The sequence below is a fragment of the Mycobacteriales bacterium genome (genome assembly GCA_040902655.1).
GTDB lineage: Bacteria > Actinomycetota > Actinomycetes > Mycobacteriales > SCTD01 > SCTD01.
In genome coordinates this window covers 1-56,392 of the sequence record JBBDWV010000058.1, presented here as the reverse complement: position 1 = coordinate 56,392, position 56,392 = coordinate 1, and the positions used below count along the sequence as shown (strand labels likewise).

Annotated in this window: 57 protein-coding genes, 1 tRNA gene and 1 pseudogene (1 of these 59 cut by a window edge); 23 read left to right on the top strand and 36 right to left on the bottom strand. The window is 73.4% G+C overall.

The window, feature by feature from the left end; translation table 11 throughout:
* Positions 1-691: the 5' portion of a methionine synthase gene (metH, locus tag WD794_16945; GenBank protein MEX2292000.1), read on the bottom strand. Its footprint begins 2,864 nt before the window's first position; 691 of the gene's 3,555 nt are visible here — the first part of the coding sequence; it begins with the start codon at positions 689-691; its stop codon lies off the left edge, out of view.
* A 59-nt stretch (positions 692-750) separates the two neighbouring features.
* Here metH and WD794_16940 point away from each other — a divergent pair, with 59 nt between their 5' ends.
* On the top strand, positions 751-1,644 hold the full coding sequence (locus WD794_16940; protein ID MEX2291999.1) for an alpha/beta hydrolase: 894 nt from the start codon (positions 751-753) through the stop codon (positions 1,642-1,644).
* Positions 1,641-2,513: a PAC2 family protein gene (locus tag WD794_16935; GenBank protein ID MEX2291998.1), complete on the top strand. Its 873-nt coding sequence runs from the start codon at positions 1,641-1,643 to the stop codon at positions 2,511-2,513. Before WD794_16940 ends, WD794_16935 begins: the two co-directional genes overlap by 4 nt.
* Positions 2,514-2,520: 7 nt before the next feature.
* On the opposite strand, the gene mshC is transcribed toward WD794_16935, so the two are convergent.
* Positions 2,521-3,744 (bottom strand): cysteine--1-D-myo-inosityl 2-amino-2-deoxy-alpha-D-glucopyranoside ligase, encoded by a 1,224-nt coding sequence (gene mshC, locus WD794_16930; GenBank protein ID MEX2291997.1) that lies wholly within the window; start codon positions 3,742-3,744, stop codon positions 2,521-2,523.
* 79 nt (positions 3,745-3,823) lie between these two features.
* Between mshC and WD794_16925 the strand changes: the two genes are divergently transcribed.
* Positions 3,824-4,687, top strand: a complete 864-nt coding sequence (locus tag WD794_16925; protein ID MEX2291996.1) for a matrixin family metalloprotease — start codon at positions 3,824-3,826, stop codon at positions 4,685-4,687.
* Positions 4,688-4,705: 18 nt separating this feature from the next.
* Here the strand turns inward: WD794_16925 and WD794_16920 are convergent, their stop codons facing one another.
* Genes WD794_16920 through WD794_16895 form a run of 6 tightly spaced genes read right to left on the bottom strand, consistent with a single transcriptional unit; the run spans position 4,706 to position 9,453 of the window.
* Positions 4,706-5,440, bottom strand: a complete 735-nt coding sequence (locus tag WD794_16920; protein ID MEX2291995.1) for an SCO1664 family protein — start codon at positions 5,438-5,440, stop codon at positions 4,706-4,708.
* Between the two features lie 47 nt (positions 5,441-5,487).
* Positions 5,488-6,033 carry a DUF3090 domain-containing protein gene (locus WD794_16915; GenBank protein ID MEX2291994.1) on the bottom strand — a complete coding sequence of 182 codons (546 nt, stop codon included), beginning with the start codon at positions 6,031-6,033 and terminating at the stop codon, positions 5,488-5,490.
* 10 nt (positions 6,034-6,043) lie between these two features.
* Positions 6,044-6,742, bottom strand: coding sequence for a histidine phosphatase family protein (locus WD794_16910; GenBank protein ID MEX2291993.1), 699 nt, complete (start codon positions 6,740-6,742; stop codon positions 6,044-6,046).
* Between the two features lie 38 nt (positions 6,743-6,780).
* Entirely contained in the window at positions 6,781-7,602 is an 822-nt protein-coding gene (locus tag WD794_16905) for an undecaprenyl-diphosphate phosphatase (protein MEX2291992.1), read from the bottom strand.
* On the bottom strand, positions 7,599-8,372 hold the full coding sequence (locus WD794_16900) for an undecaprenyl-diphosphate phosphatase (GenBank protein MEX2291991.1): 774 nt from the start codon (positions 8,370-8,372) through the stop codon (positions 7,599-7,601). The genes WD794_16905 and WD794_16900 overlap by 4 nt, the downstream gene beginning before the upstream one ends.
* 31 nt (positions 8,373-8,403) lie before the next feature.
* Positions 8,404-9,453 carry an LLM class F420-dependent oxidoreductase gene (locus WD794_16895; protein ID MEX2291990.1) on the bottom strand — a complete coding sequence of 350 codons (1,050 nt, stop codon included), beginning with the start codon at positions 9,451-9,453 and terminating at the stop codon, positions 8,404-8,406.
* Between the two features lie 79 nt (positions 9,454-9,532).
* Here WD794_16895 and WD794_16890 point away from each other — a divergent pair, with 79 nt between their 5' ends.
* Positions 9,533-10,534: an aldo/keto reductase gene (locus tag WD794_16890; GenBank protein ID MEX2291989.1), complete on the top strand. Its 1,002-nt coding sequence runs from the start codon at positions 9,533-9,535 to the stop codon at positions 10,532-10,534.
* 25 nt (positions 10,535-10,559) lie between these two features.
* The gene (locus WD794_16885; protein MEX2291988.1) at positions 10,560-10,748 is read left to right on the top strand and encodes a DUF5703 family protein; all 189 of its coding nucleotides are present in this window, start codon (positions 10,560-10,562) and stop codon (positions 10,746-10,748) included.
* 39 nt (positions 10,749-10,787) lie between these two features.
* On the opposite strand, the gene WD794_16880 is transcribed toward WD794_16885, so the two are convergent.
* On the bottom strand, positions 10,788-12,095 hold the full coding sequence (locus WD794_16880) for a M20/M25/M40 family metallo-hydrolase (GenBank protein ID MEX2291987.1): 1,308 nt from the start codon (positions 12,093-12,095) through the stop codon (positions 10,788-10,790).
* Between the two features lie 103 nt (positions 12,096-12,198).
* On the opposite strand from WD794_16880, the gene WD794_16875 reads away from it, so the two are divergent.
* From WD794_16875 to WD794_16865, 3 genes are all read left to right on the top strand, one after another.
* Positions 12,199-12,281 (top strand) — tRNA-Leu (locus WD794_16875).
* 251 nt (positions 12,282-12,532) lie between these two features.
* Complete coding sequence (locus WD794_16870; GenBank protein MEX2291986.1) at positions 12,533-12,994, top strand: helix-turn-helix transcriptional regulator; 462 nt, start codon at positions 12,533-12,535, stop codon at positions 12,992-12,994.
* Between the two features lie 128 nt (positions 12,995-13,122).
* Positions 13,123-13,749, top strand: a complete 627-nt coding sequence (locus WD794_16865; GenBank protein ID MEX2291985.1) for a hypothetical protein — start codon at positions 13,123-13,125, stop codon at positions 13,747-13,749.
* A gap of 109 nt (positions 13,750-13,858) precedes the next feature.
* Here WD794_16865 and WD794_16860 read toward each other — a convergent pair whose 3' ends face one another.
* The 5 genes from WD794_16860 to WD794_16840 form a co-directional block, all read right to left on the bottom strand.
* Positions 13,859-16,552, bottom strand: coding sequence for a GNAT family N-acetyltransferase (locus WD794_16860; GenBank protein MEX2291984.1), 2,694 nt, complete (start codon positions 16,550-16,552; stop codon positions 13,859-13,861).
* Positions 16,553-16,586: 34 nt separating this feature from the next.
* Complete coding sequence (locus WD794_16855) at positions 16,587-17,534, bottom strand: VWA domain-containing protein (protein MEX2291983.1); 948 nt, start codon at positions 17,532-17,534, stop codon at positions 16,587-16,589.
* Positions 17,531-18,478 (bottom strand): DUF58 domain-containing protein, encoded by a 948-nt coding sequence (locus WD794_16850; GenBank protein ID MEX2291982.1) that lies wholly within the window; start codon positions 18,476-18,478, stop codon positions 17,531-17,533. Before WD794_16850 ends, WD794_16855 begins: the two co-directional genes overlap by 4 nt.
* Positions 18,475-19,497, bottom strand: coding sequence for a MoxR family ATPase (locus WD794_16845; protein MEX2291981.1), 1,023 nt, complete (start codon positions 19,495-19,497; stop codon positions 18,475-18,477). Before WD794_16845 ends, WD794_16850 begins: the two co-directional genes overlap by 4 nt.
* Positions 19,498-19,646: 149 nt before the next feature.
* Positions 19,647-19,952 carry a WhiB family transcriptional regulator gene (locus WD794_16840; protein ID MEX2291980.1) on the bottom strand — a complete coding sequence of 102 codons (306 nt, stop codon included), beginning with the start codon at positions 19,950-19,952 and terminating at the stop codon, positions 19,647-19,649.
* Positions 19,953-20,015: 63 nt separating this feature from the next.
* On the opposite strand from WD794_16840, the gene WD794_16835 reads away from it, so the two are divergent.
* On the top strand, positions 20,016-20,372 hold the full coding sequence (locus WD794_16835) for a BlaI/MecI/CopY family transcriptional regulator (protein ID MEX2291979.1): 357 nt from the start codon (positions 20,016-20,018) through the stop codon (positions 20,370-20,372).
* Positions 20,372-21,289, top strand: coding sequence for a M56 family metallopeptidase (locus WD794_16830; GenBank protein MEX2291978.1), 918 nt, complete (start codon positions 20,372-20,374; stop codon positions 21,287-21,289). The genes WD794_16835 and WD794_16830 overlap by 1 nt, the downstream gene beginning before the upstream one ends.
* Before the next feature lie 4 nt (positions 21,290-21,293).
* On the opposite strand, the gene WD794_16825 is transcribed toward WD794_16830, so the two are convergent.
* Genes WD794_16825 through WD794_16815 form a run of 3 tightly spaced genes read right to left on the bottom strand, consistent with a single transcriptional unit; the run spans position 21,294 to position 23,610 of the window.
* On the bottom strand, positions 21,294-21,740 hold the full coding sequence (locus WD794_16825) for a hypothetical protein (GenBank protein ID MEX2291977.1): 447 nt from the start codon (positions 21,738-21,740) through the stop codon (positions 21,294-21,296).
* Positions 21,741-21,752: 12 nt separating this feature from the next.
* The gene (locus tag WD794_16820) at positions 21,753-22,556 is read right to left on the bottom strand and encodes an RNA methyltransferase (GenBank protein ID MEX2291976.1); all 804 of its coding nucleotides are present in this window, start codon (positions 22,554-22,556) and stop codon (positions 21,753-21,755) included.
* Positions 22,549-23,610 (bottom strand): NADH:flavin oxidoreductase/NADH oxidase, encoded by a 1,062-nt coding sequence (locus tag WD794_16815; GenBank protein MEX2291975.1) that lies wholly within the window; start codon positions 23,608-23,610, stop codon positions 22,549-22,551. Before WD794_16815 ends, WD794_16820 begins: the two co-directional genes overlap by 8 nt.
* 98 nt (positions 23,611-23,708) lie before the next feature.
* Here WD794_16815 and WD794_16810 point away from each other — a divergent pair, with 98 nt between their 5' ends.
* Both WD794_16810 and WD794_16805 read left to right on the top strand, forming a co-directional pair.
* A complete protein-coding gene (locus WD794_16810; GenBank protein MEX2291974.1) occupies positions 23,709-23,921 on the top strand; it encodes a hypothetical protein in 213 nt (70 codons plus the stop codon).
* Between the two features lie 6 nt (positions 23,922-23,927).
* Positions 23,928-24,203 (top strand): hypothetical protein, encoded by a 276-nt coding sequence (locus WD794_16805; GenBank protein MEX2291973.1) that lies wholly within the window; start codon positions 23,928-23,930, stop codon positions 24,201-24,203.
* Here the strand turns inward: WD794_16805 and WD794_16800 are convergent.
* Together WD794_16800 and WD794_16795 are read right to left on the bottom strand one after the other, a co-directional pair.
* Entirely contained in the window at positions 24,200-25,930 is a 1,731-nt protein-coding gene (locus tag WD794_16800; protein MEX2291972.1) for a DEAD/DEAH box helicase family protein, read from the bottom strand. The two genes, WD794_16805 and WD794_16800, sit on opposite strands and share 4 nt — an antisense overlap.
* A gap of 68 nt (positions 25,931-25,998) precedes the next feature.
* Positions 25,999-26,820: a DUF3097 domain-containing protein gene (locus tag WD794_16795; GenBank protein MEX2291971.1), complete on the bottom strand. Its 822-nt coding sequence runs from the start codon at positions 26,818-26,820 to the stop codon at positions 25,999-26,001.
* Positions 26,821-26,907: 87 nt separating this feature from the next.
* On the opposite strand from WD794_16795, the gene WD794_16790 reads away from it, so the two are divergent.
* Both WD794_16790 and serB read left to right on the top strand, forming a co-directional pair.
* Positions 26,908-27,702 carry a hypothetical protein gene (locus tag WD794_16790; protein ID MEX2291970.1) on the top strand — a complete coding sequence of 265 codons (795 nt, stop codon included), beginning with the start codon at positions 26,908-26,910 and terminating at the stop codon, positions 27,700-27,702.
* The gene (gene serB / locus WD794_16785) at positions 27,699-28,874 is read left to right on the top strand and encodes a phosphoserine phosphatase SerB (protein ID MEX2291969.1); all 1,176 of its coding nucleotides are present in this window, start codon (positions 27,699-27,701) and stop codon (positions 28,872-28,874) included. Before WD794_16790 ends, serB begins: the two co-directional genes overlap by 4 nt.
* A gap of 19 nt (positions 28,875-28,893) precedes the next feature.
* Here serB and WD794_16780 read toward each other — a convergent pair whose 3' ends face one another.
* Genes WD794_16780 through WD794_16770 form a run of 3 tightly spaced genes read right to left on the bottom strand, consistent with a single transcriptional unit; the run spans position 28,894 to position 31,914 of the window.
* Positions 28,894-30,438 carry an alpha-amylase family glycosyl hydrolase gene (locus tag WD794_16780; protein MEX2291968.1) on the bottom strand — a complete coding sequence of 515 codons (1,545 nt, stop codon included), beginning with the start codon at positions 30,436-30,438 and terminating at the stop codon, positions 28,894-28,896.
* Positions 30,439-30,448: 10 nt separating this feature from the next.
* Positions 30,449-31,489 carry a ferrochelatase gene (gene hemH, locus WD794_16775; GenBank protein ID MEX2291967.1) on the bottom strand — a complete coding sequence of 347 codons (1,041 nt, stop codon included), beginning with the start codon at positions 31,487-31,489 and terminating at the stop codon, positions 30,449-30,451.
* Positions 31,490-31,512: 23 nt separating this feature from the next.
* Entirely contained in the window at positions 31,513-31,914 is a 402-nt protein-coding gene (locus tag WD794_16770; protein MEX2291966.1) for a hypothetical protein, read from the bottom strand.
* 139 nt (positions 31,915-32,053) lie between these two features.
* On the opposite strand from WD794_16770, the gene WD794_16765 reads away from it, so the two are divergent.
* Complete coding sequence (locus WD794_16765) at positions 32,054-32,767, top strand: hypothetical protein (GenBank protein MEX2291965.1); 714 nt, start codon at positions 32,054-32,056, stop codon at positions 32,765-32,767.
* A gap of 28 nt (positions 32,768-32,795) precedes the next feature.
* Here WD794_16765 and WD794_16760 read toward each other — a convergent pair whose 3' ends face one another.
* On the bottom strand, positions 32,796-33,473 hold the full coding sequence (locus tag WD794_16760) for an acyltransferase (GenBank protein ID MEX2291964.1): 678 nt from the start codon (positions 33,471-33,473) through the stop codon (positions 32,796-32,798).
* 57 nt (positions 33,474-33,530) lie between these two features.
* Between WD794_16760 and WD794_16755 the strand changes: the two genes are divergently transcribed.
* Positions 33,531-33,743 carry a hypothetical protein gene (locus tag WD794_16755; GenBank protein ID MEX2291963.1) on the top strand — a complete coding sequence of 71 codons (213 nt, stop codon included), beginning with the start codon at positions 33,531-33,533 and terminating at the stop codon, positions 33,741-33,743.
* 13 nt (positions 33,744-33,756) lie between these two features.
* Here WD794_16755 and WD794_16750 read toward each other — a convergent pair whose 3' ends face one another.
* On the bottom strand, positions 33,757-34,632 hold the full coding sequence (locus WD794_16750) for an alpha/beta hydrolase (protein MEX2291962.1): 876 nt from the start codon (positions 34,630-34,632) through the stop codon (positions 33,757-33,759).
* 199 nt (positions 34,633-34,831) lie between these two features.
* Here WD794_16750 and WD794_16745 point away from each other — a divergent pair, with 199 nt between their 5' ends.
* On the top strand, positions 34,832-35,614 hold the full coding sequence (locus WD794_16745; protein ID MEX2291961.1) for a M23 family metallopeptidase: 783 nt from the start codon (positions 34,832-34,834) through the stop codon (positions 35,612-35,614).
* 33 nt (positions 35,615-35,647) lie between these two features.
* Here the strand turns inward: WD794_16745 and WD794_16740 are convergent, their stop codons facing one another.
* The 6 genes from WD794_16740 to WD794_16715 form a co-directional block, all read right to left on the bottom strand.
* Positions 35,648-36,019, bottom strand: coding sequence for a hypothetical protein (locus tag WD794_16740; GenBank protein ID MEX2291960.1), 372 nt, complete (start codon positions 36,017-36,019; stop codon positions 35,648-35,650).
* Between the two features lie 95 nt (positions 36,020-36,114).
* Positions 36,115-37,125 carry a GTP 3',8-cyclase MoaA gene (gene moaA, locus WD794_16735; GenBank protein MEX2291959.1) on the bottom strand — a complete coding sequence of 337 codons (1,011 nt, stop codon included), beginning with the start codon at positions 37,123-37,125 and terminating at the stop codon, positions 36,115-36,117.
* A gap of 30 nt (positions 37,126-37,155) precedes the next feature.
* On the bottom strand, positions 37,156-37,500 hold the full coding sequence (gene nirD / locus WD794_16730) for a nitrite reductase small subunit NirD (protein ID MEX2291958.1): 345 nt from the start codon (positions 37,498-37,500) through the stop codon (positions 37,156-37,158).
* Entirely contained in the window at positions 37,497-40,049 is a 2,553-nt protein-coding gene (nirB, locus tag WD794_16725; protein ID MEX2291957.1) for a nitrite reductase large subunit NirB, read from the bottom strand. Before nirB ends, nirD begins: the two co-directional genes overlap by 4 nt.
* A complete protein-coding gene (locus WD794_16720; GenBank protein ID MEX2291956.1) occupies positions 40,046-41,491 on the bottom strand; it encodes an FAD-dependent oxidoreductase in 1,446 nt (481 codons plus the stop codon). Before WD794_16720 ends, nirB begins: the two co-directional genes overlap by 4 nt.
* Complete coding sequence (locus WD794_16715) at positions 41,488-43,575, bottom strand: molybdopterin oxidoreductase family protein (GenBank protein ID MEX2291955.1); 2,088 nt, start codon at positions 43,573-43,575, stop codon at positions 41,488-41,490. The genes WD794_16720 and WD794_16715 overlap by 4 nt, the downstream gene beginning before the upstream one ends.
* A gap of 180 nt (positions 43,576-43,755) precedes the next feature.
* On the opposite strand from WD794_16715, the gene WD794_16710 reads away from it, so the two are divergent.
* Positions 43,756-44,886 carry a uroporphyrinogen-III synthase gene (locus tag WD794_16710; protein ID MEX2291954.1) on the top strand — a complete coding sequence of 377 codons (1,131 nt, stop codon included), beginning with the start codon at positions 43,756-43,758 and terminating at the stop codon, positions 44,884-44,886.
* Between the two features lie 149 nt (positions 44,887-45,035).
* Complete coding sequence (locus WD794_16705; GenBank protein ID MEX2291953.1) at positions 45,036-46,442, top strand: MFS transporter; 1,407 nt, start codon at positions 45,036-45,038, stop codon at positions 46,440-46,442.
* A 200-nt stretch (positions 46,443-46,642) separates the two neighbouring features.
* Here the strand turns inward: WD794_16705 and WD794_16700 are convergent, their stop codons facing one another.
* From WD794_16700 to WD794_16680, 5 genes and pseudogenes are all read right to left on the bottom strand, one after another.
* Positions 46,643-47,275, bottom strand: coding sequence for an MBL fold metallo-hydrolase (locus WD794_16700; GenBank protein ID MEX2291952.1), 633 nt, complete (start codon positions 47,273-47,275; stop codon positions 46,643-46,645).
* An 83-nt stretch (positions 47,276-47,358) separates the two neighbouring features.
* Positions 47,359-48,441 (bottom strand): annotated as a pseudogene (locus tag WD794_16695) (S-(hydroxymethyl)mycothiol dehydrogenase).
* Positions 48,442-48,472: 31 nt separating this feature from the next.
* Positions 48,473-50,236: a selenocysteine-specific translation elongation factor gene (selB, locus tag WD794_16690; GenBank protein ID MEX2291951.1), complete on the bottom strand. Its 1,764-nt coding sequence runs from the start codon at positions 50,234-50,236 to the stop codon at positions 48,473-48,475.
* Complete coding sequence (gene selA, locus WD794_16685; protein ID MEX2291950.1) at positions 50,224-51,507, bottom strand: L-seryl-tRNA(Sec) selenium transferase; 1,284 nt, start codon at positions 51,505-51,507, stop codon at positions 50,224-50,226. Before selA ends, selB begins: the two co-directional genes overlap by 13 nt.
* A gap of 18 nt (positions 51,508-51,525) precedes the next feature.
* Positions 51,526-52,032 carry a hemerythrin domain-containing protein gene (locus tag WD794_16680; protein ID MEX2291949.1) on the bottom strand — a complete coding sequence of 169 codons (507 nt, stop codon included), beginning with the start codon at positions 52,030-52,032 and terminating at the stop codon, positions 51,526-51,528.
* 394 nt (positions 52,033-52,426) lie between these two features.
* Between WD794_16680 and WD794_16675 the strand changes: the two genes are divergently transcribed.
* The 4 genes from WD794_16675 (at position 52,427) to WD794_16660 (ending at position 55,769) form a co-directional block, all read left to right on the top strand.
* On the top strand, positions 52,427-52,627 hold the full coding sequence (locus WD794_16675) for a hypothetical protein (protein MEX2291948.1): 201 nt from the start codon (positions 52,427-52,429) through the stop codon (positions 52,625-52,627).
* Between the two features lie 47 nt (positions 52,628-52,674).
* Positions 52,675-52,878 (top strand): hypothetical protein, encoded by a 204-nt coding sequence (locus WD794_16670; protein ID MEX2291947.1) that lies wholly within the window; start codon positions 52,675-52,677, stop codon positions 52,876-52,878.
* A 124-nt stretch (positions 52,879-53,002) separates the two neighbouring features.
* Positions 53,003-54,883 (top strand): hypothetical protein, encoded by a 1,881-nt coding sequence (locus tag WD794_16665; protein ID MEX2291946.1) that lies wholly within the window; start codon positions 53,003-53,005, stop codon positions 54,881-54,883.
* 13 nt (positions 54,884-54,896) lie between these two features.
* Positions 54,897-55,769, top strand: coding sequence for a hypothetical protein (locus WD794_16660; protein ID MEX2291945.1), 873 nt, complete (start codon positions 54,897-54,899; stop codon positions 55,767-55,769).
* A gap of 19 nt (positions 55,770-55,788) precedes the next feature.
* Here the strand turns inward: WD794_16660 and WD794_16655 are convergent, their stop codons facing one another.
* Positions 55,789-55,971 (bottom strand): hypothetical protein, encoded by a 183-nt coding sequence (locus WD794_16655; GenBank protein MEX2291944.1) that lies wholly within the window; start codon positions 55,969-55,971, stop codon positions 55,789-55,791.
* Between the last annotated feature and the right edge of the window lie 421 nt (positions 55,972-56,392).

Genomic DNA, 56,392 nt, shown 5'->3' with positions numbered 1-56,392 from the left:
CGTCGATGCCCAGCGGCTCGAGGGCTGCCAGCGCCGCGCCGATCTCGGAGCCGAGCAGCATCGTGCCGGTCAGCTCGACGGTGACCTGGGTGATGAGCACGACGCGCCGGTCCATCGCGGTCATCGCCCGCCTCGCCCCGACGACGGCGGCCTTGACCTGCAGCAGGTCCTGCGCGGTCTCGACGAGGATGGCGTCGACGCCGCCCTCGATCATCGCCGCGCACTGCTCCTGGTAAGCGTCGCGGAGCTTCGCGTAGGGCGCGTGGCCGAGGGTCGGCAGCTTCGTGCCCGGCCCGACCGAACCGATCACGTAGCGCGGCTGGTCGGCGGTCGACCAGGCATCGGCTGACTCCCGGGCGATGCGGGCGCCGGCCAGCGCCGTCTCCCGGATCCGGTCGGGGATGCCGTACTCCGCCAGTGCCGCCCAGTTGCTGCCGAAGGTGTTGGTCTCGACCGCGTCGCAGCCGACCTCGAAGTAGGCGTCGTGCACGCTTCGCACGATGTCTGGGCGCGTGACGTTGAGGATCTCGTTGCAGCCCTCGTGGCCTTCGAAGTCCCGGGCGAGATCGAGGCCGGCGCCGATGTGTTCGGCTGCCTGCAGCATCGTGCCCATCGCGCCGTCGGCAACGACGACCCGCTCGCGCAACGCCGTCAGCAGGTCGGGAGTGGAGGTCGGCACAGTGCTGGGCATCGTCCGATGCTACCGACGGCGCGCCGTCGGCCCGGCGCCCGAGCGGTAGGTTTCCTCCGGTGACCTCCTCCTGGCCCGGCCCGTCGGCACCGGTCTCCGGTGGGCTGGACCTGGATCTGCCAGGGGCGGACGTGCGGCTGCGGGCGACCCGCTGGCCGGGCAGCGGGCCGCCGGTGCTGCTGCTCCACGGGCTGGGCTCCACCCGCCGCTTCTGGGATCTTGTCGTGCCCGGGCTGGCCGGCTCGCCGATCGTGGCGCTCGACCAGCGTGGGCACGGCGACAGCGAGTGTCCGGCGGGACCGTACGACGGCGGGACGGTCGTGGCGGACGCGCTGACGGCGCTCGACGCCGTGGGACTGTCCCGGGCGGTCGTCGTCGGGCACTCCTGGGGCGCGTGGACGGCGCTGCGCATGGCTGCCACGGCACCGTCGCGGGTGCTGGCCGTGGTGGCGGTGGACGGCGGGGTCGGCCGCACCGGCGACCTCGCGCCGACGAGAGAGCTGGCCCGCGAGCGGCTGACGCCGCCCCGGATCGCGCTGTCGCCGGACCAGCTCCGCAGCCGCCTGCGCTCCGGTCCGCTGGCACCGTGGTGGAGCCCTGCGGTCGAGGCCGCCCTGCTGCCGATCTTCGCGGTCGGCGAAGACGGGCTGGCCCGGCCGCGGCTGCCGTTCGAGGTGCACATGGCGATCGTCGAGGATCTGCTCGACACCGACCCCGAGATGCGGTTGCCCTCGGTGCGGTGCCCGGCCTGGCTGGTGCGCTGCTCACCCGACGAGGCCGCAGTTGCGGCGCTGGACCGGGCAGCGGCGTTGCTGAGCTCGCCGCGGGTGCTGCGCTGGGACGGCGCCGTGCACGACGTCCCGCTTCAATGGCCGGCACTGGTGACCGGTCTGGTGCGGGCCGCGGCCGAGGAGGTCTTGCCGCGGTTCGGCGGGGAAGGGGCAATGTCATGAGCGACCTGCCCAGCCGTCCGTCGCCGCACCTGCCGTCGTTGCGCAGGCCGGTGCTCATCGCGGCGTTCGAGGGTTGGAACGACGCCGGGGACGCCGCGTCCGGGGCCGTCGAGCATCTGGAGCAGGTGTGGCAGGGCTCGCAGGTGATCGCGATCGACCCGGACCCCTACTACGACTTCCAGGTCAACCGCCCGGCCGTCTCCCTGGTGGACGGGGTGACCCGGCAGATCACCTGGCCGACCACCCGCGTCTCGGTCTGCTGGCTGCCGGACAGCGATCGCGACGTGGTCCTCGTGCGCGGCCTCGAGCCGAACATGCGCTGGCGCGGCTTCTGCGAGGAGTTGCTGGCCATCGCCGCGCAGCTCGGCACGGAGCTGGTCGTCACACTGGGCGCGCTGCTCGCCGACAGCCCGCACACCCGGCCGGTGCCGGTCAGCGGCACCGCGTCCGACCGCAGGACGATGCAGGTGCTCGGCCTGGAGCGTTCCCGCTATGAAGGCCCGACCGGCATCGTCGGCGTCTTCCAGGACGTGTGCGCCCAGTCGGGGCTGCCGGCCATCTCCTTCTGGGCGGCCGTGCCGCACTACGTCGCCCAGCCGCCCTGCCCCAAGGCCACCCTCGCGCTGCTGCGCCGGGTGGAGGACCTACTGGACCTGCCGGTGCCGCTCGCCGACCTGGCCGATCGCGCCCGGGCTTGGGAGCATGCGGTGGACGAACTGGCCGCCGAGGACACCGACGTGGCCGACTACATCACCTCGCTGGAGCAGCGCGAGCCGGAGGTGGACCTGCCGGAGGCCTCCGGAGAGGCCATCGCCAACGAGTTCGAGCGCTACCTGCGGCGCGGCGACGGCAACGCTGGTGGCGGCTGAAGTGTCGTCAGAGCGCCACGCCCAGCAGCGCGTCGACCGCGTCGCGGACCAGCGCCGGTGCGCCGGGGTCGTCGCCGGCGCCGGCGCACCACGCGTCGACCAGTGCCAGCGCGGTCGTCGTGTCCAGGTCCGCGGCGAGTGCGGCCCGCAGCCCGCCCACGAGTTCGGCGCCGGACGGTCCGGTGCGGCGGTTCACGCCGTCGCGCCAGGACGCGAGGCGGGCTGCACCGGCCGTCAAAGTCCCGTCCGTCCAGTTGCGGTCCGCGCGGTAGTGCGCCGACAACAGGGCCAGTCGTAGCGCGCCGGGATGGACACCGGCCGACCGCAGGTGCGAGACGAAGACCAGGTTGCCGCGCGACTTGCTCATCTTCTCGCCGTCCAGCCCGACCATTCCGGCGTGCACGTAGGCGCGCGCGAACGGCCAGCCCCCGGTGCCGACCTCGGCGTGTGCCGCCGACATCTCGTGGTGCGGGAAGACGAGGTCGGAGCCACCGCCCTGGACGTCGAAGGCGTCGCCGAGCCGGTTCAGCGCGATGACCGTGCACTCGACGTGCCAGCCGGGCCGGCCCGGGCCGAGCGGTGACGGCCACGACGGCTCACCGGGGCGGGCCGCCAGCCACAGCAGCGGGTCCAGCGGGTCCTTCTTCCCGGCTCGCTGCGGGTCTCCCCCCCGCTCGGCGGACAGGAGCAGCATCGTGGCGTTGTCGTAGGCCGACACGCTGCCGAAGTGCCCGGCGGACGCGACGGAGAAGTAGACGTCGTCGTCCAACCGGTACGCCGCGCCGGCGTCCAGCAACCGGACGACGAAGGCCGTGATGTCCTCCATCGCCTCGACCGCCCCGACGTAGTGCGTCGGCGGCAGGACGCGCAGCGCCGTCATGTCCTCGCGGAACAAGGCGGTCTCGCGCTCGGCGACGGCGGCCCAGTCCTCGCCGTCCCGCTGCGCACGCTCGAGCAGCGGGTCGTCGATGTCGGTGACGTTCTGCACGTACTCCACGTCGTGCCCGCGGTCCCGCCACACCCGCACGAGCGTGTCGAAGGCCAGGTAGGTGGCCGCGTGACCCAGGTGGGTCGCGTCGTACGGGGTGATGCCGCAGACGTAGAGCTGGGCCGTCGCCCCCGCGGCGACCTCGCGCAGCGCGCCGGCGGCGCTGTCGTGCAGCCGCAGTGGCGCCGGGTCGCCGGTGGTCCGCGGGAGTACGGGTACCGCGGTCGCGGGCCAGGACTGCATGGGAGCAGCCTACCGAGCCGCCGCACGCGGTCCCCGCCCGGCTTTTCACCCGATCAGCCCTCTACTGTCATCACGGTGCGTGACCGAGGACTACTTCATGTCACCTTCCACCAGCCGCCGCCGCATCGTCACCGCCTCCCTCGCGCTGGTCCTGGTGGCGCTGGGAGTGGCCGGGGCCGTGGCCCCGTCCCTCACCGCCACGGTGCCGGACACGTCCTCGACGCTGTCCGGCGCGGCCGGACCGGACGCTGCGTTCAAGCGGGTGGGCACGGTCACCAGGCAGAGCCGTACCGCCCCCGGCAAATCGACCGCCACCCGCGCCGGCACGACGACCTCCGCCACGAGCTACGCCTTCACCACGGTGCTGGACGGCAAGCCGGTCCGGTGGGACCCGTGCACGCCGATCCGGTGGACCGCCACTGTCTCGCAGGGCCCGGCCGGCGGGCTGGACGTCCTCCAGGCGGCCGTCGCACGCGTCGCCGCCATCACCGGGACGAGCTGGGAGTACGTCGGTACGACCGCGACCGTCCCGACCAGCGGCTACCTGCCGACCCGCGCGCAGGAGTCCTACCCGCCGGTGCTGATCGGCTGGACCGACGGCACGAGCAGCGACCTGCTCGCCAACCAGGCCAAGAGCGTGCTGGGCATGACGCGCACTGCGTGGTTCGGCGTGCAGACACCGGAGGGCGCGAAGGTCGCCGCCACCCGCGCGGCCGTCATCGCCCTCGACCGCACCGACACCCTGCCGCTGGAGGGCCCGCACTCCTGGAGCGCCGTCGCGCTGCACGAGCTGGCGCACGCGATGGGCCTCGGCCACGTCAGCGACCGCAGCCAGCTGATGGCCAGCGTGCTGCCGGCTGTGGCGGACCTGCAGTCCGGCGACCGCGCCGGACTGGTCCGGGTCGGCCGCACCGCCGGCTGCGTCACCGTCCCCGGCGCCTGACCGGTCTCGGATCGGCCGTCAGAACGGCGGCCACGGGACGGCGGGCCAATCCGCTGACGGCTGCGGGTGCCGGCCACTGGCGAGCAGGTGGCCCACCCTGGCCCTGGTCGCGTCGACCTCGGCGGCCGTCAGCAGCGCGGACAGGGCCACGCCGAGGTCACCGTCGAGCCGCGCCCGCACCGACGAGAGCACCTCGACCGCCTCGGGGGTCAGCGGCTGGCCGCGCCACTGCCACAGCAGGGTGCGCAGCTTGTCCTGCGTCGAGAAGCAGATTCCGTGGTCCACGCCCTGCACCCGACCGTCGTGGCGCGGCAGCAGGTGGCCGCCCTTGCGGTCGGCGTTGTTGACCACCGCGTCGAAGACCGCCATGCGCTGCAGGTCCGGGTGCTCGCTGCGGGCCAGCGCTCCGAGGTCGACCGTCTCGTCGACCTCCACCCACAGCTGGCACATCCCTGGTCCGAAAGGCCCTTCGCGCAGCACCGTCGGTGGTACCAGGTCCCAGCGGGTCGCCTGCGAGACGAGGTAGGCCGAGACCTCGCGGCCGGCCAGCGTCCCATCAGGGAAGTCCCAGAGGGGGCGCTCCCCGCGTACCGGCTTGTAGACGACTGCGGCGGTGACACCGTCAAGGGTGGCGGCGCAGTAGAGCGTCGCGTTGCTCGCCTCGACCAGCCGCCCCTGGATCGCAAGCTGGCCCTCGCGCAGCAGGCGCAGCACGTCGTCGAGCTCGAGGGTCAGCGTGTCGGGCGCAGTCACCGCCCCAGTGTCCGGCACGGACGCGTCGTCTGCAGCCTCGGCACCGCTCAGCGCCGGTGGCCGTTCTGACGAGGACAGACATGGCCCTCGGGATCGAGCGGCAGGGCGCAGAGCGGGCACGGTGGCCGCCCCGCAGCGACGACCCGCTGGGCGCGCACGATGAAGGCCCGGGCCATGGCGGCAGACATCTTCACGCGCAGGACGTCGGGGCCCTCCTCGGCCTCCGACAGGACCTCCACCTCGTCCTCGCTCGGCGCGAGCGCCTCGACCACCACGACCTCGGACTCGCCGTCCCACGCCAGGCCCATCGTCCCGACGCGGAACTCCTCCTCGATCGGGGCGTCCAGCGGTGCGGTGTCCTCGAGCTCGCGTGACACCACCACGGGGACGTCGCCGGCGCCGCGCCGACGGACCTCCTCGAGCAGCTCCTGGAGCCGCTCGGCAAGCACCGACACCTGCACCTTCTCCAGTGCGACCGACACGGTGCGGCCGGCGCCCGAGGCCTGGAGGTAGAAGGTGCGGTCGCCGGGCTGGCCGACCGTCCCGGCCACGAAGCGCTCGGGCGGGTCGAAGAGGAAGACCTGGCGGGGCACCCTGTCGACCCTAGACGGCGCCGGCGCCGGCGCCGCCACCGACGACGGCGTCGGAGGAGTTCCTGCGCCGGCGGCCCTTCCTCTTCGGCGGCAGCAGGTCGGCCACCCCGCCGCCGGTGTCGTTCACCCGTACGACGAACGGCCGTAGCTCGGTGTAGCGGATCACCGTGACCGAGCACGGGTCGACGGCGATGCGCTGGAACTGGTCGAGATGCAGTCCCATCGCGTCGGCCACCACGGCCTTGATGACGTCGCCGTGTGAGCAGGCCAGCCAGGTGGCGTCGGGGCCGAGCCGGCCGTTCCAGTCCCGGACAGCGGCGACGGCCCGGTTCTGCGTCTCGCGCAGCGGCTCGCCCTCGGGACCGGGGAAGACCACCGCGGAGGGGTGGTTCTGGACGACCTTCCAGAGCGGATCCTTCGCCAGCTCCTTCAGCGGCCGGCCGGTCCAGTCGCCGTAGCGGCACTCCCCCAGCCGGTCCTCCACCTGCAGGGACTGGTCGCGGCCCCTGAGGACGAACCCGGCGGTGTCGAGGCAGCGGTCCAGGGGACTGGACACCACCGCGTCCAGGGGCAGTGGCCGCAGCCGTTCGGCGACGGCCGCCGCCTGCCTCTCGCCCCGCTCGTCCAGGTGCAGTCCCGGCGTCCAGCCGGCGAGCACCGGGCCGGTCATCGCGGTCAGCCCGTGGCGGACGAGCACGACGGTGGTCATTGGGGTGACCCTACGGTCCCGGGGGCTGGTCCGACCGGTCAGGTCAGCGCGAGGACGGCGAGCACGACGGCGCCGAGGGCGACGCGGTAGGGCACGAAGGCGACGATCGAGTGGGTGGCCACGAACTTGAGCAGCCAGGCGATCGAGGCGTACGCGACGACGAAGGACACGAGGGTTCCGACGACCACCGGGCCCAGCCCCACGGGGCCGCCGAGCGCGTCGGGCAGCTCCAGCGCGCCGGCGGCCACCAGCGCCGGGATGCCGAGGAAGAAGGCGAGCCGGGTCGACGCCACCCGGTCCAGGCCGAGCAGCAGCCCCGCCGAAATGGTGGCGCCGGAGCGGGAGACGCCGGGGATCAGCGCGACGCACTGGGCCACGCCGATCAGCAACCCGTCCCGCACGGTGACCTCCGCCTCGGGGCGGCGCTGGGTGGCCCGCCGCTCGGCGTAGACCATGACGGCGCTCCACGCGATGAGAGCGATGCCGACAGTCGTCAGCGACCGCAGGACCGGCCCCTTGATCACGTCGCGGAAGACCAGCCCCACCACACCGATCGGCAGCGACCCGACCAGCACGGCGAGGCTGAGCCGCCAGTCGTCGGTACGGCGGCCCGCAGCGGAGCGAAGCCCGCCGAAGAATCCGCGGGCGAAGCGGGCGATGTCCTTGGCGAAGTAGAGGAGCACGGCGGCGATCGCGCCGCTCTGGATGACTGCGGTGAAGGCGGTGACGGAGGGGTCGTCGACCTCCAGGCCGAGCAGTCCCTCGGCGATGGTCAGATGGCCGGTGCTGGAGACCGGGAGGAACTCGGTGAGCCCCTCCACGACGCCGAGCACGACGGCGTCGAGCAGGCCGAGGCTCACGGAACTCCTTCGCGGACGAGACGCCGGGCGACCACCGCGGCGAGCCCCAGACGGTAGAAGGCCGCGGCGGCGAGCGGCCGCCCGGGATGCCTCCGCAGGCGGGTCGCGGCAAGTGCTCCGGCCAACGCGGCGGTCGTGGTGCCGCTGACCAGCCCGGGCGCCATCTCGCGCAGGGACCGACAATCGGCACGGGCGAGGGTGAGCACGGCGGCTCCGGCCGTGACCGGCAGCGACATCAGCAGGCTGAACCGCTCCGCTTCGGCCCGCTCCACCCCCGCCGCGCGCAAGGCCGTGAGAGTGGCGCCGGAACGCGACACCCCGGGGATCAGCGCGACCACCTGTGCGAGACCGGCCAGGGCGGCCTGCCGTGCGTCGACCGGTCGTGGGTCGGCCTCCTGCGTTGCCTGGCGCGCGTCGACCCACCACATCACGGCGCCGGCGGCTGCCAGCAGAGCGGCCAGTTGCGGTGGCCGGCCGAGCCGCTCCTCGACGCGGTCCGCGACGGCGGCACCGGCGACTGCAGCGGGCAGCGACGAGGCGGCGAGCAGCGCCAGCGTCCGCCGGTCCAGTCCGCGCAGCTCCTCCCGCAGCGCCCAGGCGATCCCGAGGCAGGACCCGGCGTGCAGTCCGGCCGCGAACGTCGTCCGGTCCGTCGGCTGCTCCCAGCGCAGCAGCCAGGGCAGCAGCACCAGCTGCGCCGACGACGACACCGGTATGACCTCTGCGGCGCCCTGCGTGAGCCCGAGGACGGCCGCCCGCCCGACCCTCACCTGTCCGGTTCCGCAGCGTCCGAGGAGCGGCTCAGCTGCCGACGCCGGATCGTTCGAGGGCGTCCAACGCCGTCCGCAGCGTCGCTTTCCGCTCGTCCAGCGAACCGGCGAAGGGCGAGAGCGTGAGCGTGGTGACGCCTGAGGCCGCGAACGCCTGCATCTTCTCGGCGATGCGCTCCTTCGGGCCGAGCAATGCTGTCGCGTCGAGAAACTCTTGCGGTACGGCGGCGGCCGCCTCGTCGTACTTGCGGTCGAGGTAGAGGTCCTGCACCGACCTGGCCGCGTCCTCGAAGCCCATCCGGGCAGCCAGCTGGTTGTAGAAATTCTTCTCCCGGCTGCCCATGCCCCCGACGTAGAGGGCGGCGTACCAGCGGACGGGGTCGGCGCAGGCGCGCGGGTCCTCTCCGATCACGATCGGGACGGTCGGCACGACGTCGAACCCCTCGAGCGTCTTCCCGGCCTTGGCCCGCCCGGCCTCGATCGACGCCAACTGTTCGCGGGCGAAGTCGGGAGAGTAGAAGATCGCCAGCCAGCCGTCGAACAGCTCACCCGACAGCTCGAGGTTCTTCGGACCGACCGCGGCGAGGTAGAGCGGCAGGGAATCGCGCACCGGGTGGACGGTCAGCTGCAGGGCCTTGCCCGGGCCGTCGGGCAGCGGCAGCGTGTAGTGCCGGCCGTCGTAGCGGACCTTCTCCCGGCGCAGTGCCATCTTGACGATGTCGGAGTACTCACGGGTGCGGGCGAGCGGCTTGTCGAAGCGGACCCCGTGCCAGCCCTCGGAGACCTGCGGACCGCTGACGCCGAGGCCGAGCCGGAAGCGCCCACCGGACAGGGTGTCCAGGGTCGCCGCCGTCATCGCGCAGTTGGCGGGGCTGCGGCCCGGGATCTGGAAGATGGCCGAACCGATGTCGATCGACCGGGTGTGCGCGCCGACCCAGGCCAGCACGGTCGCCGCGTCGGAGCCGTAGGCCTCCGCGACCCAGGCGACGGAGTAGCCGAGGTCGTCGGCCTCCTTGGCCAGGGCCAGGTTGTCGGCGTCGTTGCCGGCGCCCCAGTAGCCGAGGTTGAGCCCGAGCTGCACTGTCTCTCCTGCTGGTCGGTGTGGCGGAAGGGTATCCAGGCCGCTGCCCGCTACCGTCGCCGCGCATGGAGGCACCGGCGTGAAGCAGCGTCATCTCGGCCGCAGCGGCCTGATCGTGTCGCGGCTCGGGCTCGGGACGATGACCTGGGGCCGCGACACCGACGAGGACGACGCGGCCGCGCAGCTGCTCGCCTTCCGGGACGTCGGCGGCACGCTGCTGGACACCGCCGACGTCTACGCCGGGGGCGAGAGCGAGCGCGTGATCGGCCGGCTGCTGGCCGACGTCGTGCCGCGCGAGGAGGTGGTTCTGGCGACCAAGGCCTGCGGCGTCACCGGGCCGGGTCCGATGGGCCGCGGCACGAGCCGCGGCCACCTGCTCCGCGCTCTGGAGGCGAGTCTGACCCGGCTGGGGACCGAGTACGTCGATCTGTGGCAGCTGCACGACTGGGACCCGGTCACGCCGTGGGACGAGGCGATGGCGGCCCTCGATGCGGCGGTGGCCTCCGGCAAGGTCCGCTATGCCGGCGTCTCCAACTACTGCGGCTGGCAGCTGGCCGCGACCAGCAGCTGGCAGCGCGCCTGGCCGGGCCGCGTGCCGCTGGTCAGCAACCAGGTCGAGTACTCCCTGCTGCAGCGCGGTGTGGAGCGCGAGGTCGTGCCGGCCGCGCAGGCGCTCGACGTCGGGCTGTTGCCCTGGTCACCGCTGGGCCGGGGGGTGCTCACCGGCAAGTACCGCAACGGCCCGCCTGCTGACAGCCGCGGGGCGAGCAAGCACTTCGCGTCGTTCGTCTCGCCGTACCTCGACGACCGGGCGGGGTCGGTCGTCGACGCGGTCCTCACCGCCGCGGACGGGCTGGAGGTGTCGCCCGTGGCCGTGGCGCTGGCCTGGGTGCGCGACCGGCCGGGCGTGGCCGCCCCGATCGTCGGCGCACGCACCACGGCGCAACTGCAGGCGTCACTGGCCGCCGAAGCCGTCGAGCTGCCGGCGGAGATCCGCTCGGCGCTCGACGACGTGTCGTCTCCGGAGACCGGCTACCCCGAGCGGATGGCGCGCTGGTCGTCCGAGGACCTCGAGGATTGAGCGGCCCTCCGTACAGTGTCTGATCGTGTACGAGTACCGGGCGCTGACGGTGCCCCACGACGCGTCCCGGGACAGCACCCGGCAAATGCTTTCCATCCACGCGGAGTACGGCGACTGGGAACTGTCCGGGCACCGCATCTACGGCGACGGCCGGCGCAGCATCACCGTCCGGCGCCGGCTGCGGGGCGACCCGCTGCCACCGCTGCCCAGTTGACCGGTGACGAGCGGGCCGGACCCGTTCCCGGCCGCCGGCTCACGACCGGTCGAGGAACCGGTCGAGCACGCGGACGCCGAACCTCAGGGACTCCAGCGGCACCCGCTCGTCCACGCCGTGGAACATCCCGGAGAAGTCGAGGTCGGCCGGCAGGCGCAGCGGTGAGAAGCCGAAGCAGCGCATCCCGAGCCGGCTGAAGCTCTTGGCGTCGGTGCCCCCCGACAGCATGTACGGGACGGCGCGGGCACCGGGATCCTCGGCCTTCAGCGCGCCGGCCATCGCCTCGACCAGCGCACCCTCGAACTCGGTCTCGAGCGCGATGTCGTAGTGGACGTACTCCCGCACGATGTCCGGTCCGAGGGCCTGGTCCACCTCGCGCTCGAACTCGTCCTCGAAGCCGGGCAGGAAACGGCCGTCGACCATCGCGGAGGCGCGGCCGGGCACCACGTTGTGCTTGTAGCCCGCGTCGAGCATCGTCGCGTTCGCGGTGCCGCGCAGCGTCGCGCCGACGATGCGCGCGAGCGGCCCGAGTCGGGCGACGGTGCCGGCCATGTCGTCCGGGTCCAGCTCGATCCCGAAGGCGTCGCTCACCTCGCCGAGGAAGGCCCGCACCGTCTTGGTGACGTGCACCGGGAAGTCGTACGCCCCGAGCCGCGCCACCGCCTCGCAGAGCCGGGTGACGGCATTGTCGCCGTTCACCATCGAGCCATGGCCCGCCGTCCCGGTCGCGGTGAGGCGCATCCAGGCCATGCCCTTCTGGGCCGTCTCGATCAGGTACAGCCGTAGGTCGTCGTTCACCGACAGCGAGAAGCCCCCCACCTCGCTGATCGCCTCGGTGCAGCCCTCGAACAGCTGCGGCTGGTTCTGCACCAGCCACTGCGCCCCGAAGACGCCGCCGGCCTCCTCGTCGGCGACGAAGGCCAGCACGAGATCACGCGGCGGCCGGCGGCCGGTGCGCAGCCGGTCGCGCACGACGGCCAGGGTCATCGCGTCCATGTCCAGCATGTCGATCGCGCCACGTCCCCAGATGGCGCCGTCGGCCACCTCGGCGGCGAACGGGTCGTACGTCCAGTCCTTGACGTCGGCCGGTACCACGTCCAGGTGCCCGTGGACGAGCAGCGCGGGCCGGCTGCTGTCCTCGCCCTCGACCCGCGCGACGACGCTGGTGCGGTTGCGCGCCGGCTCGAACAGCTGCGGCTCGAGCCCGACCTCGCTCAGCTTGCCGGCGACGTACTCCGCGGCCTCGCGCTCGCCCTTGCCGGAGCCGGTGCCGTCGTTGACGCTTGCGAAGCGGATGAGGTCGCGGCACATCTCGACCGCCTCGTCCTGAGGGTCCACCTGGTTCACGGGGCGCTCCTGTCCTCGGCTGCTCCCGCGACGGTAGTCCGGTGCGCTCCCGGAGGTCCGCTACAGTCGTCGCGGTCCGGTGCAGGTCACCGGTGCACCACTCGGGCGAGTGGCGGAATGGCAGACGCGCAGCGTTGAGGTCGCTGTGTCCGAAAGGACGTGGGGGTTCAACTCCCCCCTCGCCCACCCAGCGGTCCTCACAGAACACGGGACCGATGCACACAGAATCCGGCACGAGCATGACGCCCCGACAGATGAGATCGCGATCCAGGCGGTGCACCGGGCCGCGATCGGGAGATCCGAGTCGTCGTCGATGCTGCCACCGTCGGTCTCGCGACCGGGCCTCCCATTCATGAAGGCTCAGTACACGAAACCCGTGTGACCCTTGCGTCACCGGGCATAGCCGGTACGATACTGGCTATGCCCAGGAGGACTCGATGACGACAGCGTTCCACACCACCCACAGCGAAGCCGCTGAGGTAGCCCGCGACGACGAGGCGGCGCTGCTCCTGTGCCTGCGCTCACTTCGTGGTGACAGGTCCCTCCGCGAGGCAGCAGAAGCCATCGGGATCCGAGCGGACGAGCTGTCGAAGATCGAGCAGGGACGCACCAAGCAGATCCGGTGGGAGACGCTGTTCAGGATGCTACGCACCTATCGCTGCGGCATCGACGACCTGCTGCACATGGAAGAGCAACGAGCCACGGATACCGAGAACCCGCGAGCCGTGATGCTCGCTGCACTCCGTGCAGGCACAGGGCAGCCAGTGCCGCGGCGGCGGCTCCACGTGCAGGAAGAGAGTGCGGCCGGACTGCAGGGGACTGCGGCAGCCGAAGCGCTCGCTGCACCGGTCGAGCGAGGCCCCGTCCGCAGGAAGTTCACGCCTGCGGGTTCACGCTGATCAGCGTCTACCGACCAGACCAGCCGGAGGAGCTGCAACAGGGCGACATCTGCTGGGCGCCTGTGGCGCGGCTCGAAGCGGCGGTCCCTCCGACTGACCCTGTATGGGCACCCCTCGACAGCGAGCGGGTGCCTGTCGCCGCCAGAAGCGAACTGGAACCGGCGTTCAGCGTCGCAGGCGGGTTCACCCCGGTCATGGTGATCACGCACGACTGCCAGATGGACAAGGAAGCGAACGTCCGGTACGCCCAGCTCCGGCGCTCCAAGCCGCCCACACCGAAGGCGGAAGCTGTGCGACAGGCCGAGGAGGATCCCGAACTCGACCGGTTCGTGGCTGTGGTCCCTCTCGTGCCGCCACGTCGGATCCGGACCGACAACTTGAAGCTCATGTCGGGTGAGACCACCGGGTACTTCCCCCTGCCTGGCGCATCCGAGTTCGGCATCGCCGAGTCCGTCGCTGACCTGAGCTGCCCGACGAGCATCGACCGAGACCTACTCGTCTCCCGGGTCGCAAGCCTCACCGACGAAGCCAGGGGGCAACTGCGCCTCAGCCTGGCCCGCTTGTACGCGTTCCGCAGCCCTGAGGTCGGGTTCCAGGTCGAGGATGCTGTCGGGAAGCGGATCCTCGGGTTCCGGAAGGTCCCCGACTCACCGCTCGAGATCATCCTCGACGTCCAGGGCGGGCAGGAAGTGCGGCTCGTCCTGCAGCCGGAGGAGCCCGCCAAGGGCAGGCCCGCCCGGCGTGCACCACGCTGAACCAGCGTGCAGAGGCACACCCTCAGGTCGTCACCAGTGGGATCCGCGAGCGGCATACCTGCACGTCAGCGGGTTCTGTTGGTAGCCCCCTCAGCGATCGACAGTGTCGTCACAGCACGGCGTAGGACGCACCCAGCCGGCGCGGCCCCCGCTCGGGGTCGCTGCCCGGCGGCAGCAGCCGCAGGCCGGCGTGCAGCGCCACCGCACCGGACCGCTGCACGAGCACCGGGTCGAGCACCAGCTCGGCCACCTCGGGCAACTCCTCGCCGATCCGGGCGACCCGCAGCAGCAGCTCCTCGAGGGCGCCGGTGTCGGCCGGCTCGCCGGACACGACCCCCGTCAGCAGCTCATAGCCACGGATCGCCCGGACCAGGTCGGCCGCGTCACGGTCGGTGAGGGGGAGCGTGCGGGTCACGGGGTCGACGAGCAGGTCGACCGCCACCCCACCCAGGCGCAGCGACAGCAGCGGCCCGGCCGAGGGATCCTGCACCAGCCGCACGACGGTCGAGACGCCGGGCTGCGCCATCGACTGCACGAAGGCCGCACCCTGCCCCGCCACCGCCTGCACCGCCTTCCAGGCCGCCCGCAGGGCGTGCTCGTCGGCCAGGCCCAGCCGCACCGCCCCGACGTCCAGCCGGTTGCGCCAGCGCTCGTCGGCGGCCTTGAGTGCGACCGGCCAGCCCAGCCGGGTCGCGGCCTGGACCGCCTCCTCGACGCCGTTCACCAGTGCGGACGGCCACGGGTCGATGCCGGCGTGGGCCAGCACCGTCGCCGCCTGCCCCTGGCTGAGCCAGCTGCCGTCGGTCGGCAGCCCAGCCAGCGCGCGCCGCGCGGCGCGGGTGTCGACCCGCGGCAGGTCCGGCACCTCCCCCTCCGGTCGGGCCCGCCACTGCGCGTAGGTGACCACCCGGGACAGCGCCAGCGCGGCCGACTCCGGCGAGGCGTACGACGGCACCGACCCTCGTACGGGTGCGCCGTGCTCGCCGAGGACGGCCAGCGCAGGCGGCACACCGTCGACCCCGAGGAAGCTGGCCAGCACCGGCAGCGGCCCCGCTCCCGCCTCGCGCAGCACGGCCCCGAGTTCGTCGGCCGCCGCCGAGCGGTCCCGCCCGTGCGGCGGCGGCACCACCACGGCCAGCACCGCGTCCACCTCACCACTGCCGAGCACGAGCTCGAGGGCGCGGCGCAGCTCGTCGGCGCCGGCGAAGGGGCCGAGGTCGAGCGGGTTGCCGGTCCCGGCCGCGGCGGTGAGGGCGGTCAGCCGGTCCCGCACGTCCTGCGCCAGGGCGGGCACCTCGAGCCCGGCCTCGCGGCAGGCGTCGGCGGCCATCGACGCGAGCGCCCAGGAGTTGGCGACGATGCCGACCCGCCGGCCGGCCGGCAGTGGCTGCAGGGCGAACAGCTGGGCCGTGGTGAACAGCTGGCCCAGTGAGCGCACCCGCACCACCCCGGCTGAGGCGAACAGCGCGTCGAGGGCCACGTCGCCGGGACCGTGCCCGCTCTTGAGGGCCACCACCGGCTTGGTCCGGCCGAGCCGCCGGGCGATGCGGGTGAACTTGCGGGGATTGCCGAAGCCCTGGAGGTGGAGCATGACCACGTCGGTCCGCGGGTCGGCCTGCCAGTGCTGCAGCAGGTCGTTGCCGGAGACGTCCGCGCGGTCGCCGATGGAGACGAAGGCCGACAACCCGAGGGAGCGGCGCTCGGCCTCGGCCAGGAAGGTGCCGGCCAGGGCGCCGGACTGCGACAGCACCCCGACCCGGCCGACGGGCGGGGCACCGCCGGCGAAGGTCGCGTGCAGGCGCACCTCGGGGTCGGTGTTGACCAGACCCATCGCGTTCGGGCCGATCAGGCGCATCCCTCCCGCCCGGGCGAGCCGGACCAGCTCCTCGAGCCGGGCCCGCCCCTCGGGCCCGGCGTCGGCGAAGCCGCCGGACACCACGACCAGACCGCGTACCCGCTTGGCTGCGCAGGCGCGTACGACGTCGGCCACCTCGGCCGCGGGCACGGCGATGACCGCGAGGTCCACCGCGTCGGGCACCGCGCGCACGTCGGCGTAGGCGCGCACCCCCGACACGTGCGTGGCCGCGGGGTTGACCGGATAGACGGGACCCTCGAAACCGTGGCTCAGCAGGGACCTGAGCAGCTCGTGCCCGGGTGCGCCGACCTCGCGGGAGGCGCCGATGACGGCGACGGAACGCGGCGCGAGCATCCGCTGCACCGACCGGGCCTCGGCCCGATGCTCGCGCGCACGCATCACCTCGAGCGAGGTCCCGGTCTGCCGGATCGGGAACGCCAGCTCGACGTAGCCGTCGGCCAGCTCCCGGCGCAGCTCGTAGCCGGCGCTGCGGAAGACGCTGAGCATCGGCCGGTTGTTCGGCAGGACGTCGGCGACGAAGCGCTCCAGCCCGCGCTCGCGGGCCGCGGCGGCCAGGTGCTCCAGCAGGATCGCGCCGAGACCGCGGCCCTGGTGCGCGTCCTCGACCACGAAGGCGACCTCACCGTCGGAGCGGCCCGGCAGCCGGTCGTAGCGGACCACGCCGATGATCTCGTCGTTCAGCGTGGCGACCAGTGCGGCCCGGTCGCCGTGGTCGACCTGCGTGAAGCGCGCGACATCCCGGTCGGCCAGCGTCGGGCGGTAGGCGAAGAAGCGGTTGTAGACCGTCTCCTTGGACAGCCGGGCGTGGAAGGCACGCAGCAGGTCGGCGTCCTCGGGCCGGATCGGCCGCAGGTGGGCGGTGCCGCCGTCGGTGAGGACGACGTCGGCCTCCCAGTGACGCGGGTAGGGCAACGGGTCGCGGAGCACCCGACGATCCTGCCCGACGACGCGGCCCGCATCCCTACGGCAGTCGGGCGCCCCAGACCAGGGAGGCGACAGCGGCCCCGAGCCCGAGGGCCAGAGCCAGCCCGGTCACGGCGGCCGTCACCTCACGCCGCTCGGTCGTCGTGCCGACCTGGTTGCCGATGTCGTCGTAGACGGCGCTCAGCTCCTCGCCGCTCTCGGCGGTGAACGAGGACCCGCCGGTGTCGGCGGCCAGCTGCGCAAGCGCCGGCACGTCGACCGGCACGGGAATCAGCTCACCTTGTACCTGGACGACACCGTTCGGCGTGCCGTACGCGATCGTCGAGACGGGCACACCGGCCTCCAGCGCGGCCCGCGCGGCGTCCGCCACCTCCCGGCCGACGGTGTTGGTGCCGTCACTGAGCAGGACGATCCGTGCCGGTGGCGGCTCCTGGCCCGGCTCGCCCGGCACGGCGCGGACGGCCTGGAGGGAGGTGAAGACCGCTTCGCCGATCGCCGTGCTCGGCCCGAGCCGGAGCGACTGGACGGCCCGCACGACCAGCTCGTGGTCCTGCGTGGCCGGCACGACCACGCTGGCCGTTCCGCTGAAGGACACCAGCGCGACGTCGAAGGCGTCCGGCAGGCCCTGGACGAAGGACACCGCCGATGCCTGGGCAGCGGACAGCCGGTCCGGTGCGACGTCCGTGGCCTGCATCGAGATGGAGGTGTCCAGGGCGACGACGACGGTTGCCCGTTCACGTGGCACCTGCACGTCGGCCTGCGGTCGCGCGAAGGCGGTGGTGAGCGCGACCAGCGACAGCAGCAGCAGTCCGGCCGGGACGTGCCGCCGCCAGGCGGCACTCCTCGGCACCAGGGAGGCGAGCAGGTCCAGCTCGGTGAAGCGCACGGCGTAGGTCGGGCGGCGCCGCTGCAGGACGACGTAGGCGACGAGCAGGGCGAGGATCGCGAGCAGCAGCCAGAGCCGCTGAGGTGCAAGGAAGCTCATCGGGCCGGTCGCCCCGCCGCCCGGGTCCGGCGGCGCGCCGCCAGGTAGCCGGCCAGGGCGACCAGCCAGTCCCGGTCCGTGCGCAGCACGACGTGCCCCGCCCCGGCGCGGCGGACGGTCGCGGCGTGCCGGGCGCGGCGGGCGGCGGTCGCCTCGGCGTAGCGCTCGCGCAGCCGGCGGCTGGCGGTCTGCACCTCCAGCGAACGGCCGGTCTCCGGGTCGACCAGGCGCAGCACGCCGACGGACGGGAGCTCGAGCTCGCGTGGGTCGACCACCTCGGCCACCACGACGTCGTGCCGGCGGCCGAGCTCGCGCAGCGGCGGCCCCCACGAGGGCTCCTGCCCGCCGGGCCCCGGCACCAACAGGTCGCTCACCACGACCACCAGGCCGCGGCGCCGCGCCGGTGCCGCCACCGACCGCAGCCCGTCGGCCAGCGAGGGGCCGGCACCGTCGACCGGACGGGTCGTCTGCAGGACGTGCAGCAGCGCCAGCGAGGCCAGCCGGCCGGGTCGCGCAGGCACCCGCCGCACGGTGTCGGACAGCACGACGGCGCCGAGGCGGTCGCCGGGGCCGCCGGCGAGGTGACCGAAGGCCGCGGCCAGTGCCACCGCCACCTCACGCTTCTCGGTGCGGGCGGTGCCGAACGACATCGAGGCGGTCAGGTCCACCACCAGCGTCGTCTCGAGCTCCCGCTCCGAAATGGCCTGACGGACGTGTGCCTCGCCGGTCCGGGCGGTGACGGCCCAGTCGATCCGGCGCACGTCGTCGCCCGGCACATAGCTGCGTGCCTCCGCCGGCTCGGTGCCCGGACCGGGCAGGTAGCCCAGGTGGTCGCCCTGCAGCAGCCCGTCCAGTCGCCGGGCCACCTGCAGCGACAGCCGGCGGACGGAGCTCCCGGTGGCGACCGGCGCCGGTGGCAGTGCTGGTGCGGCGCGCGGCGTCACGCCACCCCTTCTCCGGAGCGGAAGTGCTGCGACGCCTGCTGGGACGGCGCGACCTGCGGCGGGTCCACCGCCTCCAGAACCTGCTCCACGAGCCGGGTCGCGGGCACCTCGTCGGCCAGTGCCTCATACGTCAGCACCAGCCGGTGGGACAGCACGTCGACGGCCAGGTCGGCCACGTCGACGGGCAGGACGTAGTCGCGACCGCGCAGGACGGCCAGCGCCTTGGCACCCTGCACGAGCCCGAGGCTGCCGCGCGGCGACGCCCCGTGCGCGAGCATCGGCCGCAGCGCGGGCAGGCCCCAGAGTTCCGGCTCACGGGTCGCCATCACGAGCCGGACGGCGTACTCGGCGACGGCGTGGTGGACGAAGACGCCGTCGACGGCGCTCTGCAGGCCGACCAGCTCGTCGAGCGAGAGCACCTGCTCGGCGCGCGGCGGCGAGACCGCCATCCGCCGGACGATCTCCATCTCCTCGGCCATCGACGGGTGCCCCACCGTCACCTTCATGAGGAAGCGGTCACGCTGTGCCTCGGGCAGCGGGTAGACGCCCTCGGACTCGATCGGGTTCTGGGTCGCCAGCACCAGGAAGGGCGTCGGCAGCCGGTGAGTCACCCCGCCGATGGAGACCTGCCGCTCGGCCATCACCTCGAGCAGCGCCGACTGCACCTTGGCCGGCGCCCGGTTGATCTCGTCGGCCAGGACCAGGTTGGCGAAGACCGGACCGAGCTCGACGTCGAAGGATTCCCGCGAGGCGCGGTAGATCCTGGTCCCGAGGATGTCGCTGGGAACGAGGTCCGGGGTGAACTGCAGCCGTACCGACGAGCCACCGACGACCACGGCGAGCGTCTCCACGGCCAGGCTCTTCGCGACTCCCGGGACGCCCTCGAGCAGGCAGTGGCCGCGGGACAGCAGCGCCACCGCCATCCGCTCGACCATGCGGTCCTGCCCGACGACGACCTTCTTGACCTCGAACAGCGCCCGCTCCAGCAGCGCCCCCGCGTCGGCGACCGCCACGGTCACCGGCTGCCCTGCAGTGCGCGTCGCCGCCACGTCGTCTCCCTCTGTCGGTTGCCCCACTGTTGCGTACGAGCCGACAGCCTGCCTGCGCGGCGGTGAAGCGGGCGTGAGCCCGCCCGAGATGAGGCGACCGGGGACGGGACGGCCGCGCCTCAGCGCTTGCGGACCGGCCGCGGCCCGTAGAGCAGCTCCTCGCGTTCGCCCTCGGACAGCCCGCCCCACACGCCGTAGGGCTCGACGCTGGTCAGCGCGTGCTCGAGGCACTCCCGCCTGACCGGACAGGCGGCGCAGACGGACTTGGCCGCTGCCTCTCGTTCGCTCCGGATCGGCTCGCGTTCGCCGTGTGGGTGGAAGAACAGGTCGTCGCGGCCGCGGCAGCGGGCGGCCAGCTGCCACTCCCAGCGCCAGGTCTGTGCACCGGGTGGACGCGCGGTGCCGAGCAGGTCGGGCACGGGCATCTCCTTCGCGAGCGGGTGCACCCATCATCTCCGACGCGGTGTAGAAGTTCGACCGGTCGTAGTATGACATCGATGACACGTCCGGGAGACCTCGAGCGCGCGGCGATGGAGGCGGTCTGGGAGGCCGGACCGTCGACCGCCCGGCAGGTCGCGGACCGGCTCGCGGAGCGCGGTCTGGCCTACACGACCTGGCTGACCGTCCTCGGTCGGCTCGAGGCGAAGGGCCTGCTGCGCCGTGAGCGGCGGGGCCGGGCGCACATCTACGCCGCGGTCGCCACCCGCGAGGACCACATCGCGGTCCTGATGCAGTCCGCGCTGGGGCAGGCCGACGATCGCGAGGCCGCTCTGCAGCACTTCGTCCGCACCGTGAGCCCGGCCGAGGCCGAGGCGCTGCGCCGGGCCCTCGAGGGCCGCGGCTAGTGCTCTTCGCGGCAGCGGTGCTGACGCTCTGCCTCCTGCTGCTCGCCGTCGTCGTCCCCGAGCGGCTGGCACGGGCGTCCTGGGCCGGCCGCTCCCCCGGACTGGCCCTGCTGCTGTGGCAGGCCCTCGGCCTGGCCGGCGGACTGCTCGCGATCGAGGTGGCGGTCACCCTCGCGCTCTCCCCTGCGGGACCCACGCACCTGGACGCCGTCCGGGCCCTGGCTGCCGGCACCGCCTCCGGGCTGCCGGTGTGGTCCTACGTCGCGCTGGCGGTGGGTGCGCTCGTGCTCCTGCGCCTGCTGTCGGTGCTGGTCGCCTCCACCGCCCGGACCCTGCGAGCCCGCCGCCACCACCGCGTCCTGGTGGACATGGTCGCCACCCGCAACCCGCTGCTGGCCGACACCCGGGTCCTCGAGCACACGGTGCCGGTGGCGTACTGCCTGCCCGGACTCCGGCCGCGCGTGGTGCTCTCCAGCGGTGTCCTGGCGCTGCTGCGCGACGACGAGGTGCGGGCGGTCCTGGCGCACGAGGCTGCCCACGTGGAGCAGCGGCACGACGTCGTCGTCCTGCCGTTCGTCGCGCTACGGGCCACCTTTCCGGGCCTGCGGGGGGTACGCACCGCCCAGGCCGAGGTGGCCCTGCTGGTCGAGATGCTGGCCGACGACCGGGCCGTCCGGCGGCACCCCCGCGACGTGCTGGCCCGGGCGCTCTACAAGGTCGGTGCCGGCGCCGTGCCCGCGGGCGCGCTCGGCGTCGCGGGCGCCGGACACGGCGCCGTCCTCGTCCGGGCCCAGCGGCTGTTGCACCCGACCGGGCCGCTCGGGCTGCGGTTTCGGCTGGCGATCCTCGCCGCGACCGCGGTCGTGCTGGGCCTGGCACCGCTGGGTCTGCTGCTGCCGATGCTGGTGGGGCGGTGACCCGTCATGACGACGAGCGTGAGATGGCGTCGGCGCAGGAGTCGAGGCCGTAGTCCCGCAGGTACTCGAGGTCGACGTCACCGGCGTCCGGCACCTGCTTGAGCAGCGGCAGCAGCTTGGAGGTGTTGCCGGCCGCCTGCACCTTCTCGGAGAAGTCCTGGCCCTCCTCCACCACCTCCGCGAACGGTCGGAGCACCCGCTCCTCGAGCTCGGCACGGTCGTCCGCGGGCGGCTCCAAGGCCGCCAGCTCGGCCTGCGCCCGCGAGGCGATCTGCACGACCTGCTCGACGTACGGCGCGAACTCATCGGTCCCGGCAGGTCGCTTCAGCGCCTCGGTCTCCTCGGCCGCTCGCTCGCAGACGGCGGAGGCCTGCTCGACGTAGGCGTCCTTCTCACTCCCTCCGCAGCCGGCGAGCAGGAGGGTCATGGACAGCAGCAGCAGGCGTCTCATCCGCCCACTGTGTCAGGATCGGCGGCCGATTGCCCAGAAGGCCACGGCCGCAGCCGACCCGACGTTGAGCGAGTCCACGCCCGCGGCCATCGGAATGCGCACCCGCTCGTCGCTGGCGGCCAGCACCTGCTCGGTCAGCCCGGGGCCTTCGGCGCCGAGCACCAGCGCCACCTTCTCGTCGTCGCCCACCCGCAGCGAGTCGAGGTCGGTGGCCGTCGGCTCCGGAGTGAGCGCGAGCACCCGGAAGCCGGCGGCGCGCACGTCCGAGATGCCGTCGGGCCAGCGCTGCAGGAACGCGTACGGGACCGAGAACACCTGCCCCATCGACACCCTCACCGAGCGCCGGTAGAGCGGGTCGCACGACGTCGGGCTCAGCAGGACGGCGTCCATACCCAGCGCCGCGGCGCTGCGGAAGACCGCACCCAGATTGGTGTGGTTGGTGACGGCCTCCATCACGACCACGCGCGACGCGCCGGCCAGCACGTCGGCCGCCGACCGCGGCGGCAGCCGTCCGAAGGAGGCGAGGGCGCCACGATGGACGTGGAAGCCGGTCGCTGCCTGGAGCACGGCGTACGACGCGACGTAGACCGGGCAGCCCAACGCGGCGACCGCGGGCGAGAGGTCGGCGAGGCGCTGCGGCGAGACCAGCAGCGACCGCGGAGGGAAGCCGGCGGCGGCGGTGCGGGCGATGACCTTCTCGCCCTCGGCGATGAAGAAGCCGGCGCCCGGCTCGTGCCTCATCCGCCTCGCGCCGTCGGTGAGCCCGACGTAGTCCGCGATCCGCGGGTCGTCCGCAGCCTCGACCGGCTCAGGCAAGCCGGGCCCGTTCGTACTGCACCGGCCAGTCCGTCTCGGCCCCCAGAGCGGTCGCGGCCCGCAGCGGCCAGTGCGGGTCGCGCAGCAGCTCCCGGGCGAGCAGCACCACGTCGGCGTGGCCCTCGGCCAGCACCTGCTCGGCCTGCGCCGGATCGGTGATCAGCCCGACCGCCGCCGTGGGGACACCGGCGCCGCTGCGCACCGCCGAGGCGAAGGGCACCTGGTAGCCGGGGACCGCGGGGATCTCGGCGAGGACGTTTCCTCCCGAGGAGCAGTCGACGAGGTCGACCCCTCGGCTCACGGCCTCCTTGGCGAGCACGACCGACTCCTCCAGCGTCCAGCCGCCCTCCACCCAGTCACTGCCCGAGAGCCGCAGCACCAGCGGCTGATCGGCCGGCCACACCGCGCGCACGTCCTCGACCACCTCGAGGGTCAGCCGCATCCGGCCGGCCAGGTCGCCGCCGTACCCGTCGGTGCGGTCGTTGGACAGCGGCGAGAGGAACTCGTGCAGCAGGTAGCCGTGTGCGGCGTGCACCTCGACCACGTCGAATCCGGCGGTGAGGGCACGCCTGGCGGCTGCGACGAAGTCGGCGCGCACCTTCGCGATGCCCGCCTCGTCCAGCGCGGCCGGCTCGGCCAATCCCGGAAAGGCGAGGGTGGAGGGACCGAGGGGGGTCCAGCCGCCCTCTTCGGGAGGCACGGGACCGCGGCCCTCCCAGGGTCGGTGCGCGCTCCCCTTGCGCCCGGCGTGCGCCAGCTGGATCCCGGCCAGGGCTCCCTGCTCCTGCACGAACGCGGCGATGCGGGCCCACGCCCGGGCCTGGCCGTCGTTCCAGATGCCGGTGTCCTGCGGGCTGATCCGGCCCTCGGGGCTGATGGCGGTGGCCTCGGTGAAGACCAGCCCGGCACCGCCGACGGCGCGCGCCCCGAGGTGGACCAGGTGCCAGTCTCCAGGCATCCCGTCCACCGCGGAGTACTGGCACATCGGGGACACCCAGATGCGGTTGCGGGCGGTGCGGCCGCGCAGGGTCAGGGGCTCGAACAGTCGGCTCATGGCAGGGGCAACTATCACCCGGGCGCGGTGTGTTCCGACCGGCGGCCGCCGGTAGGCTGGCTGCGCGCACGCCTCGACCGACTACGCGGAGGATCCTCATGGCCGACCTCGGCAACAGCTCCCAGGCCGGCACGGCCGACAAGCACAAGCTCACCTCCTGGATCACGGTCCTGCTGCTCATCGCGTCCAGCATCGTGCTCGGCTTCGCCTTCGTCCTGGAGTCGGTACCGCTGGCCGTGGTCGGTGCGCTGCTCGGCCTGGCCGGTGTGGTCCTCGGCGTGATCGGCAAGATCATGGACGACGTGCACTAGGTCGCGGTGACGACGCCGGAGAGTCGGGCCGCCACCGCGGCCGCGGTGGGCGCCCTCACCGACTTCCTCGTCGAGATGGACGCCGGGTCGGCCCGTTCGGTGGGGCACTACCTGCAGCAGTTGGTCGACGAGGACGGCGTCGGTGCACTGGCCCAGGGCTACTACGGCCTGCTCAACCTCTGCGCGCTGCTGCTGCCGATGGCCGCCGCCCAGGAGGACCTTTCGCCGCTCGAGCTGCTCAGCCAGATCGGCCTTCTCGTCGCACGCGACCCCGACGCCTAACGCACGGTCTGCTCGAGCAGCCAGTCCCGTCGCGCCGTCAGCACCTCCACGGGCGCCGCCGCGGACGGCGGACCGGGCACCGCCTTGCGCACCCGTGCGTGCACCACACCGTGCGGTGCACCGCTGCGCGCCGCGAGCTGACCCACCAGGGTGTTGATCTCACGGCGCAGGTCACCCGCGGCCCGCCACGAGCGGGCGTCCACGTCGGCCTGGTCGAGCTCGGCTCCGGTCGGCGCCTCGTCCAGCCGGGTGCTCGAGGCGCGCTTGCGGTGCTCGGTGTCACGCCTGGCGAGCAGGGCCGCCGTCTGCTCCGCGGACAGCAACCCCGGCAGCCCGAGGAACTCCTCGTCCTCTCCGCTCAGCTGGACCGACGCCGCCACGGCGCGCCCGCCGTGCAGCACGTGCGCGAACTCCGCCTCGGCACCGAGCGCCTGCCAGCCGCCGACCAGAGTCTCGTCCTGCTCCCCGGGCGGCGGCAGCGGGTCGTACAGCTCCTCGCCGGTGGCGGCCGGCGGTGGCAGGACGTGGTTGCGCTCGCTCTCCAGCTCCGCCGCCAGGGCGAGCAGCGGCCGCACCGCCGGCAGGAAGACCGTCGCCGACTCCCCCGGCCGCCGGCTACGCACCACGCGCCCGACGGCCTGGGCGAAGAACAGCGGGGTGCGGTAGGAGGTCATCCAGGCCAGGCACGCCGCCCGGGGGACGTCGACCCCCTCGGAGATCATGCGTACGCACACCGCGAAGCGGTCGGTGCCCTCGGCGAAGGCGCTGATCCGGCGTGAGGCCTTCGGGTCGTCGGACAGGATCAGCGCGGGCCTGTGGCCGGTGACCCGCTTGACGATGGCGGCGTAGGCGCGCGCGTCGTCCTGGTCGCTGGCGAGCACCAGCCCTGCGGCGTCAGGCATTCCGGCCTCGCGCAGGTGGGTGAGGCGCTCGTCCATCGCGGCGATGACGTGGGGCACCCACTCGCCACCGGGGTCCAAGGCGGTGCGCCAGGCGGTGGCCTCGACCGACTTCGTGGACTCGCCGGTCAGAGACGCCGAAATCACCTCCCCCGCGCTGTTGCGCCAGCGGGAGACACCGGTGTAGGCCGCGAAGACGACCGGCCGCACCACGCCGTCGCGCAGCGCCTCGCGGTAGCCGTAGCCGTAGTCGGCGGTGCTGGCCAGCCCGCCCTCGCCGTCCGGCTCGTAGCGGACGAAGGGGATTCGCTCGTCCGGCCGGGTGCGAAAGGGGGTGCCGGTGAGCGAGATCCGCCGCTTGGCTCCGTCGAAGGCGTGCGCGACGGCCTCGCCCCAGGACAGCCCGTCGCCGGCATGGTGCACCTCGTCGAGCACCACGAGCGTGCGCTTCGCCCGGGTGCGGGCCTCGTGGATGGCCGGCCGCGCGGCCACCTGCGCGTAGGTCGTGACGTAGCCCTGCAGGTCGGGGCGGACCGGCCCGACGTTGTTGGGCAGCGTCGGGTCCAGGCCGATGCCGGAGGCGAGCGCCGCCTCGGCCCACTGCGTGCGCAGGTGGTCGGTCGGGCAGACCACCACGACCCGGTCGACCACCCGGGTCCCGAGCAGTTCGCCGGCCAACGACAGCGCGAAGGCCGTCTTGCCGGAGCCCGGCGTCGCGGTGACCAGGAAGTCGGTGGCAGCGGCCTCCCGGTAGGCCTGCAGCGCCTCGCGCTGCCAGGCACGCAGCGGCCGGCTGGACGGGGCCGCCGAGGTCAGGGGTGCGGTCACGGAACTCTCTGTCGGGACGGGCCAGGCGGTGTGCGGCAGGGATGTGTGGGCAGGGATGTGTGGGCAGGTTAGTCGGCGGTCGCCGACGGGGCGGTCACGAAGTCGATGAGCATCTCCACCGAGCGCAGGATCGGCACCTCGAGGTCGGCGTAGGAGTCGACGGCGGCCAGCACCCGTTTCCAGCCCTGCCACGGCTGCCCCCAGCCGAGGGCTGCGCAGACGCCCTCCTTCCACGGCTGGCCCCGGGGGACCGTGGGCCAGCGGGCGATGCCTACCGCAGCGGGCTTCACGGCCTGCCACACGTCGACGTAGGGGTGGCCGGTGACCAGGACGTGCGGCGAGGTGACGCGGGCCACGATCCGGCTCTCCTTGCTGCCGGCGACCAGGTGGTCGACCAGCACACCGAGGCGCCGGGACGGGCCGGGGCCGAAGGAGCGCACGAGGGAGGGCAGGTCGTCGACCCCCTCCAGCGGCTCGACCACGACGCCCTCGACCCGCAGGTCGTGCCCCCAGACCCGCTCGACCAGCTCGGCGTCATGGGTGCCCTCGACCCAGATGCGGCTGGCCTTGGCGACCTGCGCCGTCAGTTCCTGCACGGCCACCGAGCCGGAGGCGGTACGACGGGCGGTCGCCGGCGCGGCGGCCACCGGCCGGGTCAGGGTCACCGCGGCACCCTCGAGCAGGAACCCGGCCGGGTCGAGCGGAAAGACCCGCACCCTGCCGTGCCGGTCCTCGAGCGAAACGCGCTCCTTGTCGATCCCGACGACGGCGCCGCAGAAGCCGGTGCCGGCCTCCTCGACGACCAGCCCCGGCTCGGCGGCCACCGTCGGGACCACCCGCCGTGCGGGGCGGACGGTCAGGGCCGAGGCGTCGTACCGGCGGCTGCGCATCCCGTGACGCTAGGCCGCGCCGGGGCCGGCGGGTGGCAGCGACACGACGCCGTTCCCCCGGCGGGTCCGCGGCTAGGCTCGCGGCCCGTGTCCACCGTCGCGGGAGCCCCTCCGCGCAGCGCGCTGCTCGCCGCCTGGGGCAACGCCTGGCTGTCCGGCGACGCCGGTCTGCCCGAGCTGGTCGGGCGCGTCACGGCCTTCGACGACGCCCACCGCGTGGTCGGCCTGGCGGGCGAGGACCTGACCGTCGAGCGGGCGGTCGCGCGACTGCGCGCCGCCGGCGTCGTGCGGCTGCGCGTGGTGCTGCCCGCCCCCGGTGACGCGCTCGGCCTGCCTGGTCCCGGGCCGTTCAGCACCGCCGCGCTGACCGCCAGCGAGGGGGTGCTCGCCCTGCGGCCCGACGGCTCCGGGACCGGCCTGGTCCCGACGCTGGTGTCGCACGGCTCGGCCTTCGACGGCACCGTCACCACCGTGACCTGGACGGCGTACGACGTGGTCGTGCCGGGCCCCGACCCCGGGCCGTACCTGCACGACGCGGAGCACGACCTGCGGCGTGGGGTGGCCGAGTGTGTCGGGGTGCTGCGTGATCTCGACGTCGCGCGCTGGCGGCCGGAGGTCGCCGGGGCGCTGCAGGACCTGCGCCGGCAGGCGCGGCAGGGTGTCGACGAGGACGAGCTGCCGGGTGGCTACCCCCAGCGGGCCCGACAGCTGCTCGTCCAGGCACGGCAGCTGGCCGGGGTGCTGGAGCTGGCCAATGCGGACGACGGCGCCGCGATCGACACCCGCGAGGCGGCCGCCCGCGAGCAGGCGCTGCGCGAGCTCGCCGGGCTCGTGCGTCGGGCGCACGTCGCGGCCTACAACGCCTACGGGCAGGCGGGATGAGCCTGCTCCTGACGGTCACCGGCCCGGATCATCCGGGGGTCACGGCCGCCCTGTTCGACGTGCTGGCCGAGCGCGGCGCGGTGATCTCCGACGTCGAGCAGGTCGTGGTGCACGAGCGGCTGCTGCTCGGCGTCGCCGTCTCCGGCCCCGGCGACGGTGGCCTGCTGCGGGCGGCGCTGGAGGCGCGGGCCGGCGAGCTGTCGGTCGAGGTGGCGTTCACCCCGCTGGACGACGACGAGCCGCCGGTGCGGCACGGCCGCCACCACGTGACCGTGCTCGGCGCGCCGCTGGAACCGGCCGCCTTCGCCGCGGTCGCCCGGCGCCTCGCCGCCTGCGGCGCCAACATCGAGCGGGTGCTGCGGCTGTCGTCCTACCCGATCGCCGCCTACGAGCTGCTGGTCTCAGGTGGCGAGACCGCCCGGCTCAGGGCGGAGTTGGCGGCAGAGGCGGTGGCGCAACGGATCGACGTCGCCGTGGAGCAGGCGACGCTGTGGCGGCGGGCGCGCCGCCTGGTGGTGCTGGACGTCGACTCGACCCTGGTGCAGGGCGAGGTGATCGAGATGCTCGCGGCGCAGGCCGGCTGCGAGGCCGAGGTCGCCCGGATCACCGCGGCGGCGATGGCCGGCGAGCTGGACTTCGAGGCCTCGCTCCGGGCGCGCGTCGCGCTGCTCGAGGGGCTCCCGATGTCGGCGGTCGACGCGGTCCGGGCACAGGTGCGGCTCACCCCCGGCGGCCGGACCCTGGTGCGGACCCTCAAGCGCCTGGGTTGTGCGGTCGGCATCGTCAGCGGTGGGTTCACCTGCGTGACCGACGATCTGGTTGCCGAGCTGGGCTTGGACCATGCGATGTCGAACACCCTCGAGGTGGTCGACGGCAGGCTGACCGGCCGGGTGCTCGGCCGGGTGGTGGATCGCGCCCGCAAGGCGGAGGCGCTGCGCGAGTTCGCCGCCCTGCAGGGCGTCACGATGGCCCAGACGGTGGCGATCGGTGACGGCGCCAACGACCTGGACATGCTCGCGGCGGCCGGGCTCGGGATCGCCTTCAACGCCAAGCCGGTGGTGCGCGAGGCGGCCGACGCCGCGCTGTCGGTGCCGTTCCTGGACGCGGTGCTGTTCCTGCTCGGGGTTCCCCGCGAGGAGGTCGAGGCGGCCGACGCGGCGGACGGGCTCTGACCGCGCAGCCCTCCAGGCGCTAGCCGCGCAGCCAGACGGTGGAGGCGGCCGGCAGGACGAGCACCCGCCCGTCGGTCTCGGCACCCTCGGCGGTTGCCTCCAGCAGCTTTCCCTCCAGCTCCACCTGCACCGGCTCGCCGGCGGTGTTCAGGACCGCGAGCAGGGAGCCCCGCCGGAATGCGAGCAGGTCCGGCCCGAGTTCGAGGAACACGACGTCGCCGCCGAGGTCGTCCTGCAGCAGCGCCCTGCGGGCGGCCAGCAGCCGGCGGTAGGCCGACAGCGTCGAGGCCGGGTCGCGTCGCTGGACCTCGACGGCAAGCGCCGCGCTGTCCGCAGCGAACGGCAGCCACGGCTCGCCGGTGCTGAAACCGAAGCCGGGCTCGCAGGCCGACCACGGCATCGGTGTCCGGCAGCCGTCCCGCCCGGGCCGGGCGCCGCCGGTCCGCAGCCAGACCGGGTCCTGACGCCGGTCGTCCGGGACGTCGACCTCCTCCAGACCCAGCTCCTCGCCCTGGTAGAGGTAGTACGAGCCCGGGAGCGCGAGCAGCAGCGCCGTCACGGCCAGCCCCCGCCGCCGGCCCAGCTCGCCACCGCCGTAGCGGGACACGTGCCGTGGCAGGTCGTGGTTGGACAGGACCCAGGTGGCCGGGGTGAAGGCGACCAGGGCCCGCTCGACCACGTCACGCAGCGCCACAGCCCCCCACGGCGCCTTGAACACGGTGAAGTTGAAGGCCTGGTGCAGCCTGTCGTCGCCGACGTAGCAGGCGACCCGCGGCACGTCGTAGAGGAAGACCTCGCCGACCATCATCCGTTCGCCGTCGTAGCCGTCGAGCAGCCGGCGCCACTCGCGGTAGACCTCGAGCACCTCGTCGCGGTCCCAGATGTGGGCGTGGTCGTCGTCGTGCAGGCCGGCTGCCTGTCCGGCCGTCGGGTCGTCGGCCAGGTCCGGTCGCTTGTAGAGCGCGTGCGCCACGTCGATCCGGAAGCCGTCCACGCCGCGGTCCAGCCAGAAGCGCAGGATGCGCAGGAACTCCTCGTGCACGGTCCGGTCACCCCAGTCGAGGTCGGGCTGGCTGCTGTCGAACAGGTGCAGGTACCACTGCCCGGTCGTCTCGTCGCGGGTCCAGGCCGGCCCGCCGAACACGCTCTGCCAGTTGTTCGGCGGCTGGTCGCCGTGCCCGTCGCGGAACCAGTAGCGCCGCCGCATCGGCGACTGCGGGTCGGCCAGCGCCTCCCGGAACCAGGCGTGCCGGTCCGACGTGTGGTTCGGCACGACGTCGACGAGAACCCGCAGGCCGCTGGCGTGGGCGTCGGCCAGCAGCCGGTCGAAGGCGGCCAGGTCGCCGAACAGCGGGTCCACGTCGTAGTAGTCCGCCACGTCGTAGCCGTGGTCCCGCATCGGCGAGCGGTAGAAGGGCGTCAGCCATATCGCGTCGACGCCGAGATCGACCAGGTGCGGGAGTCGGGACCGGACGCCGGCGAGGTCACCGACCCCGTCCCCGTCGCTGTCGGCGTACGAGCGGATGTAGACCTCGTAGACGACCGCGTTGCGCCACCAGCTCACCGACGCGACGCTACCGGTGCGGCGGCGGTGGACAGCAGCTCCTCGGGCAGCGGTCGTGCGTCGCCAGGTCGCCGTGGGAGGCCAGCTCCGGCCCCTGGAGCCGCTCGACCACCAGGTCGCGCAGCATCGCCACGAACTGCGGGTCGGTACCGACCGTCGCGGCCCGCTTGACGACGAAGTCGGTGAGGTGCGAGACCTGCTGCTGCGCCTGCACATCCAGGTCATACAGCACCTCGACGTGGTCGCTGGTGAAGCCGATGGGGACCAGCACCACCTCGCGGACGCCCCGGGCGTGCAGAGCCCGCAGGTGGTCGCCGACGTCCGGCTCCAGCCAGGGCACGGACGGCGGGCCGCTGCGCGACTGGAAGACCAGGTCCCACGCGTACGGCCGCCCGAGCCGCCGCACGACCCCGGCCGCTGCCCGGCCCAGGGCTTCCACGTACGCACCGCCACTCGGTCCGCTCGTGTCGGCGAGGACGGTCGGGACGGAGTGGGCGGTGAACACCAGTCGGGCGTCCGGCGCAGGGACGACGGCCTGGACGTGGTGGGCCATCGGCGACAGGAAACCGTCCTCCGCCCAGTAGTGCCGCAGCTTGCTGACCAGTGGCGCGCCACGAATCTCGGCACGGGCCCGCTCCCAGTCCTCGCGGTACTGCCGGCAGCCGCTGTAGGACGGGAAGGCGCTCGTCACGATCGCGAGGGCGTGTCGCCGCCCGTCGTCTCGCAGCCGCGTCAGTGCCTCGGTCAGCAGGGGGTGCCAGTTGCGGTTGCCCCAGTAGACCGGCAGGTCCGGGCCCCGCTCGGCGAGCTCGGCCTCGAGCGCCGCCTTCAGCGCGCGCACCTGCGCGTTGATCGGGCTGACACCGCCGAAGGTGTCCAGGTAGTGCCGGGCGACCTGCTCGAGCCGCGCCGGCGGGATGTCGCGCCCGCGGGTGACGTTCTGCAGGAACGGCGTGACGTCCTGCGGCCCCTCGGGCCCGCCGAAGGAGACCAGCAGCAGGGCGTCCACCGGCGGCGGCAGGTTGCTGTCGCCGTCGGTCGCTGCGGTCACGTCCCGAGCCTGCCCCAGGAGGGCTACCGGCGGCGGAACGGGTCCGGCGTCGGTGGCAGGACCAGCGCCGCCCGAGGGCAGGTCGCCAGCGTGAGATCGGCGTACTGGAGGGCGTCGTCACACAGCCGCTCGACGGTCCAGCCCTGCGCGCGACCGTGCTCGGTGGTCGTGACCCGGTAGATGGTGATGTCGTACCTGCTGGGTGTGCCGTAGACCGCGGCGATCGTCCCCACCAGCTGCGAGGTCCCGCGGGTGCCACTGACACCGCTCCAGGCCGTGTCGTAGCGCTGCCAGACCCCGGAGCTGGCGCTCCACACGCCGCCGCGCGAGACGTCGCGGTTCTCCAGCTCGGCCAGGACCATCCGCGCGGCATGCTCGCCGAGCACCGCCGAGGGCCGGATCACGGTCGTCGCGTCGCCTGCCACCCCGACATCCTGCCCGCTTCGCGGTCGAAGAGCGCGGGTTCGCCCGATCGGAGCAGTTCCCTTCGGCGTCGACAGTCGTTGGACTCGGACAGGCCACCAGCGTTTCCGCTGGGGGCGCGCACCGCCGCAGGAGGCCCCCATGACCCGTCGGACGTCCACCACCCCCTGCCGCACCGTTTCTGTCGGCCTCGTGGCCGTGGCGCTCTCGCTGGGCGCCGGGCCGGCGTTCGCACAGGAGAGCCTGCCGCAGCTGACGACCGTGACGGACCCAACGGTCGAGGCGCTGCTTCCCGCTCCCTCGCCGAGCCCCTCCCCGACGCCCGACCCGGTCCTGTCCTCGCTGCCCGCACCCGTGCGAGCGGTCGTCGACGAGGTCGTCGAGGCCGTCCCCGTTCCCCTGCCCGGCAACCCGGTCACCGGCCCGGACCCGCAGCCGCAGCCGGCTCCGCGCCCCGGCGGCGGCACCCGGGCTGCGTCGGGCAGCGCACCCGTACCGGCACCTGCGCCGGCCACGGCCGAGCGCACGTCCGGCGGCAGCACGACCGCGGCAGGCGGCGGCAGCGGCCCGGCAGCGCCGGACGGGGCACCCTCGGCGCCCGCCGGTCGGGGGACGCTCGTCGCCCCGCCGCTCGGTCAGCCGATGCTGGCCGCCCCTCCCGCGTTCGAGTTCCCGGGGCTGTCGGTGCCGCAGGCCGCCCCGGAGACCCTCGTGCAGGGAACGGCGATGCCGTCGCGTCCCGCTGCCCCCGCCGGGCTGCCCGCACTGGTCGTGCTCGTCGCCGCGGTGGCGGTGGCCGCAGCCGCCGCCGGGCACCTGAACGAGCTGCGGGTGCGACGGGCCGCTGTCGGCTGACCCCGCACTGGTCCCTCCCGGGGCCTGCTCAGGCGGCCGGCTCCCCCGGTGCGCCCTCATCGGCGGCGGAGGTGTCCTGCGCCTCAGCACGACACTCCGGTGCCGCGACCAGCTTCGGGCAGACGCAGCCCCAGGCGTCGTGCCACGCGCGCCGGCAACCGGGCGGGTACTCCAGCGCCCGCACCACCCGGGCCGGGTTGCCGGCGACCAGCACCTCGTCCGGCACGTTCCGTGCGACGACGGCGCCGGCGGCCACGACGACCCGCTTCCCGACGGTGACACCCGGCAGGATCATCGCCCGGGCGCCGACCCAGGTGCCGTCGCCGATGTGCACGGGCGCCTCGACGTGCGGGCGGCCCTCCACCCCGTGGCTGTTGCTGTCCATGATGTAGACCTCGTTCGCGAGCGCCACGTCGTCACCGATCGTCACCTCGAGGACCGACAGCAGGACGGTCCCGCAGTTCACGAAGACACGGTCGCCGATGCGGATGCGGCCCCAACCGCTGATCAGCGTCTGTCGATGGCCGGACCACACCTTGAAGTCGTCGCCGATCTCGAGGTCCGTCGCGTCCACTTTCGGCCGCCCGAGCACGATCGCCTTGCGCCCCACGGCCGCCGCCCTGCGCAGCGACCACTTCGCCTTGGCCCGCTGGCGGTACTCCGCGGCGTACCACTGCGCCTCTGTCCTGCGTCGCTCCAGGTCCACGGCCGAGGAGAGTACGCGCAGCGCCTGTCGCGGCTCGACGACCCTAGTCTGGGGCCCGTGGAGTCCGGGGACGCGCAGGCCGAGGACGTGCAGTGCTCGGCGAAGGGCTGCCGGAACCGCGCACACCACGTCCTGGTCTGGAACAACCCGAAGCTGCACACCCCGGACCGCGAGAAGACGTGGGCGGCCTGCGACGAGCACCGCCAGCCGCTCGCCGACCACCTGGACATCCGGGGCTTCCTGCGGCGCGTCGACCCGCTGCCCGGCTGACGACGTCGACTGGCTAGGCCGAGCGGCGGCCTCTGTCGCCGGCCGTCCCGAGCGCCCGCAGCAGGGCGCCCGTGAAACGTGCCGGGGCGACCGAGCAGGCGTCGTGGTCGGCGTCCACGAGGACCGGAGCGACTCCGAGGGCGGCCGCCAGCGCCCGTTGCTTGCCCGGTGGCACCAGCCGGTCCCGCGTCGTGACGACGACGCTGCGCGGCTGTGGCAGCTCGCCGGCCCAGTCGGTGCTGTCGAAGCGGCCCAACTCGCGGCCGGCTTCGGCCAGATCGACCGCACTGCCACGGGACAGCTCCGAGGCGACCCAGCTGCTCTCTCTCGACCGGGCGCCCGCCAGCCGCATCCCGGTCCGCCACGTCCCCTGCGGGAACAGCCCGAGGAGCAGCCGGAGCGCGCCCATCGTGCGCCAGAACGCCTTCTGCCGCGGGTCGCTCCAGTCGAGGGCGGTCGCGCACAGGACGAAGCCGTGCACGTGCTGCGGGTGCCGGCGGGCCAGCAGCTGGGTCACCGGGCCGCCCATCGAGTAGCCGACCACGACGGTGGGCGGCAGGCCCAGGGTGGCCAGCACGCCCGCGGCGTCATCGGCGCAGTCGGTCAGCCGGAACGGCACGCCCGGGCGCAGTCCGCGGCCGTGGCCTCGCAGGTCCATCGCGAGCACCCGGTAGCCCGCGCGCTGCAGCGGCCCGTAGGTGTGCAGCCAGTTGAGGTCACTGGGGAACATCCAGCCGTGCACCAGCAGCACCGGCTGCCCGTCACCACCGGAATCCCTGATGAAGAACTCACCGCGGTCCGGTACGAGAACGATCCGGCCGGGCGGCAACGGCAGCGGCGGAACAGGAGCGGGCGGGTCGCCCGGGACGGTTCGGGAGCGCGCAGGCATACGCGTAGTCTGACCGGTTCCGGCCCCCGCTCGCGCGGCCCGCCGGCTCCGGCCAGGGCGCGGGCGTCCACCGCGTGTACCGCTGGGCCTGCTGATCGTCCTGAAACGCCGGTCGTGACCGGTTCGTCACTGTTCCGTGATCTGGTCCGGCTTGGTACGGTGCGGGTCAGCCCGCCGCCGTCGTTCTGGGGATCTTGTCTTGCTGCACGCCAAGCCGGCGCCCGGCCTGCGCGCCCGCGCCCTGCCGGCTCTGCTGCTGTCCGCCAGCGCAGCCGCCTTCGGCGGACTGGCCGTGCTCGCGCCCGAGGATGCGCCGGGGGTGCTCGCCTACGCCAACATCCCCGTGACCGAGCTGGCCGCCGAGGACGCCGCGGCACGCGACGACCGGGCATCCCGCTCCCGCCGGATCGATGTGGCCGAGACACTGGCGCAGGCAGGGGGCGAAGCAGCGGTCAAGGCGGAGGCTGCGGCGAAGGCCGAGGCGGCGGCCGAGGCGAAGGCGAAGGCGGCCGAGGAGCGTGCGACGGCCGCCAAGGAGAAGGCCGCGCAGGAGAAGGCCGCGCAGGAGGCTGCCGCTTCCCGGGCAGCCCGAGGGAGCAGCGGGACCTGCCCGGTTCCGAGTGCCAGCTTCACCGACACCTGGGGTGCCCCGCGCTCCGGCGGGCGGAGCCACCGGGGCACCGACCTGATGGCGCGGTACGGCGCACCGGTCTACGCCGTCGCGAACGGCACGGTCCGCACCGCGTCGAGTTCTGCCGGCGGGATCTCGCTCTACCTGCGGGCCACCAACGGCGAGACCTACTTCTATGCCCACAATTCCAAGAACATCGCCAGCAGCGGTGAGCGGGTGGAGGCGGGGGAGCTCATCGCCCGTGTCGGCACCAGCGGCAACGCCCCGGCCAGCGCGCCGCACGTCCACTTCGAGCGACATGTCGACGGCCGCTCGATCAACCCGTACCCGTTCCTGCGCCGCATCTGCTGAGCCAGCCGGCGGCGCCCCGGCCGAGCGACGCCGTCAGTGGCGGAAGCCGCCCAGGAACCGGCGGAAGACGCCGCCCTCCGGCGGGAGCGGCGGAGCGCTGGGCGGCGCGGTCTCCCTGCGACGTGCCACCGGCCGGTCGTAGTCGGTGTGCCAGATCGCCTCGACGACCTGCTCCTCGGTGAAGTCCTCGGAACCCGGGATCGTGGGCACGAAGCCGCGCAGCATCCCGTCGGCCATGACTGTGGCCTCGAGCCCGGCGCTGCCGTCCGAATCCCAGACCGCCTCACGACCGTCCGGCAGCGTCACGACGACGCCGAAGTGGTAGACACCGGCCTTCTTGAGCGAGGCGGGTACGCCGTGGTTGCGCAGGCCCTCGACGACGCGCCGGGCGCGGTTCTCCTCCATGGCCTGTGACAACGCGCGGCACGTCGGCCTTGTGCCCGCGCGGCCGGACCCGCCTTCTCCAGCGTCCCGCGGCTGTGCACAGCCGGCCCTGCGGCTCAGCCGCCGATCGCCGACATCGGCCGGTCCGGCTGGACGAAGCCCGGCTCGCCGATGCCGTGGCCCTGCTTCTTCCCGGCGACCGCTGCGCGCAGCCGCTCGGCCAGCTCGTCGTTCCCGGCCCCGTCCCGCAGCGCCGTCCGCAGATCGGACTCCTCACGGGCGAACAGGCAGTTGCGCACCTGGCCGTCGGCGGTCAGCCGCAGCCGGTCGCAGGCCGAGCAGAACGGCCGGGTGACCGAGCCGACGACCCCGACCGTGGCCGGCCCGCCGTCGATCAGGAACTCCTCGGCCGGTGCGCTGCCACGGTGCTCGACCGGCGTCAGCGACCACCGCTCGCCCAGCCGGGCCAGGATCTCCTCGGCGTCCAGCATCGTCGCCCGGTCCCACCCGTGCTGCGGGTCCAGCGGCATCTGCTCGATGAAGCGGAGCGCATAGCCCTGTCCGAGCGCCCACTCCAGCAGGTCGGCGGCCTCGTCGTCGTTGACGCCGCGCATGAGCACGGCGTTGACCTTCACCGGCTCGAGCCCCGCGGCCTTGGCGGCCGCCAGCCCCGCCAGCACGTCCGGCAGCCGGTCCCGGCGGGTCAGCTCGGCGAACCGTTCGGGTCGCAGGCTGTCCAGACTGATGTTGACCCGTCGCAGGCCGGCGTCCCGCAGCGCCTGCGCCTGGCGGGCCAGCCCCAGGCCGTTCGTGGTCAGCGACAGGGCGACGCCGAGCGAGGCGAGGCGGGCGATCAGCCCGGGCAGGCCGGGACGCAGCAGCGGCTCGCCGCCGGTGAGGCGGACCGTCCGGACACCCATCCCGGCGAGCACGCCGACCAGGCGCACCAACTCGTCGTCGGTCAGCAGTTCCGGCTTGGCCAGCCAGTCCAGGCCCTGGGCGGGCATGCAGTAGGTGCAGCGCAGGTTGCAGCGGTCCGTCAGGGACAGCCGCAGGTCGGTGTGCACGCGGCCGAAGCCGTCGACCAGCGGCGCCCTCACCGGGACGTCGATCAGGGGAGCCTTCACCGGGGAAACTCTACGTCGCAGCCGCCGGACCTACGCGCTGAGCGCCCGCGTCAGGAGGGCGACCTCGACCATGCCGTTCCGCACGCGTACCTCGTGGACGGCCAGGCGCACCTCGGGGTCGTCGACGCACTCCCCCGTGGCCAGGTCGAAGACCTGCTTGTACACCGGACTGGCGACCGTCGACCGGTCGCCGCGGCTGCCGACGATGCCGCGGGAGAGCACCATCGCCCCGCTGAACGGGTCGTGGTTGGAGACCGCGTGCAGGTCGCCGTCCGCGGTGCGGAAGACGGCCACCTGCTCACCGTCGACCAGCGCGGCGACCCCCCGGTCGACGGGCAGCCGGGAAGCCGGGCAGATCGATCGGAAAGCGCTCATGAGCGCACCACCTCCAGGACAGGACCGGCGACGAGCGGCTTCTCGTCGGGACGTGCAGGACGGATCTGGCCGCGTTCCTCGACGAACGCGATGCTCGGGTCGGGAACGTCCGGGGCGTTCACGAAGGATGTGAAGCGGGCCAGTCGCTCGGGGTCGGCGAGCGTGTCGGCCCACTCGTCGGAGTAGGTCTCGACGTGCCGCGCCATCGCCTCGTCGAGCTCGGCGCATAGGCCGAGGCTGTCGTCCACGACCACGGCCCGCAGATGCTCCAGCCCGCCGTCCATCGACTCGATCCACGGGGCGGTGCGCTGCAGCCGGTCGGCGGTGAAGACGTAGAGCATCAGCACCCGGTCGATCGTGCGGACCAGGGTGTCGGTGTCGACGTCCTGCAGGAACAGGTCGGCGTGCCGCGGACGGAAGCCGCCGTTGCCGCCGACGTAGAGGTTCCACCCGCTCTCGGTGGCGATCACGCCGAAGTCCTTGCTGCGCGCCTCCGCGCACTCGCGGGCACACCCGGAGACGCCCATCTTCACCTTGTGCGGGCTGCGCAGCCCGCGGTAGCGCAGCTCCAGCTCGATGGCCAAGGTCGTGGAGTCCTGCACTCCGAAGCGGCACCACGTCTGCCCGACGCAGGACTTCACCGTCCGCAGCGACTTGCCGTACGCGTGGCCGCTCTCCATTCCGGCGTCGACCAGTCGCTTCCAGATCGGCGGCAGCTGTTCCACCCGGGCACCGAACATGTCGATGCGCTGACCGCCGGTGATCTTCGTGTAGAGCCCGAAGTCTTTGGCCACCCGGCCGATCACGATGAGGTGCTCGGGGGTGACCTCGCCGCCGGGGATGCGCGGGACGACGGAGTACGTACCGTCCTTCTGCAGGTTGGCCAGCATGTGGTCGTTGGTGTCCTGCAGGGTGCCGCGCTCGCCGTCGAGGACGTAGCCGTTGTCCAGGCTGGCCAGGATCGAGGCGACGGTGGGCTTGCAGATGTCGCAGCCGCGCCCACGGCCGTGCTCGCTCAGCAACCGACTCCAGCTGCGGATGTCCTTGACCCGCACGACCTCGAACAGCTCGGCGCGGCTGAGGTCGAAGTGCTCGCACAGCGCGTTCGAGGAGGTCACGCCGAGGCCGTCGAGCTCGGTCGCGACCAGCTCCTTGACCAGCCCCACGCAGGAACCGCAGACGGTCCCGGCACCGGTGCAGCCCTTGACGGCGGCGACGTCACGGCAGCCACCGTCGGTCACCGCGGCGCAGATCTCGCCCTTGCTGACGTCGCGGCACGAACACACCTGCGCGGACCCCGGCAGCGCGGCGGCGCCGACCCCGACCGGCCCGCCGGCACGGTCCGGGAGAACGAGGTCGGCCGGGTTGCCGGGGATCGCCGCGTCGCTGCCGGCCAGCGGTCGCAGCACCGGATAGGCCGAGGCGTCCCCCACCAGGATGCCGCCGAGCAGATGCCGGGCGTCGTCACTGACCACCAGCTTCTTGTAGACGCCGGCGACCGGGTCGGCCCAGACCAGCTCCAGCGCGCCGGGGGTGACGGCATGGGCGTCACCGAAGCTGGCGACGTCGATGCCCATCAGCTTCAGCTTGGTCGACATGTCCGCTCCGGTGAACGCGCCGTCCCCGCCGAGCAGCCGGTCGACGACCACGGCGGCCTGGTCGTAGCCGGGAGCGACCAGACCCCAGCAGCGGCCGGCGGCGCTGGCGCACTCACCGACCGCGTAGACGTCCGAAGCACTGGCCATGCAGGCGTCGTCGACCAGGACGCCGCCACGCTCGGCAACCTGCAGCCCGGCACTGCGGGCCAGCGCGTCGTCCGGGCGGATACCCGCGGAGAAGACGACCAGGTCGACCTCCAGCGGCTCGCCTTCGGCGAACACCATCCGCAGCGTGTCGCCGGTCTCCTCGATGCGCTGAGTCGACGCACCGGTCCGCACGTGCACGCCGAGCTCCTCGACGAGCCGGCGCAGCGCCTGCCCGCCGGCCTCGTCGACCTGCACCGGCATCAGCCGCGGGGCGAACTCGACGACCGTGGTGTCCAGCCCCAGGGACCGTAGGGCGTCGGCCGCCTCGAGTCCGAGCAGCCCACCGCCGACCACCGCACCGGTGCGTGCACCGGACGCCGCGGCCCGGATCCGCTCCAGGTCCTCCAGCGTCCGGTAGACGAACCGGTGCGCTCCGGTCGCACCAGGCACCGGCGGGACGAAGGCGGTCGAGCCGGTCGCGAGCACGAGCGCGTCGTACGCGGTGACGTGGCCGGACCGGGAGGTGACGGTGCGGGCGTCGACGTCGATGCTGACGACGCTGTCGTCCAGCCGCAGGTCCAGCGCCGGATGGTCGAAGAATCCGTCGCGGACCAGGGACAGCTCGTCGGCCGTGGTCCCGCGGAACCACGAGGACAGCCCGACCCGGTCGTAGGCCGGCACCGGCTCGGCCGCGTGCACGACCACGTCCCAGCCGTCCGCGATCAGGCCGCGTTCTACGGCGAGCTCGACCAGGCGGTGGCCGACCATCCCGTGGCCGACGACGACGAGGGTTCTCCGGGTCATGCGCTTCTCCTTTCCGGGACGAGCACGGGTGTCGAGGGGGTCGTCTCGACCAGGCGCCGGACCGAGGGGGTGCAGCTGCCGCAGCCGGTGGTGGCCCGGGTGGCGCAGGCGACGTCGGCGACCGTGCGGCAGCCGTCGGCAGCGCAGCTGCGGACGGCCGCGGCCGTGACCGCGTTGCAGGTGCAGACGACGGCGTCGTCGGCCAGGTCCTTCGCGTCGACCTGGCCGGCCCGGCCGACACCGGCGAACAGCAGGTGCAGCCGGTCGGCCGGCAGCGGTGTCGCACGGTCGAAGGCCTGCGTGACGGTCCCGGCGCTGGACAGGTCGCCGAGCAGCAGGGCGCCGGTCACGACGCCGTCGCGCACCACCACCTTCTTGTAGACGTGCCGCGCCGGGTCGGTGAAGGTCAGCACCTCGAGGCCGTCACCGGAGTCGGCCGGCTCCGGTGCCTTCTCCCCCATGGCGGCGACCTCCAGGTCCATCGCCTTGAGCCGCGTGACCAGCCGCGAGCCGGTGTAGGACGCGGGGCGACCGGTCAGCACGTCGGCGAGCACGGCGGCCTGCTCCCAGGCGGGCGCGACGAGCCCGTAGACGCTGCCGCGGTGCTGCGCGCACTCCCCGAGGGCGTAGACGTGCGGGTCGCTCGTGCGCAGCATGTCGTCGACGAGCACCGCCCGGTCCACGGCCAGGTCCGACGAACGGGCGAGATCGACTTGCGGGCGGATGCCGCAGGCCAGCACGACCAGGTCGCCCTCGACGTGCCGCCCGTCGCCGAGGCGCAGCCCGGTGACCGACCTGCCGCCGGTCACACCGGCGGCGAACGCGCCGAGATGCACGCCCACACCGAGTGACTCCACCGCCCGGCGCAGCACCGCTCCACCGGCCGGGTCCAGCTGCACCTCCATCAGGTGACCGGCGCCCTCGACCACGTCCACCTGGAGTCCACAGGCCAGCAGCCCCCGGGCCGCCTCCAGCCCGAGCAGACCGCCACCGACGACGATGGCCCGCCTCGCCCGGCCGGCTGCAGCGGTGATCGCCTCGCAGTCGTCCAGCGTCCGGAAGACGTGGACGCCCTGCAGGAGACGTCCGTCCGGCCCGGCGATCCCCTGCACCGGCGGGACCAGCGCGGTCGAGCCGGTGGCCAGGACCAGGGCGTCGTACGGCGTGCTGCTCCCGTCGTCGGCGTGCACCCTGCGTGCGGCGCGGTCGAGCCGGGTCACGACGGTGCCCAGCCGCTGCACCACGCGGTTCGACACCGCGGTCAGGGCGATCTCGTCCTGCCGGCGTTTTCCGGCCAGCACGTCGGACAGCAGGATCCGGTTGTAGGCCGGGCGGTTCTCCGCACCGAAGACGGTCACCTCGACCTGGCTGTCGCGGCGGACCAGTTCGTCGACCAGGCGCGCGCCGGCCATCCCGTTGCCGACGACCACGACGCGCGTCACCGGGCGGCCTCGACGAGCCGGTCGATCCGCGCCGCACAGGTCTTGAACGACGGCATCTTCGACACCGGGTCCAGGGCGTCGCTGGTGAGCAGGTTGGCCCGACCACGACCGGCCCAATGGAACGGCACGAAGACGGTGTCCGGGCGCAGCGTGTCCGTCAGGCGCGCCCGCACCACCGCCTCGCCGCGCCGGGTGCTCACCCGGACCCGCTCGCCGTCCTGGACCTCGAGCCGTTCGGCGAGGAAGGGGTGCACTTCGACGAACGGTGCCGGTGTCGTGTGGTTCAGGGCGTCGATGCGCCGGGTCTGCGCGCCCGACTGATAGTGCGCCGCCACCCGCCCGGTCGTCAGCAGCAGTGGCCAGTTTGCGTCCACCGGCTCGACCGGATCCGGCTGTTCGACCGGGACGAAGCGCGCGCGGCCGTCCGGCGTGGCGAAGGCGTCGAGGAACAGCCGCGGAGTGCCCGGATGCCGCTCGTGTGGGCAGGGCCAGTGCAGCACCTCACCCGCCGCCAGCCGGTCATGGCTGATGCCGGCGTAGTCGGCCGCCCCTCCCGCGCTGGCCCGCCGCAGCTCGTCGAAGGCCGCAGCCGGGTCGGTGGGGAACGCCGCCGTCGAGCCGAGCCTCCCGGCCAGTCCGGCCAGCACCTCCAGGTCGGTACGGACGCCGGCCGGGGGGTGGAGCGCGCGGCGACGCAGCAGCACCCGGCCCTGCAGGTCGGTGGTCGTGCCGCCCTCCTCTGCCCACTGGGCCACCGGCAGCACGACGTCGGCCGTGGCGGCGGTCTCGGAGAGCACGACATCCGCGACGACCAGGTGGTCCAGCGCCGCCAGCCGCTTCTGCACGTGCCCTGCGCGCGGCGCGCTGACCAGCGGGTTGCTGCCCATCAACAGCAGGGCCGACGGTCCGTCCGGCGTGCCGAGGGCGTCGAGGAGTTCGTACGCCGACCGGCCGGGGACGGGCAGGTCGTCCGGGTCGATGTCCCAGACGGCGGCGACGTGTGCCCGCGCCGCGGGATCGTCCAGTCGGCGGTAGCCGGGCAGCTGGTCGGCTTTCTGCCCGTGCTCACGACCGCCCTGACCGTTGCCCTGGCCGGTCAGGCAGCCCCAGCCCGAGCCGGGCGTGCCGGGAAGCCCCAGCGCCAGCGCCAGGTCGATCCAGGCGCTGACGGTGTCGGTGCCGTGCGCGTGCTGCTCGGCCCCGCGTGCGGTCAGGACCAGCGCCCGGCCGGCCTCACCCAGCAGCCGTGCCGCGGTCCGCAGGTCCGGCTCCGCGACCCCGGTCAGCCGCTCGACCCTCGCGGGCCAGTAGGCCGAGACCGTCCGACGTACCGCCTCCCAGCCGGTGGTGCGCGCGGCGACGTAGGCTTCGTCCACGAAGCCCGACTCGATCGCGAGGAACAGCAGGCCGTTGGCGAGTGCGAGGTCGGTGCTCGGCTGCGGCTGCAGGTGCAGCGTGGCAGCGGCAGCGGTGGGTGTCCGCCGGGGGTCGATGACCACCAGGTTGCCGCCGGCGGCGCGCTGGCGGGACAGGTGCTGCACGACCGGCGGCATCGTCTCCGCGAGGTTGCTGCCGACCAGCACCACGCAGTCGGCGTCGGCCAGGTCGCTCAGCGGGAAGGGCATCCCGCGGTCCAGGCCGAAGGCGCGCAGCGCGCCCGCAGCGGCACTGCTCATGCAGAAGCGGCCGTTGTAGTCGATCTGGGACGTCCGCAGCACCACTCGCGCGAATTTGCCGAGCAAGTAGGCCTTCTCGTTGGTGAGCCCGCCACCGCCGAAGACAGCCACGGCGTCGGCCCCCCGCTCGGCCTGCGCCCTGCGAAAGCCGTCGGCAGCGCGGTCGAGCGCCTCCTCCCACGTCGCCTCCCGCAGCCGGCCGTGTCGGCCGTCCCGGACCAGCGGGTCGGACAGCCGGCGCGGCGAGTCCAGCAGGGCGGCCGAGGTCCAGCCCTTGTGACAGAGCCCACCGGGGCCGGATTCGACGACCGCTCCCCGATCGACCGGGGTCAGGGTCATGGCGCACTGCAGCGCGCAGTAGGGGCAGTGGGTGGAGGTCGTCGTGGACGGCAGCAGTGAGGAGGGCACGGGACGACCGTGCAGCAGGCGGATGCCGCGCTGGTGTCCCGCGTGTTCCGGTCAGGTGACGAGGTGCTCATCCTCCGGCGGGCGCGTCGTGCACCGTCCGGTGACACCGGGTGGAAACACCGCGGCAACCTGCAGCGAAGACACTGGCGGTGCACCACAGACCGCTCAGGGAGGACGGCTTTGACCGAGGCGACCACCGATGCTTCACCCCTGGCGGGCTTCACGGTCGCGGTGACCGCTGCCCGGCGGCGGGAGGAGCTGACCTCGTTGCTGGTGCGGCGGGGTGCCCGGGTCGTGGAGGCGCCGGCGATCCGCATCCTGCCGACGCACGACGACGAGGAGCTGCTCGCCGTGACGCGGGCCTGCGTGGCCACTGCCCCGGACGTCGTGGTCGTGACCACCGGCATCGGTTTCCGTGGCTGGATGGAGGCGGCGGACGGCTGGGGGCTCGGGGAGTCCTTGCGGGCCTGTCTGACTGTCGCCGAGCTACTCACCCGCGGGCCCAAGGCCACGGGCGCCGTCCGCGCTGCCGGCCTGGCGGAGACCTGGTCCCCGGCCTCCGAGGCCACCGACGAGGTGCTGGCCCGGCTGCTGGCCAAGGGGGTGCAGGGGCGGCGGGTGGCCGTGCAGTTGCATGGTGAGCCGCTGCCTGAGTTCACCGCGGCTCTGCGCTCGGCGGGCGCCGACGTCCTCGAGATCCCGGTCTACCGCTGGCTTCCCGCCGAGGACATCCGCCCGCTGCGGCGTCTCGTCGAGCAGGTCGTGGCCGGAGCCGTCGACTGCGTCACCTTCACCAGCGCACCGGCCGTGGCCAGTCTGCTCACCACCGCCCGCGAGGACGGCCGCGAGGGCGCGCTCGTCCAGGCGCTGACCGGGCCCGTGCTGGCGGCGGCCGTCGGACCGGTGACCGCCGCACCGCTCGAGCGGCTCGGCGTACCGACCGTGCAGCCGGAACGGGCCCGGCTCGGGGCGCTGGTGCGCACGGTGGTCGAGCAGCTGCCGGCCCGTCGCACCCGGACGGTCCAGGCGGCCGGTCACCGACTCGAGCTGCGCGGCCACGCGGTGGTGGTCGACGGTGTCCCGGTCCAGTTGACCGCGCGGCAGACGGGAGTGCTGGCGGCCCTGGTGGACAGTGGCGGCCGGGTCCTGTCGCGGCCGGAGTTGCTACGCACCGCCTGGCGTGACGAACCGGCCGACGAGCATGCCGTGGAGATGACCGTCGCGCGGCTCCGGACGGCGCTCGGACCCGCAGGCGCCGTCGTGCAGACGGTCGTCAAGCGCGGCTACCGGTTGGCGGCCGTCGACGCCTGACGCTGGCCGCCGCACAGTGCGGACGGGCCGCTGTGAGCAGCTGGTGACCGCACGTCCTCCTGAAGGCGACCGGGTCGCAATCACGACTCCTTAGCGTCCGGGACGACACCGAGCGGCGCCGCCGCCATCGCCTTCCTGCAGGAGTTCTCGTGAGCGTGCCCGCGCGCCCCGTACCCAGCGACATGGCCGATCTCGGCAGCACCGCTGTCAGGACACCGCTGACCGAGGACGCGCTGCTGCAGCGCCGGGCCTCCCGGTGGATCGACCGCTGGGAGCCCGAGGACCCGCAGTTCTGGTCGGCCGTCGGCGCCCGGACCGCGAAGCGGAATCTGGTCTTCTCGATCCTGTCCGAGCACGTGGGCTTCTCCGTCTGGGTGCTGTGGTCGGTGATGGTGCTGTTCATGCCCGAGCCGGTCTGGGGCTTCACCGTCACCGACAAGTTCCTGCTGACGACGACACCTGCGCTGGTCGGCGCCTTCGTCCGGCTGCCCTACACGTTCGCTATCGCCAAGTTCGGCGGCCGCAACTGGACCGTCGTGTCGGCCCTGCTGCTGCTGGTCCCGGCGCTGCTCGCGGTGGTTCTGCTCCAGCCTGGGGTGTCTCTTGCGACGCTGCTCCTGGTGACGGCCGTCGCCGGGGTCGGCGGCGGCAACTTCGCCTCGTCGATGGCCAACATCAACAACTTCTATCCGCAGCACCTCAAGGGGCGGGCGCTCGGTCTGAATGCCGGCGGCGGCAACCTGGGCGTCGCCGCCGTGCAGGTGGTCGGCGCGCTGGTGCTGTTGGCTCACGGGCCGGACACCGACCCGCGGGTGATGCTCTACCTCTACATCCCGCTCGTCGTGGTGGTGTCCGCACTCGCCTGGTCCCGGATGGACAACCTCACCGTGGCCACCAACGACCGCGGCGCCATGCGCGAGGTGAGCCGGCACCGGCACACCTGGATCATCTCCCTGCTCTACATCGGGACCTTCGGCTCGTTCATCGGCTTCGGCTTCGCCTTCGGACAGGTGCTGGCCGCCGCGGGCGCCGACCGGCCGATCTACTACGTCTGGCTCGGTGCCTTCGCGGGCTCACTGATCCGCCCGGTGGGCGGCCTGCTCGCCGACCGCTACAGGGGCTCCACCGTGACCTTCTGGAACTTCCTTGCCATGACAGCGGCCGCGACCGTGGTGCTGGCCGCGGCGAGGTCGGACTCCATCCCGCTGCTGGCCTGCTCCTTCACGGTGCTGTTCGCGCTCACCGGCATCGGGAACGGCTCGGTCTACAAGATGATCCCGGCGATCTTCCATGCCGAGACGATGGGGAGCGTCGCGTCCGGCGGCGGACGGACGAGTTCACAGGACCGCCGGCTGGCCAGTGCACTGGTCGGCCTCGCCGGGGCGGTGGGCGCGTTCGGCGGGGTGCTGGTGCAGATCGCGTTCCGCGAGTCGTTCCTGGCCTACGGCGACGGCACCGCGGCGTACGTGGTCTTCATGGCCTTCTACCTGGCCTGCGCGGCCCTCACCTGGGTGGTCTACCTGCGGCCGTCGAGCAGGCGCCTCGTCGGCGTCTGACGCGCCGACACGTCCGGGCTCCCGGCGATGTCCGGCCGGCCGTGCGGAGCCGGGCCCGACAGGTCAGGCCGCCGTCACCGGCCGGTGATCAACGCCGGACTTCCTCACATACGCGACGCCTGGAAAGTGCGTAAGTCCGGCGTTGATCACCGCGACAGCCCGGCGGCGGAACACGTCCTGCTGACCGCTCAGGCGCGCAGTCAGCCGTCGATCTTCTTGACCCACTCGTCGTACGAGGGGGCCTCCGCGCGGACCGTCGTCTCGTCCCCGTGCCCGGTCAGCACCCGGGTCTCCGGCGGGAGGGTGAACAACCGGGTCCTGATCGAGTCGAGGATCGTCGGGTAGTCGCTGTAGCTGCGCCCGGTCGCCCCCGGCCCGCCGGAGAAGAGCGTGTCGCCGCTGAAGACGACGCCGAGATCGGGCACCGACAGGCAGACGGCACCGGGCGCGTGACCGGGGGTGTGCAGCACGTGCACACGTGTGCCGGCGACGTGGAGCACCTGACCCTCGCGCAGCGGGCCGTCCGGTTCGTGCCGTGAGTGCACGAGGTCCCACAGGACCCGGTCGTCCGGGTGCAGCAGAACCTCGGTCGTCAGTCGCTCGGCGAGCTCCGGTGCGTAGCGGACGTGGTCGTCGTGCGCATGCGTGCAGGCGACCGCCACCACCGTGCGGTCGCCGATCGCGGCCTCTATCGCCTCCGGGTCGTGCGGCGCATCGATGACGAGCACCTCGTCGTCGTTGCCGAGCAGCCACACGTTGTTGTCGACCGCGAAGGTCTGCCCGTCGAGGCTGAAGGTGCCGCTGGTCACGAGGTGCTCGATACGCGCGGCCATCAGAGCCCGGTCCCTTCCTCGCGTGCTTCCAGCACGGTCCCCTCCCCGCGTGCTTCCAGCACGGTCCCCTCCCCGCGTGCTTCCAGCACGACCACGCTTCGCAGCACCTCACCCCGCTCCATCCGGTGGAACGCCTGCTCGACCTCGTCCAGCGCGATCCGCTCGCTGACGAAGGCGTCCAGCGCGAAGCGGCCCTGCAGGAAGAGGTCGATCAGCAGCGGGAAGTCGCGGGTGGGCAGGCAGTCGCCGTACCAGGAGGACTTGAGGGCGCCACCGTGGCCGAAGAAGTCGATCAGCGGCATCTCCAGCCGCATCGACGGTGTCGGCACACCGACCAGGACGACGGTGCCGGCCAGGTCGCGGGCCTGGAACGCCTGCTGGTAGGTCTCCGGGCGGCCGACCGCGTCGATGACCACATCGGGGCCGAAGCCGCCGGTCAGGTCGCGCAGCGCCTGCACCACGTCACCCGTTTCCGCATTGACGGTGTGCGTCGCGCCGAAGCCGGTGGCCCACGCCAGCTTGCGGTCGTCGAGGTCGACCGCGATCACCTGTCGCGCGCCGGCGTAGACCGCACCCGCGATGGCCGCGTCCCCGACCCCACCGCAGCCGAGGACCGCGACGGTGTCGCCCTGCCGGACCGGCGCGGTGTTCACCGCCGCACCCCAGCCGGCCATGACCCCGCAGCCGAGCAGACCCGCCGCGGCCGGATCGGCCCGCTCGTCCACCCGGATGCAGGCGCCCTCACCGACCAGGGTCTTCTCCGCGAACGCGCCGAGGCCGAGCGCCGATGTCAGTGCGGTGCCGTCCTTCAGGGTCATCGGCGAACCGGAGTGCCGGCTGTCGAAGCAGTACCAGGGCCGGCCACGCCGGCAGGCGCGGCACTCCCCGCAGGGTGCCCGCCACGCCAGCACGACCCGGTCCCCAGGTGCCACGGCGGTCACCGCGTCACCCACGGTCTCGACCCGCCCAGCGGCCTCGTGGCCGAGCAGGAAAGGGAAGTCGTCGTTGATGCCACCCTCGCGGTAGTGCAGGTCGGTGTGGCAGACCCCACAGGTCTCCACCCGCACCACCACCTCGTGCGGCCCCGGGTCGGGGATCACGATCGTCTCCACCGTCACCGGTGCGCCCTTGGCCAGGGCCACGACTCCACGAACTTCCTGGGGCATGAGGAACCTCTTCTCGTCGGAGGTGCCGACGCTAGCCTCCGCGCCGGACCTCCCGCAGGCGGTCGTCCACCCGACGCGTCCAGCCACGGCCGTCCAGGTGCTCCAACAGGGGTACGGCGACCCGCCGCGTGGTGCCCAGCGCCTGTCGCGCAGCGCTGAGGGTGAAGGGCTGGGGCAGGCCGGCGAGCACCCGCATGGCGCGGGCCGGGCCGTCCGGGAGGAGCACGACGTCGCCGCCGATCCGCAGCAACCGGCCGGCGCGCTCGGCGGCAGCCAGCTCGCGCGGCCCGAGACGCAGCGCGTCCAGGTCCGGCGAGTCGGCTGCGGCAAAAGGGTTTTCCTTCAAGCGGGCTTCGAGCTCAGCCACCGCCGCCTCGGCCACACCCAGGCTCGGTGTCGTGCCGGGACGCCGCAGCCGGCCGGCAGCGGCCTCGAGCCCCGCGGCGGCCAGCAGGCCCGGCAGCAGGCGGGCGTCCGGGAGCGCGAGTGCCTGCCGGGCAGCCTCCGCGGGCAGACCGGCCTCGAGCGGTGCGGCCGCGGCGTGGGCGTCGACGGCTCGCGCCAGCCCGGCGGTCCAGGCCTGCCACTGCCGGAGGTCCACCAGCCAGTCCCCCTCGACCCGGACCGCCGTGAGGTCGTCCAGCGGTACGCCGAGCGACGCCAGCTCCGAGCTCCGGACCGCTCCCCGGCGGGCCACCTCGGCGGCGAGGTCAGGCACGCCACCGGCTCCCGCCAGGGTCTGCGCCCGGTCGGCGGCCGCACCGCGCCGGCGTAGCTCCGGCGGGTCGACGTCGAGCACGAGCACGCCCGAGGTGACCGCCTGCGCACCGGGGTCGCGCAGCAGCGCCCGGTCACCCGGGCGCAACGGCAGCGGCCGGTGCAGCACCAGCCGGGCGGTGTCCTCGCCGAGCGGCCGCACCCGAACCGCGACACCGGTCGAGCCGACGTGCAGCACCAGTTCCGACGGCATCGAGCGGGGATCAGCCGTGAGGCGGACGTCCATCCCCGCCGTCTCGCGCCAGGCGCCCGGCGTGAGCAGCGTGTCGCCGCGCACGACCTCCTCCCGCTCCAGACCGCGCAGGTTCACCGCGACGCGGGCCACCGCCGGCACCTCGTCGTACGACGCTCCGAGACTCTGCAGCCCACGTACCCGGACGCTGCGACCGCGGAGCTGGAGCTCGTCGCCGACCCGCAGGGTGCCGGCGGCGAGCGTGCCGGTGACGACCGTTCCGCTGCCGCGGACGGTGAACGAACGGTCCACCCAGAGGCGAACCGGTGAGGTCGTGTCCGGTGCGGGCAGCGTCGCGACCAGCCGGTCGAGCGCGGCGCGGAGGTCCTCGACGCCCTCGCCGGTCACGCCCGACACGGCGACCGCATCCACCTCCCCGAGGCTGGACCTCCGTAGCTGCGTCAGCGCCTGGTCGGTCGCCGGACCGGGATCGGCCAGGTCGCTGCGGGTGACGGCGAGCAGTCCGGCGGTCAGCCCGAGGGCGTGCACCGCGGCAAGGTGCTCGCCGGACTGGCGGCGCCAGCCCTCGTCGGCAGCGACGACCACGAGCACGGCCGGCGCCGGACCGAGGCCCGCGAGCATGTTGCCGATGAACCGCTGATGCCCCGGCACGTCCACGAAGCCGAGAACCTGCTCGGACGGCAGCTCGGTCCAGGCGTACCCGAGGTCGATGGTCATGCCACGCCGGCGCTCCTCCGCCCACCGATCCGGTTCCATCCCGGTCAGGGCGCGGACCAGCGTGCTCTTGCCGTGGTCGACGTGACCGGCGGTGGCTACGACGTGCATGCGCGTACGGCCGCGGCCAGCCGTTCGTCGTCGGGCTCGGACACGCAGCGCAGGTCCAGCAGGCAGCGGTCCCGCTCGACCCGGCCGACGACGCAGGGGTCGCCGACACGCAGCCGGACGGCGAAGGCGGCGGGCAGCGCGACGGCCCAGCCGGGCAGCACCTGCCCCGGGGCGCCCCCGCCGCCGACTGCCCCGGCGCTCGCGACGACGTGGCCGCCGACCAGCTCGGCCAGCCGGTCACACCGCGCCCGCAGCCGCTCCGGATCGGCCGTCAACGCGGCCCACGTCGGTGTCAGCGGACCACGCAGCGTCGCCTCCAGCGCGGCCAGCGTCAGCTTGTCGACCCGCAACGCACGGGCCAGCGGGTGGCGACGCAGCCGCTCGACGACATCCTCGCGCCCGAGCAGCAGGCCGGCCTGCGGGCCGCCGAGCAGCTTGTCCCCGCTGGCGGTGACGACGGCGGCGCCGGCCCGGAGCGCGGTACGCGCGTCCGGCTCGCCCGGTAGCAGCGGGTGGGGGGCGAGCAGCCCGCTGCCGACGTCGGCCACGACGGGGGCGCCCAGCCGGGCCAGCTCCTCGACCTCGACCGAGCTGGTGAAGCCCTCGACCCGGAAGTTGCTCGGGTGCACCTTGAGCACACAGCCGGTCTCAGGACCAACGGCGTTGGCGTAGTCCCCCAGGTGCGTGCGGTTGGTGGTGCCGACCTCACGAAGCCGCGCTCCGGTGCTCGCGATGAGGTCGGGGAGCCGGAAGCCGTCGCCGATCTCGACCATCTCGCCGCGGCTGACGACCACCTCCCGGCCGGCGGCCAGCGCGGTGGTGGCCAGCACCAGTGCGGCGGCGCCGTTGTTGACGACCAGCACGTCCTCGGCGTCCGGCACCGCGTCGCGCAGCGCCGCCAGCGCCCCGCGTCCCCGCCGTGCACGGGAGCCGTCCGCGAGGTCGTACTCCACGTCGACGTAGCCGGCCGCGGTGGCCACCGCGTCCACCGCCGCGGCGGACAGCGGTGCGCGTCCCAGGTTGGTGTGCAGCACGACCCCGGTCGCGTTGAGCACCGGGCGCAGCGTCGTCGCGCGGAGCGGCAGGGCGGCTACGGCGGCGTCGACCACGCTCTCCGGCGCGAGCTCCCCCGTACGCGCCAGTGCCTGGGCCTGCAGGACGGCCGCCTTGACCAGTTCGACACCGAGGCGGCCGAGCGCCTCGGTGAGCCGCGGGTCCGCGAGCGCGACGTCGGTGCGGGGCACCCGTCGCCGCGGATCGTCAAGGCTCACGCGGACGACGGTACTTCCCTAGGGCGTATGTTCCTCGACGTACTCCTCCGGATCGGGCTCCTCGCGGGACAGCCCCCTCGTCCCCGCGTGCTGCTGGAGGAAGTGCACCCAGCGCATGCCGAGGTCCCTGCGCTTGTCCGCCGGCACGTCCTGCCTGAACGGCGGCAGGACGTCGCTCTCCTCCTCGCCCAGATGATCGACCGTCGCCTCACGTGCGTCCCGGAAGGCCTGCCACCAGGCATGGCTGCCCACCTCGTGGTCGTCGACCTTGCGGGTCGCCTCCCTGATCTCGTTGTGGTCCTTGACCGCGTGTTCGGTATCGCCCTCGCTGTCGTCCACCTCGGAAAGCAGTTCGGGGTAGAAGATCTGCTCCTCCCCCGCTGCGTGCACCTCCAGCCGCTCGGACAGGTCGCGCCAACGGCCTGCCACCTGCTCTGGATCGGTGAGCTGTCCAATCTCGGTGAAGGTGCGCCGGAAGGCGTCGTGCTCGGCGAGTATCAGAGTGGTGATGTCGATGTCGGCCACGGCCGCCCCATGCCCCGCAGGGCGTCAGGTGAAGCACCTGCCCGATCGGGGCCGCGGGCGAGGGATGTCACTCACATGAGGTGCACGTCGTCCACATGAGGTGCACGTCGTCCCGGGGCGGCCCGCTGTCGCACAGGACAGGGCAACCTTGCGGGTGAGTGAGATTGCGCGTCGCCCTCCCGGGCAGGAGTCGTGCCGTGAAGGAGCAGCGGCGCGTACGAGGCCAAAGCCGTTCCCGGCGTCGATGAACCGGGGCGACGGGCATCGGTTGCAGCCGACCTGAAGTCTGGTCCTCTCGTCCGACAAACGGCGCCGCTTCGCCGCAGCAGCACGTCCGGATCCGTCAGGCGCGGTCCACCCGGTCCGCGCCCGCGCCCGACCAGAAGGAGAAACCATGAGCGACCAGCCCGGTCTGTCCGCCGAAGAGCTCGAGCACGCCTCCGGCGAGCAGCTCCCCGACCGCGAGCAGATGTCGCTCGTGAATGCCAACATCGCCGTGCCGGTGAACGCCGCCGTGGCCGCGAATGTGCTCTCCGACGGAGCCATCGCCTACGCCGACGCGGACCAGGTTGCCGACATCGACCAGGGGAACTGACCCCGGCGATCAGACCAGCCGTTCCATCAATCTCTCGAGGAGATGTCATGACTGACACCAACGCAGGTCTTACCGACGCCGAACTCCAGGCGCAGGGCGGCGAGCAGCTGCCCGACCGTGAGCAGATGTCGCTCATCAACGCCAACCTGGCCGCGCCCGTGAACGCCGCCGTCGCGGCCAACATCCTGTCCGACAACTCGGTGGCCTACGCCAACGCCGAGCAGGACGTCACGATCGACCAGAGCAACTAGCCACGACCGCCCGGCGATCTCGTCGGGCCCGACGAACCGGACCGCGGGACCTGCCGACCAGGCAGGTCCCGCGTGTCGTCTGCCCCGGCGGCAGGCGCACACCCGGCGTCCTCCTGGGGAGACCATGACCGTCACGCAGGAACGGCCTGTCGACGAGCGTCCGATGATCGGATGTCCGGCGCGCCGACACACCCGGACGATTCCGCCTTCCTGTCCGGGAGCCGAGGCCGGCCCGCCACGGCTCGCCGACGGCGTCCAGTTGCTCGGCGAGTACGCCGGGACCGGCTACCGGACACCCCAGTACCTCGCCCGTCGCCCGGGCGGACAACTGGTGCAACTCTCGATGCTGCTGCACCAGATCGCCGAGCAGTGTGATGGAACGCGCACTCCGCAGCAGATCGCCTCGGAGGTCAGCGCGACGTACGGCAAGACCGTCAGCGCCGACAACGTGCAGGCTCTGGTGGACAAGCTGCGACCGCTGGGGATCCTCGCCGCCGCCGATGGTTCCGACCCGGAGGTGCAGGAGTCCGACCCCCTGCTCGGGCTCCGGCTGCGGGCCCGGCTGCTCACGCCGAAGGTCGTGCAGCGCCTGGCGGGCGTGGTCCGGCCGGTGTTCTGGCCGCCGCTCGTCCTGGCCGTGGTGGCGGGGTTGCTGGCGGTCGACGTCTGGCTGTTCTTCCTCCACGGCGTCGGTGCGGGGCTGCGCTCGACGGTGGAGCAGCCGTTCGTCTTCCTGCTCGTGGCCGCCGTACTCGTCGTATCGGCGGCCCTGCACGAATTCGGCCATGCTGCCGCCTGCGCGTACGGCGGCGCGCGGCCGGGGGGCATGGGTGCGGGCATCTACGTCGTCTGGCCGGCGTTCTACACCGACGTCACCGACGCCTACCGGCTGGACCGGCGGGGCCGGCTGCGCACCGACCTCGGGGGCGTCTACGTCAACGCCATGATCGTTGTCCTGGTGGCATTGACCTATGCGGCCACCAGGTACGAGCCGCTCGTCCTGATCTGCTTCCTGCTGCAGCTTCAGGTCCTGCAGCAGATGCTGCCCTTCCTGCGGCTGGACGGCTACTACGTCGTCAGCGACCTCGTGGGCGTGCCCGACCTGTTCCGGCGCATCGGCCCCGTCCTGCGTTCTGCCATCCCGTTCCGTGCCACCGAGCCCGAGGTCGCCGAGCTCAAGCCCTGGGTGCGCCGCGTCGTCGCGGGTTGGGTGTTCGTCCTCGTCCCCGTCCTGGTGCTGAACCTGGGCTACTTCCTGCTGGCCGCTCCGCGGATCGCGGCGACCAGCTGGGACTCCGGCGCTCGGTTCGCCGGCCAGCTGATGTCCTCCGGGGGCACCGTCGCCGTCGTCGCAGCCGCCCAGCTGATCCTGTTGTTGCTGCCGATCGTGGGCATCAGCTACACCCTCAGCAGGGTTGCTCGGCGTGGTGCGGCCGGCGCCTGGCGCTGGTCGGAGGGTTCGCCGGGACGCCGGCTCGGCGTGATCACCGGCGGAGCTGCGCTTCTCGTCTCGCTCGCCGTCGCCTGGTTCCCCGACGGCCGGCTGACTCCCTACCGCGACGGCGAGCGGGGGACGGTCCAGCAGCACGTCGGGGAGCTGTCCACCCTCGGAAGGGGGGCACCGCTGCTGCGCTCGCCGGGCGACGCGCAGGAGCCGCTGCCGGCCGTACCTGAAGGCAGCTCGAGCGTGCTCGGCACCGGCGACGCGGCAGATGCCGGCACCGACGGATCCTCGCCCGACGGCGCCGGCGACGGCGCGACCACCGACGGCGGCCAGCTGCCGGCGCCCGCGGTCTCTCCCACCACCGGCAGCTCGTCGGGCACGGCGTCGAGCAGCCCGTCGGACAGCACGCCGAGCAGCGCACCCGACAGCAGCGGGGCGACGACAGGCGGCGCGACGACGCCGGCGAGCGAGCCGCAGACGGTCGACGCCGCTCCGTCGCCGGAGCCGACGTCCGGGACCACGAGCAGCGCCACGACCGCCGAGCCGTCACCGGCCGGCTGACCAGGAGGACCCGATGCACCGCCCACACCTGTCCGCACCCCGGCTGCGCGCCGCGTTCCACCGGCCGGCCGTGCTGGCCACGGCTGCCAGCCTGGCGCTGGCCGCGCTGTTGGTCGGCGGGCTGGCCGTCGGCCGCATGCTGGACGGCCCGCTGGACACGCTCAGCACCGCGGACACGGCGAGCTCACCCACCCCGGCCGACGGGACCGGCACCACCTCCGGCGGGGACGACAACACCGCCGTCGCGGTGAACACCAGGGACGGCAGCACGGTGTACGCCGTGCGCCTGAAAGTCGTCATCACCGGTGCGGCCACCGTCGATGCGGGCAACGCCGCTGTGGCCGCCGCGTCCTGCAACGACTGCCAGACCGTCGCGATCGCCCTCGAGGGCGTCATCGTCACCGGTGACGCCGAGGTGATCGCTCCGGTCAACCTCGCGCTGGCCGTCAACTCCGACTGCTCGAACTGCCAGACGCTGGCGTACGCCTACCAGAACCTGCAGACCGTCGACGGCAAGGTGCGCCTGACCGGCGCCGGTCGCCGTGGCATCGCCTCGTTGCGTCAGCAGCTCAACACGCTGCGGAACTCCGGGCTGGACATCCTGCAGGTCAAGGCAGAAGTGGACCGGATCGCCGGTGAGTTCGCCGGCATTCTGGACACCGAGGTCGTGCCGATCGGGCCTGGGGCAGCCACCGCCCCACCGCACCAGAAGGACGGGCAGAGCACACGCCGGCCCGCGACGGAGCCGGCGCCGGCGCCGCAGGAGGCCGGACCATCGAGCCCGGAGCCGGAACCGGCGTCGCCGAGCCCGGAGCCGGCACCGACGTCGCCGAGCCCGGGACCGGCCGAGGCCAGCCCCAGCACCTCGGCGAGCGCCGCGGCATGACGAACGTCGGCCCGGCGGCTCAGAGGTAGAACGTCCCCTTCGGCGTCGAGCTGACAGGGGCAGTGGACGTGGGTGCCGCCGGCTGCTGGAGAAGTCCCTCGAGCAACTGCGCGCTCTGCGTCTGCTCGGCGGACATGGCCTTGCGCATCATCAGCAGATGGACGATGTCCGGGTTGTCCCCACCACTCACGCTCAACGACATGTGGCCTCCACACTGTGCAACTGGTCGTTCAGGGCTGGCTGCCCTCACGGGTTCATCGGCGTCCCGCGATGCGGATCTGGAGCCCGATCGGGTGAACCCCGCCGTCCGCTGCCGCTGTGCACTGGCCGACCTGCGTCCGAGCGGACCCGAGATCCCAGCACCCGCTTGGTCGGACGCCACGCGAAGCGGCGGACAACAGCGGCCCGACGCTGGTTCTCGGTGCCAGCAGCGACTGCTCCGGGCACAGGCTTGGCACCGAGATGAATCGAGCAGCCGAACGAGCAGCACCCCGGACGCACGCTACGGCCGACTGGTTGCCGTCCGAGGGCGCGAGATCTGGCGGTTGAGCTCCAGCGTGTGTGGTGCGCGGTACTGGTAACCAGCAGAGTTCCTATCCGGTCGAATAGCTCACAGCTGATGT

Bases quoted from the DNA above. Each gene is read 5' to 3' on its own strand.
- WD794_16660 (MEX2291945.1), top strand. From the start codon at position 54,897: ATGCACCGCCCACACCTGTCCGCACCCCGGCTGCGCGCCGCGTTCCAC.
- WD794_16750 (MEX2291962.1), bottom strand. From the start codon at position 34,632: ATGCCTGCGCGCTCCCGAACCGTCCCGGGCGACCCGCCCGCTCCTGTT.
- WD794_16740 (MEX2291960.1), bottom strand. From the start codon at position 36,019: ATGGAGGAGAACCGCGCCCGGCGCGTCGTCGAGGGCCTGCGCAACCAC.
- WD794_16935 (MEX2291998.1), top strand. From the start codon at position 1,641: ATGAGCGACCTGCCCAGCCGTCCGTCGCCGCACCTGCCGTCGTTGCGC.
- WD794_16870 (MEX2291986.1), top strand. From the start codon at position 12,533: ATGACGACAGCGTTCCACACCACCCACAGCGAAGCCGCTGAGGTAGCC.
- mshC (MEX2291997.1), bottom strand. From the start codon at position 3,744: ATGCAGTCCTGGCCCGCGACCGCGGTACCCGTACTCCCGCGGACCACC.
- WD794_16855 (MEX2291983.1), bottom strand. From the start codon at position 17,534: ATGAGCTTCCTTGCACCTCAGCGGCTCTGGCTGCTGCTCGCGATCCTC.
- WD794_16795 (MEX2291971.1), bottom strand. From the start codon at position 26,820: ATGCGCAGCCGCCGGTACGACGCCTCGGCCCTGACCGTCCGCCCCGCA.
- WD794_16815 (MEX2291975.1), bottom strand. From the start codon at position 23,610: ATGAGCCGACTGTTCGAGCCCCTGACCCTGCGCGGCCGCACCGCCCGC.
- WD794_16700 (MEX2291952.1), bottom strand. From the start codon at position 47,275: ATGGCCGCGCGTATCGAGCACCTCGTGACCAGCGGCACCTTCAGCCTC.
- WD794_16655 (MEX2291944.1), bottom strand. From the start codon at position 55,971: ATGTCGTTGAGCGTGAGTGGTGGGGACAACCCGGACATCGTCCATCTG.
- serB (MEX2291969.1), top strand. From the start codon at position 27,699: ATGAGCCTGCTCCTGACGGTCACCGGCCCGGATCATCCGGGGGTCACG.
- nirB (MEX2291957.1), bottom strand. From the start codon at position 40,049: ATGACCCGGAGAACCCTCGTCGTCGTCGGCCACGGGATGGTCGGCCAC.
- WD794_16675 (MEX2291948.1), top strand. From the start codon at position 52,427: ATGAGCGACCAGCCCGGTCTGTCCGCCGAAGAGCTCGAGCACGCCTCC.
- WD794_16670 (MEX2291947.1), top strand. From the start codon at position 52,675: ATGACTGACACCAACGCAGGTCTTACCGACGCCGAACTCCAGGCGCAG.
- selB (MEX2291951.1), bottom strand. From the start codon at position 50,236: ATGCACGTCGTAGCCACCGCCGGTCACGTCGACCACGGCAAGAGCACG.
- WD794_16840 (MEX2291980.1), bottom strand. From the start codon at position 19,952: ATGCCCGTGCCCGACCTGCTCGGCACCGCGCGTCCACCCGGTGCACAG.
- WD794_16765 (MEX2291965.1), top strand. From the start codon at position 32,054: ATGACCCGTCGGACGTCCACCACCCCCTGCCGCACCGTTTCTGTCGGC.
- WD794_16910 (MEX2291993.1), bottom strand. From the start codon at position 6,742: ATGACCACCGTCGTGCTCGTCCGCCACGGGCTGACCGCGATGACCGGC.
- WD794_16665 (MEX2291946.1), top strand. From the start codon at position 53,003: ATGACCGTCACGCAGGAACGGCCTGTCGACGAGCGTCCGATGATCGGA.
- WD794_16835 (MEX2291979.1), top strand. From the start codon at position 20,016: ATGACATCGATGACACGTCCGGGAGACCTCGAGCGCGCGGCGATGGAG.
- WD794_16810 (MEX2291974.1), top strand. From the start codon at position 23,709: ATGGCCGACCTCGGCAACAGCTCCCAGGCCGGCACGGCCGACAAGCAC.
- WD794_16825 (MEX2291977.1), bottom strand. From the start codon at position 21,740: ATGAGACGCCTGCTGCTGCTGTCCATGACCCTCCTGCTCGCCGGCTGC.
- nirD (MEX2291958.1), bottom strand. From the start codon at position 37,500: ATGAGCGCTTTCCGATCGATCTGCCCGGCTTCCCGGCTGCCCGTCGAC.